Below are 43,539 nucleotides of genomic sequence, written 5' to 3' on the forward strand. Positions count from 1 at the left end.
CTGCGCAAAGGCGCCACGGTGACGCGGCTGCTCCAGAGCGGACGGCAGCGCAGCTGCGCAAAGGCGCCACGGTGACGCGGCTGCTCCAGAGCGTACGGCAGCGCAGCTGCGCAAAGGCGCCACGGTGACGCGGCTGCTCCAGAGCGGACGGCAGCGCAACTGCGCAAAGGCGCCACGCGGCACAGCCGCGATCTTTCCCGACGCGCGCCTCTCCCGCGCGGACAGCAGTGCTGCATAGCGGGGGGAGGCGCGATGCGGGCTGGCAGAGAGAAAACCTGCAAAAGTGCAGGTTTTCTCCGTACAATTGGTTCATTTTGGCGAAAAGCCTGCGAAAGTGCAGGAATTTTCGGTAAAAATGAACCTGGGCCCATGTGCATGGCAAAAAGCCTGCACAATTGCAGGAATTTATCCTTGGCCGGCGTGCCGACGAGCAAAAAGATGTATTATTGCAGGTTTTTTCGCGCAGCCAGCAGGCAGATAACGCGCAGAAAACCTGCAACAAGTTGAAAAAGTGACGGGGAGGGGGAATTGGAGGGAGCACAATTGCAGGTTTTTCGCGCGCTAGCCCCCATGCCGTGGCTTGGCGGCAAGTTTTTTGGGCAGCCGCCCGCCAGCCTGCCAATCTCCACACGTCGGAGTGCGCCGGGCTGATCACCTTTTTCGCCTAGGTCGGGTCAGATGAATTAACTTGCAGGCCAGCATTCCAATCGGCGGATCAACCTGCTGCTGAACCCGCCCCGGCCGGTCATTTGTGGAAAAGATTTATCTCACTACATTTAAAGGAGTTGTTAAATTACGTGAAAAGAGTGCTGCAGGCTTTGACCGGAATCATCCTTTCGTTTGTATTGCTGCTGTCGGGCGTAATGCCGCAAGGCAAGGTGGCGGTCGCCGCCGGTGCGCCGGATTCGCTGCTGAGCTCCGACTTCGAGGATGGAACGACGCAGGGCTGGACCCCTAGGGGAAGCATTTCCCTGACCCTGGATTCCGCCGAAAAACACGGAGGCGCTTCCAGCCTTCGAGTCGACAATCGCCAGGCGACATGGCACGGGGCGAGCCACGACCTGACGGGCAGCCTGGGCTCAGGCCAGAAGATGCACGTGTCTGCCTGGGTCATGTTTAATAGCGGGCCTGCGGAGCAGACGTTTTCGCTTTCTTTTGAAAGAGGCTTTACGTCAAGCTCCGGGAAAAACGCCCAATATGACAATGCGGCGCAGGCCAAAGCGTCCAAAGGGGTCTGGACGAAGCTGGAGGCCGATTACACCGTCCCGGTCGACACCGATATGAACCGGATTTCCGCGTACGTTGAAACGGCGTGGAAAACAGCGCCGACGGCGGACGATCTCATCGGCTTTTATCTCGATGATATTGCAATCGTGCCCGTGAGCGCGTCGGGAAGCGGAAGTGTCGTTTTTGCCGCAGATTTCGAGGATGGCACGAAGGGAACATGGAGCCCGCGGGCCGGCGAAGCGCTGACCGTTGTCAATAGCGAGAAGCACGGCGGCAGCTACAGCCTGTTGACATCGGGCAGAACCGCAACGTTTAACGGGCCGTCCGCCAGCTTGTTCAGCGCCGTAAAGCCGGGCAAAACGTATCATGTATCGATATGGGCGATGTATAAGGACGGGCCGGCTTCGCAGGGCATATCCGCATCGACCGAAAAAGAGTTCAATCATGATGCGGCCAGCCGCAAATACGAAACCTTTGCAACGGTTGTTTTGAACAAAGGGGAATGGAAGCGGATCGAGGGAGATATCACAATTCCCGCTGACCCGACGCTGACGGATATCAAGCTGTATGCGGAGACCCCCTGGAAGCCGGACGATCAAACGACGCCAAATGATCTGATTGCTTTTTACATCGACGATGTGACCGTAACCGAAGCTGCTTCCATCGATATCCAGCGGGATATCCCGGATCTGCATTCGGTGCTTGATCCGTATTTTCCGATCGGAACCGCCATCGATCCCGCCGATGTGTTGAACGCTTCGGACATTCATTCCGAACTGATCAAGAAACATTTCAAAAGCTTGACGGCGGGCAATTTTATGAAGCCGGACGCCATCCAGCCGGTCGAAGGGCAGTTCGTCTGGACGAACGCCGATAAGCTGGTGCAGTTTGCCCAAGCGAACGGCATGCTTGTGAGAGGACACACGCTTGTATGGCACAGCCAGATTCCCGCTTGGTTTTTCACGGACCCGGCCGATCCGAGCAAGCCGGCGACGAGAGCGCAGCTGCTTGCCAGACTGGAAACGCACATCAAGACGGTGGTAGGCCGTTATAAAGGAAAAATCCAGTACTGGGACGTAGCCAACGAAGTATTGTCCGAGGACGGAAGCCTGCGCGGGACGGATAACGGCTCCAAGTGGAAAAGCATTATCGGCGATGTGGACGGCGACGGTTACGACAGCGATTATATCGAGCTCGCTTTCAAATACGCGCATGAAGCCGATCCGGATGCCAAGCTTGTCATCAACGATTACAATCTGGAAAGCTCGAATGCCAAGCTGGACGGCATGGTTGCGCTAGTGAAGAGAATGCTTGCCAAAGGCATTCCGGTGCATGCGGTCGGATTCCAAATGCACATTTCGAACGCCGCCCCCAGCATCGAGCAGATGCGCAGCGCCATCGAGAAGATCGGGGCTCTCGGAGTGAAGGTTCAGTCGACCGAGCTCGACATGTCGATCTATGCGAATTCAACCGAGAGCGAGAAGCCGGTAACGGACGCCATTTTGCTGGAGCAGGCCCGGCGGTACCGCGAGCTGTTCGAGATGTACAAACAGGAAGCGCAAAAGGGATATCTGGATTCGGTCACGATCTGGGGAATGGCCGACGACGGAACGTGGCTGGATAATTTCCCGGTCAAAGGGCGCAAGGACGCTCCTCTGCTGTTTGACAGGCAGCTGCAGGCGAAGCCGGCATTTTGGGGAATTGTCGATCCTTCGAAGCTCCCGGTTTACCGGAACGTCATGCAGGCAGCCCAAGGAACGCCGGTAATCGGCGCCACCCCGGATAAAATGTGGAAAGCCCTGAAGCCTACGAAGGTCGAAACGCGGGTAAGCGGCCAGAACGGAGCGACGGCGGAAGCGAGAACGATGTGGGATGCCTCCCATTTGTACGTTTTGCTGGAAGTGAAGGACAGTACGCGCAGCGGCAATGACAGCGTAGAAATTTTTATCGATCCGAATTACGATAAATCGAGCTCGTATATGCCCGACGATCTGCACTATACGATCGGCTGCAACGGTTCCGGGTCGGCGGCGGGCATTCAGCGCATCGTTACGCAGACCGCTGACGGTTACGCCGTGCAAGCGGTGATCCCGCTCAGCCAAGCCGGTGCTGCGCTGGCTGCAGGCGGCAAGCTGGGCATCGATTTCCGCGTGAACGATGACCAGGGCGGGGGAACTGTCGTTTCCTCCGCGGTGTGGAACGATTTCACGAATCACCAGAACACCGATCCGTCCAAGTTCGGAGATGTAGTCCTGGGCAACCCCGCGAAAATGATGGATGCCATTTATGGCACGCCGGTGATCGACGGCACCGTTGACGAGCTTTGGAGCCGTGCGCAAGCCGCCGGCACGGATGTATGGGTGCAGGGCACCTCAGGCTCGACGGCTGTCTTTAAGACGGCTTGGGACGAAAACTACCTGTACGTACTCGCGGACGTTACCGACAGCCTGCTAAGCAAAAAGAGCAGCAACGCTTACGAGCAGGACTCGGTGGAGCTTTTTATCGATCAGAACAAGCATCAAAGCTCCTACTACGAAACGGACGATGCCCAGTACAGAGTGAATTTTGACAATGAGGCGTCGTTTTCGGAAAACGGAGACAAAGCGCGTTTCAAATCGGCGACGAAGCTGACCGACCACGGCTATATCGTGGAGGCGGCCATCCCGCTCTCGGCGGTCACACCTAAGATCGGGACGCTGCTTGGCTTCGACCTGCAGGTGAACAACGATCAAACCGGCAGCGGCAAACGGGACAGCGTCGCTATCTGGTCCGACCCTTCCGGCAACTCGTACCGCGATACCTCCGGCTTCGGCACCGTGCAGCTGATCGCGGAACCGGTAACGGTCGCTTACCTGCAAAAGCTTGTCAATCAATACGCAAAAGACGGTTCGATCAACAACCGCGGGACCGCGAACAGCCTGCTGAAAAAGCTGGAAAAAGGCAAAGTGGAGCCGTTTATCAACGAGGTGAAGGCGCAGAAAGGCAAACATATCAAAGCGGCGGCGGCAGACGAGCTTTTGCGGAATGCGAAGCTGCTGCTCCATAAGTAAGCAGGCTGCCCCCCGAGTCACCCTGACTTGGGGGTGCCGATTGAAGTAGTTGCTCCCAGAGACGTTGCGAGGGGGGGGATGGTACGATAAGTATTGCTGGATAGTGAGAAAAGTGAACCAAAAAGCTCCCGGAAGGTTCTGTGGGCTTTTTGGTTGTTTGGACATAAAGTGCAATGAGGGCATCGCGGTTCGCGCAAAGCGAAACAGGCAATGAACATGCCGGAAACAGGCGGATGAAACTGGGGAAGAGAAACTTTCCACGACTGCAAGCCGGACCGACAGCATAATCTGTCTCGCAGCGCGAAGAAAGCCTGCAAAAGTGCAGCTTTTGCTCGATGAATACGCTGCCCACGACAAATTCCTGCAAATGTGCAGGCTTTTCGCCGCAAACATGGGCCCTGGCTCATTTTGATCGCAAATTCCTGCACAATCGCAGGCTTTTCGCCAAAATGAGCCGATTTCATAGAAAAAACCTGCACTTTCGCAGGTTTTCCCCCTTCCAAGCCGCCTTGTCTCCCCATTTCATCGTAGCAACCCGTGTTGGGGAGGCTTGGCCCACAACCCTTACGGTTCCTTTACCCGGTCACTTTATCAACAGTCTGATTTTCGTAGTCTTTCTAAGCGTTCATAGAGATGCGTCTCACCCATGTAGGTTTCTCAACAACCTGACTTTTACGGTCTATGCAGGCTTTACGGTCTTTACAGGCTTGCGGCCGTCAACCGCTCATCGAACGGGCTGCACCGCCTTTGGCGGCAAAACGAAACATCTTTGCCTCGGCCCGCCCCTTTTGGTTAGCGCTTGCGCGCCAGTATGAGCTCATTCAAGTACCGTTTGCGGACTTGTCCGCCAAATTCGCCGTCGATTAAAAGGCGGATGCATTGAAACAGCTGCTCCCGGTCGTGTTCGGACATGGTCCGGTGATCCGAATAAGTGGACAGCAGCTGGATGTATGGCTCCCGGTTGTAAGTCTCCTCGGTAACGTAGCTGCGGATCACCGGCTTTTCGAACAATCCCGACGCTTCCAGGTCCGCCGTATCGGGCTGCCACTCCGCTATGTCGGGGAGACGGAATTTGTCCGTAGCCCGGGGCTTATAGCGCTCATAACAATCCTGCACCCGCTCGAAGAAATCCTGATCGCCCCCCGCGACGTGGTTATAACGGATAATAGCCAAATGCCCTCCGGGGCGCAGCAAGGAGTACGTTTTGTTAAAGCGGACGGCCGGATCGATCCAATGGAACGCCGTGGCCGCCAGAACCAGGTCGTACTGCGCCCCGGCCGGAGGCTCCCACTCTTCGAAAGCGGTTGTCTGAATATCGACCCTATCGAACGGGGCCAGCTTGTTGCGGGCTACCCGCGCCATATCGGCACCTAGCTCGATAGCCGTAATGCGGCAGCCGCGTTCGGCGAGCGGAAGCGTCGCAATGCCGGTTCCGGCCCCGATCTCCAGCACGTGGGATGCGAAGGAGCATCCGGTTAAACGAAACAGCTCGTCGAAAAGTTCCCCGGGATACCGGTTGCGCGCTTGATCATACAGCTCCGCCACTTCGTTAAAGGTCGCCTTCTTTTCCATTGTCATTCGACACCGTCCTTTTCATTCAATTTCTAGTTAGAATTAATCAGATTTACGATTTCGATTTGATTGGTTTCAATAGCTCTGTCCAAAGGGCTTCCATTATAAGACGATATTTTACCTTTAAATTTCACGTGTGTTTTAAAATCAACGCCCAGTTCTAATAATAGTTGGACTATCTCCTTATATCCTAAACCGCAAATCCAAAACAGCAGCTCTGATTTAGGGGTTGTCTCACTTCTATAATCCGCTCCGTTTGCTAATAGGTATTCAGCAATTTTGAGATTATTTCTCCAACAAGCCCACTTGAACGCTGCTGAAAAATACTTTTTATCTATTCCATTTTCCACCAGCGTTTTAGCTGCTTCTAAATTCCCTCCATCAAGATTCGTTGTGAAATCAAGCAGAGAGCTTTTTAGACCGTCTACCTGATTTATATCTGCACCCTTGGACAATAGTAATTCATTGATCTCCCTGCTTCCGTGAGCACATGCAAAATGAATCGGTTGAAGATTGTTAGGACCTTTAGAATGGACGTCTGCTCCAACTTCAATTAAATATTTGGTGATATGGTAGTGGTTGTTAGTAATAGCAATTGATAAAGGCGATTGTCTCCCAACATCTTTAATTTCCTTGTCTGCTCCTGCTTCAATTAAAAGTTTTACGATATCCAGATTTCCGTTTTTGCAGCAAATTTGTAACGGAGTCCCTTGGATTGGATTTGAATAGTCAGTTAGTTTTTTATTGAGTATAGTAGGCTTAACGTTAATCAAAAGTTTTTGAACCAATTCTTTATTTTGATTGTAACAAGCGGAATGTAAAGTTTCTTCAAATATTTTTGTCATTTTAATCATCCTTAGACACTTGATCTACTCTAATTTCTATGTGATGGTAATTTGTCCAGTTGCCGGCGCCTACTATGTTGATGAGATCAGGAGCACCTCCACCTTCCTTCCCTGCTTCAGCGGTTGAAAGCGGCCCTTTTAGCGTTTTATGCACGTGTGCCGTTCCAAGTACTTGATTAGCATCATTATAGAAGATCAACGTAAGTTTATAATCATTCGATCCGGGCACTTTTCCACTGATCCATGCTGTTGCAACCGTGTAGTTCTCTGTATTGCGTTGGCGTTGAATGCCTAGCTGGACCCTTTCTTTCGAATCAGTCAGGTTCAGTAGAGGAGGTGCTGGAAGACCAAAGTAAAACGGAAATGTTTCTTGTAGAGTTATGATCTGAGTTGAGGTTACATCATAATGAACAGGAATTAATAACGTTGATGTTACACCTTTTCCTGCTCCTGCTTCGTTAAATAGCGCATATGGGATTTTAGCGATTATATCGCCCGCTGCATTCCAAAAGCTGAGCTTCCCCCACACATACCGCTCAAGCGGTCCAGGATTAATTCGGCCTACATTCCAAGCTTCATCTTGCAAGGCAAAATGGCCTTGAACAAAGGTACGCTCCCCCAATTTAACAACGTGAATATCACTTATGGTCATTAACTCACCGTAATCCGGGCTTATAGCACTTGGGAAAAGGGACTTATCGATTTCACCGTTATTTATTTCAGGGTTAATCAACCACTGATCTCCTTTCCAAGCGGTTTCGATTTGAAGTGCGTAAAATCCTGACGGCGATAAAAACTCGGCTTTGGCATGTACGGTTTGTGGCGATAAAACAGCCCCATTTGCTGCATCGTGGTATGGCAGATCGTACAGGGGCGTATCTGCAGCCAAATGGATGTCGGCATTAAACGGCTTAATTACACCAAGTTTGTAGTTTTCGATTCTAATCCACATATCTCCAAGCCATGTAGTGTGAATCTGAATCCATGCATAACCATCTGGTTGTGTAAAGGTACTGTCTTCTTCAGATTGAGTCCGAACTACTTTTACATTCTGGGGGCTCAGAGAGGCCACGGGCTCTAATTTATCGTCCGGTTCGGAATACAACTTAGTTGTATCTAAAAGGCTTATAATCCTAGGCATACCATTGGATAAGGATTCATTAGACGTCGTTTGCGCCTGTACTTGAAAAGCATTTAAGAAATTTGAAAAGAATATAAGCACAATACACATAAATAAAGAAGATTTTCTCAACTTACCACCTCATTCTTCATTTTCTTGCAATTATCAAAAAACGTTTAGAATTGGTCATTAAGCCCTTTTCTGTTTGGTTTTGTTCAATAAATTTTTCTAATACAACAAAGTCATTTTCGAATTGTCCAAAGTTCGGAATTATTGGAGTGTGTTTCAACAAGAATATTAAATCTTCGTAAGATCGGTAATACTCCGTTGAGTCGTACTCAAATGTTTGAATATCCTTAAATCCTGCTTCGCTTAATTCTGTAATATATTTATTCTGTAACGTTCCATCCTGAATACCAAATGACTGCCCTCGGCCAAAAGCCTGTTTCATGTTAATTTTATCCTCTTCGCTAACTTGCTGCGTAAGGAATATGCCGTCATGTGCTAAGACTTTGGCTACTTCTTCCGCATAAAATGGTGCGTGACGAGAAGATACAACATTAAAAAAGCTCTCTGGGAAATTGATTTTCTCAGCATCCATTTGCAAAATACGCACATTTGATGTCCTTGCCCGCCGCCAGTACCTATATCCAACAATATGTCTGATTTCTTGCACCTTCGGGAAACTTCGTGAAAAAAATCCCATTTTGCGCCTTCAGATATGCTGCTAACTTTACTAAAGTCCCATCCGTTTAATTGTCCAACGCGGTCGTAAAAATTTTTATATTCCAGCTCGTTCATTAATTTTCAATCCTTCCAATGAGATAATAAAAGCCAGAGGATTTAGAATTGCTGAATAGGAGCCGATGGCAGTTCATCAGTCCTGTTATTCAGACAACTCTTGGTATCCCTTGGCTTTATCCAAGGATGACAGCCGACACCGTTCAAAGTTTAGTTTCACTGTAATCAAAAGGGCAGAGTCCCCCCCTTGATGGCTGGTACGCGTTTTTTTCCAGCCCGAAAACTAAATACCTCGAACGAAACGGATTGTCATCCAATTCACCTCATTTTGAAAGTTATTCCAATTATAGTTCTAATGTTAATGACAAGCAAGATTTTTGATCGCGGTGCAGTTCGTGTTTTTTTCTGATCGCAGGAATCGTTTTGGGTCATGCAAGTAAGAAGAAAAAGCTACTTTAGTTTATTGGAAAAATTAGGGAATTTAGGTAACCTTATGTGTGTTAAAAACACGATTCAAGGAGGCTTTACACATGCCATGGTACCGATCTATGTTTGTCACGACATTGCTTATTGTCTGTTTATTGGGAATGTTACCCGGTATAACAGCATCAGCAGTCGACCAGAAGCCCTTGAAAGTATTCGTCGATACGAAACAAATCTCGTTCCAAATTCAACCGCAGATCATAAACGGTACAACCCTTGTCCAGTTTCGGCCGCTTTTCGAAGCGATGGGTATGGAAGTGAAATGAGATGAAGCCAACAGGCTTGTGACCGGGTCGAAGTCAGGTCTAACACTCTCTCTTCACATTGGCGACCTGGAGGCGACTGTTAACGGCAAGAAGGTCGAGTTGAGCCAAAGCGCACAAATTATGAACGGCAGCACCATGGTGCCGCTGCGTTTTATCGGGGAGTCATCGGACGCTATTGTCCATTGGGATCCGGTAAACAGGGAAATTACGGTGATTACCAGTGACTTGCTGAAGAGTCTGGGCATTACAAAGGAAGAGGCGCAGCGGCGTTTAGATGATTATGCCGCCAAGCAGTCGAAACAGACAGAGCCCTCGACAGATGGGACAGTTGCTACTCCAACACCTCAAGAGCCGGGGCAGGCGGCACCGACCTCTCCCCCTAAATCAACAGCACAAGCCGGTGCGCCTGTGGACCTCTCTGCTTTACAAGGAATGTACTATGGATTTAGGGACGATTTCGGAGGCTATGAATGCGGTGGTGCCTGCTGGGACATCTATAGCTTCCTCCCTGACAACCGTATTCTGGTCGGCGCTCCACCGCATGGCGGACCGGAAACAATCGATTGTACCCGAGACAGCTGCAGCACCTATACTATTTCTGACGGAAAGCTCAAGCTAAGCAATGGAAAAAGTTTTGCGATCACCACTTCAGATAAAGGTGAACTAGTCATTAATGATGTGACCCTATCTCCTGTTTTCCCTGTAGCTGATGGCTTTAAGCTTCAAGGGACATACAAATACATTGGCTATAGCGGCTTAGTCGGCGTTAATGCAGCTTCCTCGTCCTGGACGGAATACCTATCCTTCGCCAAAGACGGCACGTTCAAAAGCACCGATCTGACTCTAAGCTCTCTGGACGTTATTTCATCGGCAACCAATTCGACCGGCTCGAAGAGCGACAAGGGAACGTACAGTATATCAGGCAACACTATCGTGCTTACCTATGGGGATGGAACCGTAGTGAGCAGGCTCTTTTTCAACCATGGCGACGCGGGTGTCGAGAACCCCAAGAAAATCCAGGTTGGGAGTGACCGCTTCTACATTCCAGACGAGAAATAAAAATAACCGCCGAGGTTTCTCGAAAGTCAGAAGGGGTACAAGCGTGCCCCTTTGACACAAAAGTACCCGCAATAATATTATTGTGGGTACTTTTGTTACTTTGCAGTAAATCCCAATAATGTGGAGGAATTGAACTATTCTAATAAAATTTTATTTTCTTCAACTGTGAGTGTCCTGGCTCTTGTGCCAATTAGTAAGTTCATAAGATCTCTTCTCGCTTTACTCAACTCATCGGAAGGTACTCCGTAATCATGTGGCTCCTTCTCATCACTGGATGCGAACAAACTGCTGAAAAATTCATCATTTTCCGGTATTGTTAATTCCACTGGAAATTTTATTGTCTGATCTTTCTTATATAATTCATAAACAGTATGTGCCTTATAAGACCCCTCTTCCCCTTTCTTTCCTTTTTGATAACTTATATTCATTTCGGCTATTCTGCATGTCGGATAAGGATCGTCAGATTGTAATGGCAGTATTTTGTCTTCATACATTTTTTTTATTTTTAGATAGTCCACATGCTTATCTATATTTTTCTGTAGGTTTTCTTTACTTTTATCCGTGGTATGCCATGTCATACGCGCGTAATATTCCCATAATGATTCCGCATCTTTTTGTTTAAAAAGCATCGGGTAATATTCGGTTATTATTTGTGTTACTGTTGACAAGGATACTATAGGCTCAGAAGGAACCATTTTCTTTGCTACTTCTAACTGATTCTTTGCGTTTTGTAATAGTTTTTCATAATTTTGGTCAGTGACAGACTTGCTTTCCACGGATACACTTCTTTGCTCACAACCAGCTAGTAATGTTAAACTTAATATCATTACAGGGATTGTTTTTCGTAAAACCTTCATAAACCCACACCTTTCGTTATAGACAGAGATGCACCAGAAAACGGAGATGTTTACTGGTGCTATTGATATTATTAGTATGGGAAACCCGCTAGCGTGCAAAGAGAAAATGTTCAAGCTACTTGCTGCGTGAAATTCCTGGAAGCTGTTCTCCAAAGCTTTCCTTAAAGTCATTGAAAAGCTTGAATAATTAACCTTTGATTTTCATTAGTATCCCCAACTAGGACGGGGACCATATCATAACGATTTATCATCTATAATGCTGTCAACAAATAAGTCTTTATGTTTGGTTACTAACAAACGGTGCGTAATCCTTTTGGTATGATAGTTTTGTCTCCTCGTAAGTTGGAACTTCCAGCAGTTCTACATTTGTAATCTCTATATGTAAAAATTCCTTCGCAAGTATCCTCACGCTATTCTTAATGTCATCTATACCCCAGGACTGTGACAATTTTGACCACATATCAATATAAATTGGTTTGTAACCTTTTTCATTCACTGGAGCAAAGTGATTCACTTGATATGAAACATCTTCTGAATTCCTCGGATATATGAAATTATAATGAATATCGTTTTGACTATTTAAGAACTCCTCAATTTCTTCGCAGTATTCTTTATCGTCTGTTTTATCAAGTTCCTTTTCTAACAGATTTTTTAGGCATTTCGCTGTTGTGAGCTCAAAATATCCTAAAAAGTTTTTTTGCTCTTCATCAGAATAAAGTGTAATTTCATCGTTGCAACTTTTATTACAGAATCCATATACCCCATACCAAAAAAGCCAGTGTCGAACTCGAACGTACACAGTCATTATAATAATTCCCAACCCTCGTTCGTTATAACAAAAGGACACCCGGCAAACGGGCATCCTTTCGTATACTAATTGCCGGTAAATAGCTTGACAAAGAAGACGAAAAATATAAATAATGAGACCCCAAGATTGAGGATGGCAATTATTTTGTTGCTTCGCTTGAATTCCGAGAGGCCTGAAAATAACAGCATGAGTCCCAAAAATAATTGCATAAATTGCGTGTAGCGATAATCTGCTATATTCGTAAAAGAGTAAGATGCGACGGCGATAACGGCGACAGCAAAAAATAGACTGATGATGGAAAAAATATTCATTTTTCTGAGCATAAAACCTCTCCTTCCGATGAATTCATTATACGGTAAAACAACAATTATTCAAAATTTTGTAAGGCGAAGAGAGGACCGGATGAACCAAATCGGCATAAAAAAACCTCCCTCAAAAAATGAGGGAGGTTCTGATACGAGACAATTAAAATTTCGGATTTGCACCGTATTGGTTGTCTTCTTTGCTGTCTTGGCAAAAGAATACAAGCAAAATGATGGCGCCGACCAAAGGAATAAGGCCCAGCAAGAGCAACCATCCGCTTCTTCCGGTATCGTGCAGCCTCCGAGCTCCAACTGCTAAACTCGGAACCAGAACAGCTAAAGAATAAAGTCCGGATAACACGTTGCTGGTGCCGATGAACGAGTCTATAAGGGAAAGCACGACGGAAAAAATAGCGTTGAAAAGGAAAAACATCCAGTACTCTTGACGTCTAGCCCTCCCTTGAAACCCAGCATAATTTTTGATTACCTTCAAATACCACTCCACTTACATTTCCTCCTTGATGGGTAAAATTGTCTGATTTACGGTATCCGTAAATTCTGTCCCTATTACTTGTTCGATGTATAATACAAAATTCCTTTTTTCGACACAAAATTCCTTTAAAATTTATTTTTTGACACGGGTTCGCCATTTGAACAAAAAAATACGCAAGCGCCGGAAGATGCCGGACACTTGCGCAAGAACTTGCTTGACCGCATGTTGATTTTTAACTCTTATTCGGACTCCGATACAAGGGTGAAACGGGAATTGATATGTTTCGGATTTTCGATTTCATCCACGATCGCTATGGCGAAGTCGGCGTAGCTTACGTGACTTTCTCCTTTGGAATTGACAATCAGGTTATCTTTGCCCGTTGTATAGGAACCTGTGCGTTTGCCCTCCGGGTTGAAGAAAGCCGCTGGACTTACGAATGTCCACTTAATGCCGGAGGCATTTTTCAGATCCTCAAGGTTTTGGGCTTGGTTGGATGCAGTTGGTTTATAGATTTCCGGGAATTCCGGCGTATCGACCAAGCGAACGGTCTTAGCCTCGTCGACGAACAAGCTTCCCGCGCCGCCCACTACGATGATGCGGGTCTCGGGAGCTCCCTGAAGCGCGGCGATAAGCGATCTTCCGGCTTCGACGTGCAGGTGCTCTTGACCCGGTGCCGCGCCAAACGCGTTCACGATGACATCGAAAGCTCCGGCATCTTGCGCGGTGATATCAAAAACGCTTTTTTCAACAACGGATACGTTCGGCTCGTTTATTTTCGCCGCATCGCGGACAAATGCCGTTACCTCATGGCCTCGGCTCACTGCTTCTTTAAGTATTTGGGATCCGGCTTTGCCGCTTGCTCCGATAATTCCGATTTTCATAATGAACAACCTCCATTTGGTTTATGAGCGAAAGGAATGATGTAATCTCTTTAGTTACAACATGGTGAAAAAAAATAGGCTTTACACGCTTTTGACAGAACACACCCATGATCTTCAAAAATCATCGCTTCAAAAGCATGGTTCACGCAACGACCTCTCGCTGTAATCATTATAGTTACAGAGAAAGATCGTGTCAAGCTAAAAAGTGCCGCTCCCCATACGCGGTCATCCCGCCTAAAATTTATTGCCAAAAATGAAAAGCCAAGTTATGATTTTATCTGACGAACGTTCGTCAGGTTTAAGCTGGAGGATAATTCAATGACTCTGCAACATCTGCATGAAATCGCCTTGAAGCAGTTTGCTTTGCGCGGCTACGAAGGAGCGACGCTGGAAACGATCGCCCGGGAAGTCGGCATTAAGAAGCAATCCGTGTACGGCTACTGCAAAAGCAAAGAACAATTGTTTGTGCAAGTTTTTAAAAGCTCGGTGGACAAAGAAATCGAATTTTTGGATCAGTTGTTTCGGAGCTATGCCGAGTCCGGGCCGGAGCCCGTGCTGCTTGAGCTCATTAAGCAATACAAGAAGCGCTATGACGAAAGTTATACATTAAGGCTTATCATGTATGCCGGGTTTATTTTTCCCGCGAATTTGAAAGAGACTATCGGCAGCATGATCAGTGAGTATGTGGAGAAAAAAAGGCGGTATGTCTACGAGGTGTTCAACCGTTCCGCAGAAGCGGGGCTCCGGGTAGACGCCCGACAAGCTACGGAGGCTTTCATGAATTTGGTGGAAGGCATGCTGGTAGAATTGATCTATGAGGGGGCGCGGTTTGAAGAGCGGCTGCAAGCTTCCTGGGACATTTTTTGGAATGGCGTGAGGGGACCTGGCATATGAGCGTAAAGGAAAAATTATGGACAAAAGATTTTATTTTATTGGGGCTTTCGTGTTTGTTTCTGTTTCTGTCGTTTGAAATGCTTATGCCTGCGCTGCCCGTTTATTTGGCGGGTATTGGCGGGAATACGACGGAAATCGGCACGGTCATGGGATGCTTTACGATCAGCGCGATTTTGATCCGCCCTTTTTCGGGTCATGCCATAGGCAAAGTGGGGAAAAAGATACTGCTTATTATCGGCGGCGCGCTGTGCTTGGCGGCGACCGGATTTTATTATTTTGCCGCGACCGTACTGTGGGTTCTCGTCATTCGTCTGCTGCACGGATTCGGGTTTGGAATCGCCACAACGTTGTACGGCACCGTTGCTTCCGATATGGTTCCGCCTTCGCGGATGGGGGAGGGAATGGGCTACTTCGGCCTGGCCAACACCGTAGCGATTTCGATCGGGCCGTTTCTCGGCGTTGTCCTCATGGAACAGATGGGCTTTCAAAAGCTCATTCTAGTGTCCACCGTCATATTGGCGCTTGCGTGCCTGTGCAACTTGATCGTCAAAATTTCCCGTAAACCGGTTCATGCCCCGGAGCATTCGGACGCCGAGCAGGAGAAAGTCAGCTTCGCTTCGCAGCTGGTGGAAAAGAAGGCGCTGTTCCCCTCGCTGCTTGCGATGATGGTGGGCCTCGGTTTTGGAGGGATTTTGAGCTTCATTACCCTTTATGGAAAGCAAGTGGGGATCGGGAATATCGGTTACTTTTTTCTGGTTATGTCGATATTCGAGGTTTTGGTTCGTTTTGTATCAGGAAGAGTATTTGACACAAAAGGGCCTGCCTGGGTTATCATTCCGAGCGTCTTCTTGACGTTCGTAGCTACGCTGATTTTGTCTTATGCATCTTCCACAGTCACGATGCTGACTGCCGCTGTTTTTTATGGCTTGGGCTTCGGGGCGCTGTTCCCGGCGCTGCAAGCATGGGTCATAAACCGGGTAGACCCTCAAAGCCGCGGCTCGGCCACGGCAACCTTTTTTAACTTGTTCGACATCGGCATTGCCGGCGGCGCCGCGCTGCTGGGGTTCATCGCCGGCTTAACGGGCTATGCGGTTATGTATCGCATATCCAGTGTGTTTTATGCGATTCTTATCGTCGTTTACTTCGTCTACGAAGCAAGGGCCCGCCGGCGCAATCAGCCCGCTCTGCAGCCCGGAGTAAGCGACTCCGTTACCGATTGACAGTCTTTTTGCATCGCAGGAAACCCGGGCTTTTCAAAGCGCTTGGGTTTCTTTTTCATTGTACCGATTTTTAGTTTTACACGGTATATAACACGTGTTATATTAAAAGCAGAGGTGGAAGCAGTTGGGTAATAAAAGAGTAACCAGCCACGATGTCGCCCGTCTGGCCGGCGTATCCCGCAGCGTCGTATCCGCGGTGCTGAACGGGACGCAGGGCATCGGCGTCAGCCAGGAAACGCGGGAAACGGTGCTGGCCGCCATCCGCGAGCTGAACTATCATGTGGATGCCCAGGCGCGGGGCATGAAGACGGGAAAAAGCGGCAGTATTGCGGCTTTCGGCGATATTAGCCATCCTTTGTTCCTGCAGGTGCTGGAAGGGATGCAGAAGGCTTGCGGAGAATCCGGCTACCATCTGCTGATCAGCGGTCAGGGGACGCAGGAAGAGGGGCGCTTCAAGCTGATCGATTTATTTTTGCAGCGCCGTATCGACGGAATCGTATCGCTGGACCCGGTCAGCTACGCCGACGAGCGATGGGTGGAAGAGCTGAAGCAATCCCGTGTCCCTTACGTATCGGTGGAAGGCTATGCGGAATCGAATGCGGTCGTGTCCGTTTTGACGGACTACAGGCAGAGCGTCATGGATGCGCTCGATCATATGTACGCCAGCGCCGGACAAAAGCAATACCCGGCTTACATGCAGATGGACCAAAGCGGCAGCGAGCATAATTGGGTGGAACGGAGCCGGAGGCAGGCGTACATCGATTGGTGCGGTCAGCGGCAAGCGGAGCCGGTGATTTACGAGCTTAAGCGGGACGACGAACCCGGCGTGCAACAGATTTTGGAGCGGATGAAGGCCGGAGCTTCGGACATAGCTCCCCTGCTGTGCAACTGGTCTTTCGGCGCGGTTGCGGTGTACAGGGCGGCCCGCCGCCTGGGGCTTGAGGTCGGGGCGGACATTCAGGTCATGGCGGCGGATAACACCTTGCGGCTGAACCGTTACCTTGTGCCGTCCTTGAGCGCGATGGACATTCCTTACGTGCGGATGGGCGAAGCGGCTGTCCGCGTTTTGCTGGAGCTGATGGCAAGCAAGAAGGGTCCGGCAGCATCCGCCAAGCATTGGCTGAAAGCCGACTTGCTCATAGGCGAGAGCACCAAATCGGAAGGCCGGATAGACCGCCGGGAAGACCGGGATTAAAAGGCACAACGCAGGTGCCGGCACAGCTGGAAATGAACTGCTCTTTAATGAGAGAGCGGTTTCATTATAAAAATAACACGTGTTATATAATGGAGGAGTGCACGCATGTTTTGGACTGTGGAGAAGTTGACGCAGCGGTTGAAAGAGCTAAGCGCCTACCGGTATCGCGATGCCATCGATTTGAATGAATGGGCTTTCATGGTCGATGGGGAGAAAAAGAACGGCGTGCGGCCCCCTGACGCAGGGGAATGGACAACGATCACCAAAGGTGACCGTTGGAAAGGCCGCGATCTGTACGTATGGCTGCGCAAACAAGTGGACGTTCCGGCTGCATGGAAAGACCGCACGGTCGTCGGCGTATTTGACTTCGGCAAAACGGGAGACTGCAACAACTCCGGGTTTGAATCGCTTTTGTATCTCAATGGCAGTCCTTATCAGGGCGTGGATTCGAACCATCTTGAAGTGTTTTTGCCGCGGGAAGCTGCCGGGGCTTCAGCAGACTTGTGCTTCCGCCTGTGGTCCGGCTTGGAAGGCGGGGGACCGCCTGTCGAGCAGGAGCATCAATTTTACCGTGCAGAGCTGGCCTGGCTGGATGAGGCGGCCGACGATCTGTACTACACCGGCCGCGCCGTGCTGGAAACGTCCAAGACGCTCGGCGAGAACGATCCGCAGCGCCAGGAGCTGCTGCAAACGGCGGACCGCGCCTTTTTGCGGCTCGATTGGTCGAAGCCGGGGTCGGACGCTTTTTACGCAAGCATAAAAGAGGCAAGGGACGTACTGCGCGAAGCGGTGTCCAAATGGGAGAAGCGGCATGCGGTCACGGTGCACTGCATCGGGCATACGCACATCGACGTGGCGTGGTTGTGGCGGCTGACGCATACGCGGGAGAAAGCGGCGCGCTCTTTTTCCACGGTACTCCGCTTGATGGAGAAATTTCCGGAATATGTGTTTCTGCAGACGCAGCCCCAGCTTTATGCCTACATCAAAAACGACTACCCGGAGCTTTATGCGCAGATTAAAGAGCGGGTCAAAGAGGGCCGCTGGGAAGCCGGCGGGGCGATGTGGCTGGAGGCGGACTGCAACCTGACCAGCGGCGAATCGCTCGTTAGGCAGATTTTGTACGGCACGCGTTTTCTTCGCGAGGAATTCGGGGCGGAATGCACGTATTTGTGGCTGCCGGACGTGTTCGGCTACAGCTGGGCTTTGCCGCAAATATTGAAGAAATCGGGCATCGATACGTTTATGACGACGAAAATCGGCTGGAACCAGTACAACCGGCTGCCGCACGATACGTTCCAATGGCGCGGTATCGACGGCTCCGAGGTGCTGACATATGTTATCACGACGCCTCCTTCTGCGACGCACAAGGGTTGGTCGCACACGTATAACGGCTTGATCGAGCCTTTTTCCGTGCAGGGCATTTGGAATAGGTACCAGGACAAAGAGATCAACCGGGATTTGCTGCTCGCTTACGGCTATGGCGATGGGGGCGGCGGCGTGAACCGCGAGATGCTGGAGATGCGCCGCAGGCTGGAAGTGATGCCGGGTCTTCCTAACGTCGTACCGAGCCGGGCGGATGCGTTTTTCGAGAAGCTGCAGGAGACGGTTCAGGCGACGGACCGGTATGTGCATACTTGGGATGGCGAACTGTACCTGGAGTACCATCGCGGGACGTATACCAGCCAGGCTTACAATAAACGGATGAACCGCAAGCTGGAGCTGCTGTACCGCGAAAGCGAGTGGATACAGGCGCTGAACTGCGTCGCGGGGCAATCCTGGGCCGCTTATCCGCAGGAAAAGCTGTATCAAGGCTGGGAGATTCTGCTGCGCAACCAGTTCCACGACATTATTCCCGGCTCCTCGATCACGGAAGTGTACGAGGATTCCCGCGTGGAATACGCGGAAGCGGAACGCCTGGGCCGCGAGGTATGGCAGGCCGCCGCAGGGCATCTGGCCGGCGCGGGGCAACTGACTGCCACGGGGCAATTGGCGGCCGCGGATCGCGCAGAGCAAGCCGGCGGGCCGGGGGCGATGGGCTGGACCGTGTTCAACAGCGCCTCTTATGCGCGGTCGGAGCTTGTGAGCATTCCCGCCCTGGACGGCTGCGAAACGGGAAGCTGGAGAGGAGCGGACGGCCGCCCGCTGAAGGCGGAACGCGTCGGAAGCTTTTGGCAAGTGGCGGTGGAAGAGGTTCCGGCTCTTGGCTGCACGACGATAAGTTGGACTGCGGAAAAGGGAGCGGAGCAAGCGGGGGCGGCCCTGTTTAACTATGACGGGCGCTCCTTGACGACGCCGTACTACGTGCTGGAATGGAACGAGGCCGGGCAGTTGACGCGGATTTTTGACCGTGAGGCACGGAGGGAAGTTTTGGCTGCCGGGCAGCTCGGCAATGTGCTGCAAGTTTTTGAAGACAAGCCGATTAATTACGAGGCGTGGGATATCGACATTTTTTATCAGGAAAAACAAAACCTGTTTCAAAATCTGCAATCTCTGGAATTGATCGAATGCGGGATGTACAGAGCGGTTCTGCAATTCAAGTGGGCGTATATGGATTCCACTGTGAGCCAAAAGTTGATCGTATATTCCGACAGCAGGCGGATCGATTTTGCGACGGAAGCGGATTGGCATGAGAAGCAGCAGCTGTTGAAAGTGGCGTTCCCGGTTTCCATCCGCTCGACGGAAGCGACGTTCGACATCCAGTTCGGCAATGTAAAACGCCCTACGCACTGGAACACGGGCTGGGATCATGCCCGATTCGAAACGGTCGGCCATCAATGGGCCGATTTGTCCGAGCGTGGCTATGGGGTCAGCTTGCTGAACGATTGCAAATACGGCTACGATGTGAAGGACAACGTTCTGCGCCTGACGCTGATCAAATCGGCGACGCATCCCGATCCTCATGCGGATCAGGGCAGCCACGAGTTCACGTACTCGCTGCTGCCGCACGAGGGAGACTGGGTCGACGGCCAAACGGCGCAAGAGGCGTGGGCGTTGAACAATCCGCTGACCTATATCCAGGGCAGCTCGGCTCTTTCCGGCAGAAGCCTGCTGAAGCCGGACGCTTCCTTTGTCACCGTTGACGCGGTGAAAAAGGCCGAAGACAGCGACCGCATCATCGTGCGGCTGCATGAATTCACCGGCACCCGCGGAACGGTGCGGTTGACCAGCGATTTCCGCCTGGCGTCCTGGCAGGAAACGGATTTGATGGAGCGCCCGATCGGCGAACTCCGGGAGCAGCCCGTTATCGAATTCGACATTCAGCCGTATGAGATCAAAACGTTCCTGCTCGATCTGAAATAAGCGTGATAAGCCGGCCGATTGGCCGGCTTTTTGCGTTGCACGCTCTGCTTCGCCGGACAACGAGCCGGCAACACAACGCGCGCCCAGCGAGCCGGGCCGCGGGGGGAAGGCGCCATGCGCCGGCAACACAACGCGCGCCCAGCAAGCCGGGCCGCGGGGGGAAGGGGCGCCATGCGCCAGCATCGCAACGCGCGCCTAGCGAGCCGGGCTGCGGGGGGAAGGAGCGCCATGCGCCAGCATCGCAACGCGCGCCTAGCGAGCCGGGCTGCTCAAAAGGCGCAGCCGATTGTGAAGCGGCTCGGCTAGCCGAAAAACCTGCGAAAGTGCAGGCTTTTTCGGCAAAAGCGGCCCGTTTTTGGGAAAAGCCTGCAAATGTGCAGGAATTTTCGGCTCAAACGGGCCTGGGCTCATCTGGACACCGAAAAGCCTGCAAATGTGCAGGAATTTTACTTTGCAAGCGCTTTACAGAGCAAAAAGATGTATTTTTGCAGGTTTTTTCCGTGCGATCAAGTGGCTGTGATGCTTCTATCGTGTGGGTTTCTTCGTACTGCCAAGTAGCCATATTTCTCTAACGTGTGGGTTTCTCCGCAGCCAAGTAGCCGTGTGCTTCTAACGTATGAGTTTCTCCGCTGCTAAGTAGACATGTTTCTCTAACGTGTGGGTTTCTCTGCACTGCCAAGTAGCCGTGATGCCTCTAACAATATTTTTGAAAATAACGGTGTGTTCAGTTTTTGTTTATTCGCATAATTTACAATATCGGGAAAACGCATATGAGGCAGGAGGAAGTTATGAGCACATCTTTTAAAAAGTATGCCGCCGAATTCATCGGGACGTTCGTTCTCGTTCTGTTCGGCTGCGGCAGTGCCGCGACGGCGGGGGGACAGCTCGGGTATTTGGGCATCGCTTTTGCATTCGGTTTATCCATTGTTGCGATGGCCTACGCCATCGGCCCGGTTTCAGGCTGCCACATCAACCCGGCGGTTTCCCTGGCTATGCTGATCTGCCGCAAATTGTCCGGGAAGGATTTCGTAGGGTACGTCATCTCGCAAGCGGCGGGCGCTATCGCCGGTGCAGGTCTTCTCTACGCAATTATTGCTTCCACGGGCAAAAATGTGACGGGACTTGGTCAGAACGGTTTCGGTTCGGGTTATGGGATCGGCATTTCGGTCGGAATGGCGATCATCGTCGAGATTGTGCTGACGTTCGTGTTTATCTACACGATTCTGGGCGTCACATCGGCGGATATTCATGCCAGCGTGGCGGGTTTGGTCATCGGTCTGACCCTTGCTTTTGTGCATATTTTGGGCATAGGCTTAACGGGAACGTCGGTCAATCCGGCAAGAAGTTTGGGGCCAGCGCTGCTGCTTGGCGGGCAACCGTTGTCGCAGGTATGGGTGTTTCTCACGGCTCCGTTTGTCGGAGCGGTCCTGGCCGCCATTGTGTATCGCGCGCTGAACGTTAGTAAAGCGAAACACTAATTCGATTTGCGGAAAATAGTAAAACGGCTCTGTCTGCATGGCGCAAACAGGGCCGTTTTAACGTTGTTCTGCGATTTTAAAATACTTTCGTCGTCCAGGACTCGCAGTTCCATGTATCCGTAACGACATCCCGATAAAATTCCGGTTCGTGGGAAATGAGCAGGATGCTGCCTTTGTACGCCTTGAGGGCGCGTTTCAGCTCATCCTTGGCATCGACGTCCAAATGGTTGGTCGGCTCGTCGAGCACGAGCAGGTTCGTGTCGCGGTTGATCAGCTTGCAGAGGCGCACCTTCGCCTTTTCGCCGCCGCTAAGCACGGTAATTTTGCTTTCGATATGCTTGGTCGTGAGTCCGCATTTGGCCAGCGCTGCGCGCACTTCGAACTGCGTAAAGGATGAGAATTCGTTCCATATTTCCTCGATGCACGTATTGTTGTTGGCTTCCTTGGACTCCTGCTCGAAGTAGCCGATATGCAAGTTGTCTCCAAGCTGAACGGAGCCGGACAAAGCCTTGATCTCGCCCAAAATGCTGCGCATCAGCGTCGTTTTCCCGATGCCGTTCGCCCCGACCAGGGCGATCTTCTGGCCGCGCTCCATGCGGAGATCGAGCGGTCTGGATAACGGTTCCTCGTAACCGATGACGAGCTCCTTGGCTTCGAAAATCAGCTTGCCGGACGTTCTCGCCTCTTTGAAATTGAACTGCGGCTTCGGTTTTTCCTTCGCCATCTCGATAACTTCCATTTTGTCCAGCTTCTTTTGTCTGGACATCGCCATGTTCCGCGTCGCGACACTCGCTTTGTTGCGGGCTACGAAATCTTTTAAATCGGCGATTTCCTGCTGTTGGCGTTTATAGGCCGATTCCAGCTGCTGCTTTTTCATTTCGTACACTTGCTGGAAATGTTCGTAATCGCCGACGTAGCGGTTCAGCTCCTGATTTTCCATATGATAAATCAGATTGATGACGCTGTTCAGGAACGGAATGTCATGGGAGATCAGAATGAATGCATTCTCGTATTCCTGCAGGTAGCGTTTCAACCATTCGATATGCTGCTCGTCGAGATAGTTCGTCGGCTCGTCGAGGAGGAGAATATCCGGCTTTTCGAGCAGCAGCTTTGCCAGCAATACTTTCGTCCGCTGTCCGCCGCTCAAGTCGTGGACGTCCTTATCAAGCCCGATATCGGTAAGCCCCAGTCCGCGGGCGGTTTCCTCGATCTTGGCATCGATCATGTAAAAATCCTGATTGGTAAGCGTATCCTGAATCGTTCCGACATCTTCGAGCAATTGCTCCAGTTCTTCCGGCGAGACGTCGCCCATCTTCGCGTACATGTCGTTCATCTCTTGCTCCATATCGAACAAGTACTGGAAAGCTCCCTTCAAGACATCGCGGATCGTCATGCCCCGGCTGAGCACCGCGTGCTGATCCAGATAGCCGACGCGCATGCGCTTGGACCATTCGATTTTGCCGTCATCGGGCTGAAGCTTGCCCGTAATGATGTTCATGAAGGTCGATTTGCCTTCGCCGTTAGCGCCGATGAGTCCGATGTGCTCGCCCTTGAGCAGGCGAAACGATACATCGTTGAAGATAGCGCGGTCTCCAAAGCCGTGGCTTAGTCGTTCTACGTTAAGTATGCTCATGAATGACACCTTTTCTTTTAAACTATATTCTTGCTTTATTATATACGCTATGCCGCGGACAACTCAATGCGGTAACCTTCAGATAGGCAATTTAAAAAGAAAATGTGATACATTTATAAGGAAAGATCAATAAGAAAAGGATGTGAAGCCGATGAAGCTTAATCACCTGAATCTTACGGTCACTGACGTTGCGGCGGCTCGGGCGTTTTTGGAGAAATATTTCGGTTTAAAAGGTATGGACACCGGCGGGGACGCGCGCGGCAGCGCGTTTGCCGTGCTGTTTGATGACAACGGGATGGTGCTTACCTTGATGAAAGGCGCTCAAGTCAGCTATCCCAAAACGTTTCATATCGGTTTCGGGCAGGAGAATGAAGAGAAGGTGAACGAGATTAACCGGCGACTAACGGCCGATGGATTCGATGTCGCACCGCCGCAAAGGTCGCATGCATGGACATTCTACGTGTTGGCGCCGGGAGGTTTTACCGTCGAGGTTTTTGCTTGATCGGGGTTTCAGGGAGAAGCGGACGATGTCGTCAAGCAAGCGATAGGCTCAACGGAAGGATTTACGATTGTTCTCTGCGGGCTAAAAGCGTTTCTTGAGCACGGCATCGTCTTGAATCTCGTATCGGGCAAGGCTCCTTACGCTCACGTTAAATGACCAAAATGGCAGCTGAACCTCCGGGTTCGGTCTGCCGTTTTTTGCTTGCCGTTTTAGAAAAATAAAGTTGTAGAGTGGTACTGACACCTGTTCGCGGCAATCTACAAGTTGTTGCTATCACGACTAATAAACCGCAGACTTTGTAGCGTTTTAATGGAAATCCATCCTTAATTTGAGAGATGCTGTTGGAGAAAAGGTATCCTATATAGCAGTTGTCCGTTTTTCCAAAAGTCAAGGGGGCTACGCAATCTTTGCGTAATTTTTCATCAAATAAATGATTTTCAAATAGCAACTGCCAAACATTGGCGTAAACTGTATAACTTATGAATACTTGAATTCATACTGATAGATTACAATATATAGGTAATTATATTCATTTACTTAATATGGTAAATTATTATATAATTTAACATGGATATAAAAATATTATATTCCAATAAATATGAGAAAAGGTGAATTTATGAAAAAAATGATCCTGAGTTTGACAATGGCTCTTGCAATTCTTCCAGCCACAGCTTTTGCAAGCAATGTCGAGGTTAGCAAAGAAGGTTCTACAGGAAACTCGCCTAAAAAAGTTATTGAGGCATACCTAACTGCTATTAAAACAAAAGATGTACAAAAAATTTCCGAAATTGTAAAAGACAATAGATACTCGTCTGAGGCGGAAGAAATAGAGAACTATACGCGTATGCTCGAATATAAGAGGAACCAAATTAATCAATATGTTATCCAGAAAGAAAATAAAATTTCAAACGATGAAGTTCAGTATGTAGTTATCCTTTCTGCAAATGACGGTAGTAAAGAAGAGACTCCATTTACTGTAAGAAAAAATGAGGGTAAATGGCAAGTTGTTGTGGAAAATGATGATTTGGGAAAAAATCCCTCTTTTAAAGTGATCAAAGAGCCGACAGAGGAAGAGACAGTTAAAGCCGATATTCAACTTTCAAATAATATAGTAACAGAGAAGATGTTGGTTGAGAAAAAGGTTAATAGTGCTGATTCCCTAAAAGCAGCGGGAAGTGCTTTGCTTACTTATAATTGGTGGAATAGAATAGAGAATACTACATTTTACTCGTCCAGTACTTTTGATTTTTCTAAAAGTCAACTACTATTAAACTTTAGACAATGGTGTGATTCCAATCTAGGAAGAGATATTACCACAAATGTAACCTATGCTGTTGTTATCGAAAGTTGGTCAGGGGATACGGTCTGGGGAGAAGTACAAGCAATTCAAGATAATCAAAATAGTTCTGATTCAAAAATTATTTCAGGTAAAGCAGCTGGTCTTAAAGGAGCTAAATTAAGATTTAAAATTCCAAAATATACCCAACAGTCAGGAGATGGAAAAGTATCATTTGCTGGTTTTGGTGAAGTGTACTAAAATGGATAAAAAACGGGGTGTGTCCAAATGGGCAAACCCCTGTGTGTTTTTTAACAAGGAGAATTGATACAAATGGTAAGAAAATTTTTTTATAGCAAAAAGATATTGTTGCCTGTGCTTGTTATTTATTTAATTGTTATGTATAGACTTTTATTTATAAGGGCGAGTACATGGAATGATTATGAGTATAGCCTCATACCATTTATATCTTTTTTTTACAAAGTTAATTTAAGTAGTATAAGGTTTTGGTTAACAAATCTAGGTAATTTGTGCATGTTTGTACCTTTTGGACTCTTAATTCCATCTATTTTCTATTCATTTAGAAAAAAAGCTAGGTATGTGAAACTTTTAATATCAGTGATACTTTGTATTGAACTTATTCAATTGGTGACTAGAGTAGGAATATTTGATGTAGATGATATTATCTTTAATTCTCTTAGTGGAATTTTTGGTTTTTCTATTTTTAAAATGTTAGATAGTCTATTATCAGAAAAGAGAACAATAGTGAAACTGTCAAAAGAAAATAAAGTTGTAGACTAGTACGTGGCGGCGACAACGGGACCTTAATCGAGCAGACTAAGCCTTTTTTCTGCTGATAGCGGGGACACACTTGAGAATTCGTTCGATGTACTGTTTGATGATGAGGGGATGGTGTTCACATTAGGCGTTTAAGTCAGCTATCCTCAAGACTTTTCATATTGGATTTGGGCAGGAGAGCGAAGAGAAATGAGATTAATCAAAGATTGAAAGACGATGGATTTGAGGTTGCGCTACCAAAAAGATCGCATGCATGGAAGTTCTATGTGAAGGATTTTTGATGTTTTATCGTTGAAGTTCTTGCTTACGGACAATGGGACGATGTAAAAACAAGTAAAAAAGGCCGCGGATTCGCGGTCTTTTTTACTTGTTTTGGGGAAGTGAAGGTTTCCCCTTTATTTCGGTTGCGGAAACCAGAATGTGGATCACCTTTTACAGCGATCGCGTGATAACGACGACGGCGGAGCGGGCTTCTTTTTGTCCCGGGCGGCGCTGCCATCCGCTGGTCGGCTTGTCTGTTCCGGCGCCTGCGGCTCCGGGATGGTTAACGGCTACAAACGTAGCCGATTGATTGCCGGCAAAGGAAAGCCCGCTTAAAGCCGCTTCCGTTGGCGCGGATGCGTACTGCTTTGTTTTTTGGGCGGCGCCGGTTGGATGCAGGAGGTAGAGCCCGTTGTTTTTGAATTCCGCCCACGCTCCGGTATTCAGCCGCTCAGGGGCAATATCCGAAGCGACCCAGAGATTGCCGCTGCCGTCGAAAGCCAGGCTGCCGGGAGAGCTAAAGCCGCTCTGGCGCCCGCCGGTGATAAAAGTCTCGGAGGCGAACGCTTCTCCGAAGCCTTCCTTCAAGCGGATGATTTGGCCGTGCAGGTTGCCCCGGATCTCGTTGTGCGTACAGGCGATGAACACGTTGTTATTCGCCGGATGAACGGTTAGAGCGGCCGGCCGGTCGCAGGTAGTGGCTCCTACGATCAGCGCGGCTTCGCTGGCGGATGCCAGGACGTCGCTCTGGGATTGAAACTGCTCAAGCAGCGTTTCCCTGGATTTAAACATGCTTTCGGGAACCTGATAGGCCAGGCGGTTCAACTGCTTCCGAACGTTATCGATGGACAGCTCAATCCAGCGGCCTTGAACAAAATCGGCGGCATAGAGCGTACCGTCGCCGAGCAGCCTGGCGTTCGACTTGCCGTCCGCCTCCGACCACTTGCCCGAGCTTACGAACTTGTAGACGAAGCCGTCCGCCGAATCTTCGCCCATGTACACGACAACCCGGTTGTCGGCGCTTAACGTCATAGCTGCGCTGCCATGATGGAACCGGCCCAGCGCCGTATGCTTGACGGCTTTGCTCTGCTCATCGAACGGGTCGATTTCGACGACCCATCCGTAATGGACGGGCGCCAGTCCGGCGTCGCGGCTGGTCGCTTCGAATCGATTTTCACACGTAAGCTGGGTGTTCCATAAAGTTTGCCCGCCCCCGCGATTGGCGAACGTGCCCTGAACGAGCGTCGCACCGCCGACGGCTTTGGAACCGCGGGCGGGACCGGACAGTTCGACAGGCGTTAACCCGGTAATGCGGTGGGCTATGGTAGAGTCGGAGACGAGCTTCCAATGGCCGAAGGCATCTTTTTTAATATGCAGCACGGCACCGCCTTGATCGTAAAGCAGCTGTTTCTGCTGCTCCCACGTCACAGCTTTTGCACGGTCCAACATCCATGGATACCGGGCCGATTCGTGATTGACCCATAACAGCGCTTCGGAACTGGAGCCGGGAATCGGAAAAAAAGATGTGCAGCTGCTGTTAAAACCTAGCGTATCGCCCGATTTATTGATCGTATCGCCGTATGCGGCCAGCACGTCATAAGCATATCCGCCGGCCAAAAGCAATTGATCCGCATCGGCTGCGGTATGTAAGGTAGGATTAAACGTCTCAGGCAGCTGCTCATAATCGTTGACGCCGGAATTTGCACTGGCTTTTGTACTTAGGATGCTTAGTCCGGAAAATGCAGCCGCCATCGAAGCGGTTCCTGCTCCTAAATATTTCAAAAAATGTCGGCGAGATAGCGTTTTTTTCGATTCCATTCTACAGTTCCTCCGAACATGGGGTGTTTTTAATATAAAGATAGCACAAAATCTACGAAAATGAATGATTTATCCTAATATATTTGCTAGAATTATATTCATCATATTGCTGCCATAATCGACTAGCTGCGAGATAGAGCCGGGGGATGGACTGATATTCAGGATCATCCTCTATTGGTTTGCTCTGAAGCGGAGATTGATTGCAGTGGCAAGTATGGAAAATGAGCGGCTTTTAGGAGGGGACACGATGGGACAGCCTTTTGTAGGGGAGATTCGCATCTTTGCGGGCAATTTTGAGCCTGCCGGTTGGGCGTTTTGCAACGGGCAAGTGCTGGCGATTAGCGAAAACGAAACATTGTTCAATTTGATAGGTACAACTTTCGGCGGGGATGGCCAGAGCACTTTTGCTTTGCCGGATTTGCAAAGCCGCGTCCCGATTCATCAGGGAAACGGGTTTGTACATGCAGAAACGGGCGGAACGGAAAGCGTTACGTTAACCGTCAGTCAAATTCCCGCCCATACTCACACCTCCGGCGTATCGTCCAAATACGGCAGTACGAACAGTCCCGAAAATACGGTGGTTGCGAGGTCGACTTTAAACCAGTTCACTGATGGGACAGGGACGAAAGCGACCATGATGGGGAATGCTTCCACCGTCGGGCCTTCCGGCGGGAGCCAGCCGCACGCCAATGTGCAGCCTTATCTGGCGGTCAATTATATCATCAGCTTATTCGGCATTTTTCCCACCCCGGACGGCGGAAGCGGAACCGAGCCTTTCTTGAGCGAAGTTCGTTGGGTCGCATTTAACTTCGCTCCCGGCGGATACACTCTTTGCAACGGACAACTGATGGCGATCAATCAAAATCAAGCGTTGTTTTCTTTGCTCGGCACAACGTACGGCGGCGACGGCCGGGTAAATTTCGGTCTTCCGAATTTGCAGAGCAGAGTGCCCATCCATCAAGGGAACGGGCACACTTTGGGGGAGAGGGGCGGAGAGCAGGGTCATACGTTAACCATTAACGAATTGCCGGCGCATACGCATGCAATCACGGCCAGCGGCAGCCCGGCCTCGACCAAGACTGCGCAAAACAATATTTTCGCCGTGACCTCTACGAGCTCGTACGCATTGGTGGCGGATAGCGCGTCGGATACCGCGGCTGCTCCCGCCGGCGGGAGTCAGGCGCATTTGAACATGCAGCCTTATTTGGTTTTGAACGCTATTATTGCTACAACCGGCGTATTTCCAAGTCAAAATTAAGGAGAGACACTATGACTGCTACACCGTTTGTTGGAGAGATTTGCATTTTCCCATTCAATTTTGCGCCTAAAGGCTGGGCATTGTGCGATGGGCAGATTATGCCGATTTCGCAAAATGTGGCGTTGTTCTCCTTGCTGGGGACTACTTATGGCGGAGACGGCAGAACTACGTTTGCCCTTCCGAATTTGCAGGGAATGGCAGCTTTGCATGCCGGACAAGGTCCCGGTCTGAGCCTGTATTCGCTCGGTCAAACAGGCGGAACGGAGTATGTCACGCTGATACCGTCCGAGATGCCGGCGCATTCCCATATGCTGCAATATGGAACCGGCGGAGGTACACAAGAGTCGCCGGCCGGCCAAATCTGGAGGGATACGCCCGGGAGGCGCGCAGGACTTGCGTATACAAGCCCGGGGGCGCCGGTGACCATGGGGGAGGCGGCCATTTTGCCGGCGGGCGGCGGGCAGACGCATAACAATATGCAGCCGTATTTGACGCTCAATTTTTGCATTGCTTTGCAGGGCACATTCCCGCCGCGCACATAGTAATGTCAGGTTATTCGACGATGGGGCTGAGAGGAGCATGGGGAAGTGATCTATGAAGAGGAAGGATACGGGCGTTCTTTTTTAAGGCATACATATGTCAAAGTCGCCTTGTTCGGGATTTTGCTTGCGGCAGGCGCGCTGCTGGGGTTTAGCGGTTCGGCGCATGCGGCGGCATTTACGGTAACGACAACAGCGGATACTGTGGACGCCAGTCCCGGGGATAATGCGTGCGTGGACTACGGCGGAAAGTGTTCTCTAAGGGCGGCGATCATGGAAGCGAATGCTCTTGGCGGCGCAAATCAAATTCAAATTCCGCCAGGTGTATATACGCTGACATTGGGCCAACTGCAAATTACGAGCGATATTACGCTTACCGGCACTTCCAATAATCCATCGGATACGATTATTCAGGCAAGCACAAGCAGCGCTTCGACGGCGTCGAACCGGGTGCTCGAATTTAATCCGACTCTTGACTCGATAGGGTATAACGTGACTATACAAGGCTTGACCATTCGTTACGGCAAAGCTCCCGATGTTGACGGGTACGGAGGCGGCGGAATCGCCGGGGACGTCGGGACCAAGACGCTGACCATCAGTAATTCCGTTATCCAGGACAATATCGCTTCGGCCGGAGGGCACGGTGGCGGTCTGTTTGTTTCGGGCTTGCCGGCGGGCAAGGTGCAGTTGACGGACGTTGTGTTTACAGGCAACACGGCGGGTGAAGTGAGCTCGCCCAGCTATAGTTCCCAGGGCGGCGGCATTTATCTGGAAGGCGACATGAGCGTGAACCTGACCAACGTTACGGTGCAAAATAACGTTGCGTACGGCTCCGGCGGAGGGATTTCGTTCGTATCGGCCACGTCGTCTTTGCGGAACGTCACGATAAGTTCCAGCACGATAACGGGTAACAAAGCGATAAGTTCCGGCGGCTTCGGCGGCCGGGCCGGAGGGCTGTTTTTGGGAACTCCGGCCGTCATTACGAACACGACATTGTCGGGCAATACTGCAGGCGGGGACGGTGGCGGGCTGGTACTCGACTTTTATGCAGGTTCCGTATCGCTGACGGATTTGACGGTAACCGGCAACACCGCGACGCGTGGAGGCGGCATATTTGTCAATGCGAGCCAGGCCCCGGTTGTGACCAATACAACCATTAGCGGAAATATGCCTGGGGACGTCGCTGCCAATCCGGATGGAACGGATCTGCAGATTGCGATCGCTCCGAACGGAGTATTTTCTCAAGGCAAGACCGGGGCCCATTATTCGGTTACCGTATCCAATACGGGAAAAGCCAAAACGAACGGCACGGTTACGGCGACGGTTACGCTGCCGACGGGTCTGACGGCTGCAAGCATTGCCGGAACCGGCTGGACTTGCCAGGTCGGAACGTTGACATGTACCCGTTCGGATGCGCTGAACAGCGGGGCAAGCTATCCTGTCATCGATGTGACTGTCAATGTCGCGGCAAATGCGCCGCGTACGGTGACAAGCACTGTGCAAGTATCCGGAGGCGGCAATCTCGACTTCAGCAACGACACGGGCACCCACAATACGACGGTGCAGAGCAGCGATGCAAGCCTGAGCGGACTGGCTTTATCGAATGCGTCGTTAAAGGAACCTTTTGCTTCCGGGACGCTTGCCTATACGGCAGATGTTCCTTATGCGGTCGGTTCGGTAAAGGTAACTCCAACTGTGAACGAATCTCATGCGACCGTTAAAGTAAACAATGTTGCGGTAAGCAGCGGTCAAGCCAGTGGAGCCGTGACGCTAAATGTAGGAAGCAACGTCATTACGGTCAACGCAACCGCGGAAGACGGCTCCACGCAAAAGGCGTACACGATAACCGTAACCCGTGCGGCTCAGTCCACTAACGCGAACCTGAACGCGTTGGCAATAAGTGCTGGCACGTTGACGCCGGGCTTTGGCTCGGGGACGCTCGCGTATACGGCGACCGTGGGAAGCGGCGTAACGAGCGTAGACGTGACTCCGACGGTAGCGGATAATACGGCAACGGTTAAGGTGAACGGATCTACGGCAACGTCGGGCAGTGCCTTCAACGTGCCGCTGAACATAGGAAGCAATACGATCGATGTTGAGGTCACGGCAGAGGACGGCACGACGAAAAAGACATACACGCTGACGGTGACCAGAATATCGAACAACGCGAATTTGAGCGGGCTGAGCGTAAGTTCGGGCGCGTTGACGCCGGTTTTTGCATCGGGTACGTTTGCCTATACGGCGGTCGTGAGCAACGGCACTGCAAGTATCAATGTGACGCCTCAGGCGGCGGACAGCAAAGCGACGCTTACGGTGAATGGAAGCGCCGCATTGTCGGGCGATGCAGTGACAGTGCCGCTGAATGTGGGAATCAATACGATCACGGTTGAGGTTACGGCCGAGGACGGCACGACGAAGCAGACATACACGCTGACGGTGAAGCGCGTGTCGAACAATGCGAACCTGAACGTGTTGTCGATAAGCGCCGGCACGTTGACGCCGATTTTTGCATCGGGGACGTTTGCGTACACGGCAACTGTTAACAACGATGTGACCGGTATAGACGTGACCTCGACGGTTGCACATAGTGCTGCGACATTAACTGTGAATGGAACGACAGCAGGGTCGGGCAGTGCCGTCAATGTACCGCTGAACGTAGGAATCAATACGATCACAGTGGTTGTCACCGCCGAGGATGGTGTGACGCAACAGACGTACACGCTGACCGTGACGCGAAATAAGTCCAGCAACGCGAAATTAAGCGGTTTGACGCTCAGTGCCGGAACGCTGACGCCGGTTTTTGCATCGGGCACGACAGTTTACACGGCAACCGTCGGCAACGGAACAGCGAGCGTGGATGTGACTGCAACGGTAGCAGACAGTAAAGCGACGGTTACGGTGAACGGAAACGTACCGCAGAGCGGAGTCGTTAATGTGCCGCTGAACGTAGGCGTCAATACGATCACGGTCGTTGTCACGGCCGAGGATGCCACGACGCAGCAGTACGAAGTGAGCGTGACGCGAGTATCGAACAACGCTGATTTGAGCTTGTTGACGTTAAGCGCCGGAACACTATCGCCGGCTTTTGACCCGAGTGTGATAGCGTACACGGCGACTGTGGGAAGCGGCGTAACGAGCATTGAAGTGACACCAACAACTGCGCACAATGAAGCAATGCTAACCGTAAACGGAACGAGAGCAACGTCGGGCAGCGCCCTTAACGTGCCGCTGAACGTGGGAATCAACACGATCAAGTTGGAGGTCACGGCGCAGGACGGAGCGACGAAAAAAACATATACGTTGATGGTGACAAGATTGTCCAATGACGCGAGTTTGAGCGGGTTGACGCTAAGTACGGGCACGCTTGATCCGGTTTTTACATCGGCCACGACGGCGTACACGGCAACAGTTGGCAACAGCGCGGCGAGCGTGGATGTGACCGCGACGGTGGCGGACAACAAGGCGTCGTTCACGGTGAACGGAAACGCACCGGTGACAGGCAATACCGCGACAGTGCCGTTGAACGTAGGAATCAACACGATTAAGGTTGAGGTTACGGCCGAGGACGGAACGAAGCAGACGTATACGTTAAATGTAACGCGCGTATCGAATAACGCGAGCTTGAGATTGCTGACGCTCAGCGCCGGAAAGCTAGCGCCGGATTTTGACCCGGGCGCGATAGCGTACACGGCAACCGTCGGCAACGGCACAACGACTGTGGATGTGACCCCAACGGCAGCGGACAGCACAGCTGTGATAACGGTCAATGGAACAACACCGGTGCCAGGCAGCGCCGTCAATGTACCGTTGAACGTGGGAATCAACACGATCACGGTTGAGGTCACGGCACAGGACGGAACGACGAAAAAGTCGTACACGTTGACGGTGACAAGATTGTCCAGCAACGCGAAATTGAGCGATTTGACGCTCAGCGCCGGAAAGCTGTCGCCGGATTTTGAGTCGGACACGACAGCGTACACGGCGACTGTGGGAAGCGGCGTAACGAGTATAGAGGTGAAACCAACAACTGCGCACAATGCAGCAACGCTAACCGTAAACGGAACGACAGCATCGTCGGGCAGCGCCGTCAGTGTTCCGTTGAACGTAGGCAGCAACACGATCAAGGTGCTCGTCACGGCCGAGGACGGAACGCAGCAGACGTACTCGCTGAAAGTGACGCGCGTATCGAACAACGCGAGCTTGGGTGCGCTGACGCTCAGCGCCGGAACGCTTGCTCCCGTCTTTGCACCGGGCACGCTGACATATACGGCGGCCGTCGACAACAGCGCAGCGAGCGTGAATGTGACGGCAGCGGCGGCTGACAGCACAGCTACGCTAACCGTCAACGGAACGCCTGCATCGTCAGGCAGCGCCGTTAACGTGCCGCTGAACGTAGGAGGCAGCAACGCGATTACGGTAGTCGTCACGGCCCAGGACGGCACGACGAATACGTACTCGATCGCTGTAACGCGCAGCCCTTCCTCGAATAAGAGCGTGAAGCTGCAAATTGCTTTAGGCGGGCATATCGAGGAGATTCAGCCGAGTGGTACCGCCACCGACGTGTATACGGCAAGCGTAACGAATGCGGTGTACACGGCCACAGTTACAGGCGTTGTATATGATCCGACAACGCATTTGGCAATCAACGGTCAACCGTCGAACGGACAGCCTGTTACAATCGCTCTGAATGAAGGGCCAAATTCGATATTTGTTAAAGTAACGTCCCAGGATTTGACGGTACAAGATTATATTTTGAAAATTACGCGCTTCGGCAGTGCGGAGCTTACCGGATTGAGCCTGAGCGGAGTGAATTTAACGCCGCCATTCAATTTGGAAACTTTGACTTATTCGGGAACCGTTCCTTACGAAGTCAATTCTACAACGGTGACTGCCTCTGTGTATGATCCAAGAGCGACCGTCACCATTAACGGAGCGCCGGCACTTGCAGGCGTTGCCAGCCAGCCGATCAATTTGGCTGTGGGCAGCAACAGCATTCAGATTGTTGTGACTCCGAATTATGGCGGACAGCCGCAGACTTATACCGTGAACGTAACCAGACAGCAGCAGCCGGCCAGTTCCGGATCAGGCTCCGGATCGGGTTCGATTCCTGCCGAAGCTCCTGTGAAAGTCAGCTTGTCTTTTGGGGAAAATGGAGCGACCTTGCAGGTCGAGGTGCAGCGGGAACGTACACCGGATGGCAGGATTATCGACAAGATTGTATTAGCGCCTGATATTGTCAAACAGGCAGTCGAAGATGCCGCGACAAGCAAGCAGAAGAAGTTCAAACTCATTATCTCGCAAATTCCTGACGGGCACGACGAGTTTAACGTCAATATTTCCGGGGACACGTTGAAAGCTTTGGACGGAAACGGTTTGTCGCTCAGCATCGAGACGGATGAAGTGCAAATTGCGCTTCCCCAAAATGCGGTTGCAAAGGCGCTGCAATCAAATGAAGATTTAAATGTCCGTTTTGTTCCGATTCGTACGGAAGCCGCTAAGAAGGAAGCCAAGAATCGGGTGCTGACTGCGCAGCTCGTAACGAAAGCGGCGGGAAGCGGGAAAGTCGTTCTTCATGGAACGCCGATGACCGTCGAAGCGAACCTGACCAACCAGGAGGCGAAATTGACCTTCTCGTTACAAGGAATTGAAATCCCGTCGGATCCGAAGAAAAGAAACGAATTGTTATCTTCTCTTGGCGTGTATATTGAGCACAGCGACGGACAGAAGGAACTGCAGCGTGGCGCTATTCAATACGACGCACAAAGGAATCCGGTCGGTATTGAAATTGTCATCACCAAATTCAGCACGTTCAGCATCGTCGAGATTCAGAAAAAAGCCGTCGATACCGTTTCCTATACGAGATGGATTGACGGATATCCGGATGGAACTTTTAAACCGAATCAGTCGATCACCCGCGCGGAAGCGGCTAGCATTCTCGTAAAAGCCGTAACCCTGCCGAAGCAGCCAACCGGCGTGCAGCAATTCCGCGATGTGCCGGACACGCACTGGGCGGCAAAAGCCATCAGCCAGGCGCAAGGCGCAGGCTTGCTGGGCGGCTACCCGGACGGATCGTTCAAGCCCGACGCGCCGATAACGAGAGCGGAGCTCGCCGTGATTATCACGAGGCTGAACAAGCTTGAGGCGGCTGGCGGCGCGCTGTCATTCACGGACACGCAAGGCCACTGGGCCGCCGGCTACATCCAAGCGGCGAAAGCTGCCGGATTGGTCGCCGGTTATGAAGACGGCTCGTTCCGGCCGGATCGGCCATTGACGCGGGCGGAAGCGGTAAAAGCGATAAATACGCTGCTGAAACGCCCGACGCCTGAGCTCGGCACAGCAAACTGGAAGGATGTTGTGAAAAAAGATTGGTTCTGGCTGGACGTAGAATCCGCCTCCGCATCTTTCAGCAATACGCGATACGAAGATGGCAGCAGCAATGCGATTGTCATTCCGGAATAGAGCGGGAGTATGAAGCTCAAGAGGTTGTCCTTTAGGTCTACAAAGGCCTGGAGGACAACCTCTTATTTTTTGCGCGGCTTAACTTTAACTATAACCAAACTCTCCATTCCTGCCCGCGAAACAAGTGTGGTAAGGTTAAGGGGCTAGCATATTTTTCCAAAAACCAGGAGGCTGTCAATTGAGTATAAAGCTGCAGGAATGGATCATAGAAGCAGATATTGCGAGTATGCAGGCGGCGATGGAAGCGGGTTCCGTGACATCGGAAGAGCTCGTACAAGTGTATTTGGAGCGGATTAACCGGTATGATTTGGCGATTAATTCCATTTTGGAAATCAATCCGGATGCTTTGCAAACAGCACGGGCTTTGGACCGGGAACGCAAAGAACAAGGAAGCCGGGGGATGCTGCACGGGATTCCCATTTTATTAAAGGATAATATAGACACGCACGATAATATGCATACGAGCGCCGGCTCGATAGCGCTAGCCGAATCCTTCGCTGCGGCGGATTCGTTCGTCGCCTCAAAGCTCCGCGCGGCAGGCGCCGTTTTTCTCGGGAAAACGAATATGACGGAATGGTCCAATTTCATGTCAAGCGCGATGCCGGCGGGGTACAGCTCGCGGGGCGGGTTTGTGCTGAATCCATATGGCCTGGGGAAATTTTCGTCAGCGGGTCCAGTTCGGGATCTGCCGCCGCAGTAGCCGCCAATTTGGGAGCAGCAGCGATCGGAACGGAAACGGCGGGGTCCATCGTCGGCCCTGCGAGCCAACATTTTGTCGTAGGAATCAAGCCTACCGTCGGATTAGTGAGCCGAACCGGCATTATCCCTATTTCCGGCAGCCAGGATACTCCGGGGCCGATTGCGAGGACGGTTTCGGATGCGGTTGTGATTTTGGGTACGTTGACTGGAGCCGACGGCAAAGATCACGCAACCTTGGCGGGCGAGAAGGGTTCCTTTTCCGATTATACGCCGTTTTTGGATGCGCACTTTTTGCGCCATGCGAGAATCGGCATTCCGAGGCATTATTATGAGCATTTGGACGAGGAAAGGCTTGCGATTATGGAAGCCGCCATTGCCGTTTTGAAACAAGAAGGCGCTGCGATTGTCGACCCGGTCGTGCTTCACGTCGAACAGCAAAGCTGGAACAACGAAGTCATCATGTACGAATTCAAGAAGGGGCTGAACGAGTACTTATCGCAATTGGCTGATTCCGTGCCGGTTCACTCTTTGAAAGAATTGATTGCATTCAATGAAAAAAACGCGGAGACAGCTCTCCGATACGGGCAAGACACGCTGACCGCAGCGGAAGCGACGGCATTGACGGAGCAAACCTATTTGCAAAAGAAACAAGCGTACATGGAACTGCCTTTGAAACAAGGAATTGATTATGCCATAGATGCATACGGTTTGGACGCTTTGATGCTGCCTGGGGATGTCGACGGTATGTATATCGCTGCACGGTTGGGGTATCCTTTGATCACCGTTCCGGCAGGCTATTCGGCGAATGGAGTTATTGACCCGGACGGCGATTCCACGAAAGGCCCTTTTGGCGTAGTCTTCTCGGGAAAAGCATTCAGTGAGCCTGTGCTGATCAAAATTGCATACGGGTTCGAACAAGCCACGCGCCACCGGTATCCGCCCCGTCTGGGTTAGGCCGTTATCCGGCCAGCGTCCGGTCGGCTTGCTTGGAGCCGATTGCTTTAAGGGTCCAGGCGGCTCCGAGAAGCGACAGGCCTGTGAGCAGGAAGACGAATTGAATGCCGATCCATCCGCCGAGAAAGCCGCCGAGCAGCGGGCCGACCACGATGCCGAACTGGTTCGCCGATTGGCTCAAGCTGACGGCCCTGCCGCGGAAATCGGGGCCCGAATATTTTACGATCAGCGCATTCATGGACGGATAAACGGCTGCGAACAGCAATCCGTAGCAGAAGCGAAGGATGCCGAAGCCGACAAGCTGATGAACGAAGAGCTGCAGCAGATTGCCGATGCCGCCGCCTATCAGCCCGATGAAGAGCGTCTTGGCGTAGCCGATTTTTTCGCCGATTCTCCCCCAGCGGGGGCCCATAATGACCGTAGCGATGCCGACCGCCGAGAAAACGATGCCCGAGCTGAGCGAAGCGCTGCTGATGCTGCCGCCGATTTGCACCACGTAGATCGTGAGCAGCGGCTCCAAAATCAAAACCGAAGTCGAGACGAGCAAAATAAGCCCATATATCCGCATCAATCTCGCGTTGCCGGCGGCTTGTCTAAGATCGTCGAGCACGCTCGGACGGGCCCCGCTTTGCTTCTCGTGCACCTCTTTTACGCCTGCCAGAACGATGAGCGCGGATACTAGCGTAATAAGCCCGGAAGCGATGAAGCATTCCCGCAGCCCCATCCAATGGCTCAGCACCCCTCCCGCAAGCGGACCGATAATGCCTCCCGCAGCCGTCGACGTCGAGATGACGCCCAGCGCGTAGCCGACATGCTTTTCCGGTGTATTCGTACCGACCAAAGCGACGGAAGCGGGGCTAAAGCCCGCCATAAACCCTTGAAAAATGCGTACAAAAATAAACGTGTAAGGATCGTACACGAAAAAATTGGCAAGATGCGCCAGGCCCAAGCCTATCCCCGAGCGGATAAGCATAGGCTTACTGCCGTATTTATCGGCGAGCGATCCCCAAAAAGGCGCGCACAATCCGCTGACCAAAAAGCTGATCGAAATGGAAACGCCGGACCAAGCTGCCAAGCCGCTCTGAATCCCCAAATCGTTTTGCAAAAAAATAGGGAAAAAGGGCACCGACAATGTATACGCCATGTGGTTGAAAAACATGCCCAGCCATAGCATATAAAGATTGCGTTTCCAGTAAAGCTCCATGCTGCCGCCGCCTTTCGTTTGTTAGCCGCACTGTGCACCCGGTTTATTAGTAATTCATATAAATCACATCAATTAAGTGTGATATAGTCCTAAATTTACCATCCGTCTCTTCGAATTGTCTAATAGATTTTTTCTATGCTTTGGGCGAAGCCCGTTCTCCATGTCGGATAAAGCGGCTTCCAGCCGTAAATGCTGCGGGCTTTGGCATTCGATGCGCCGCGTTCCCATCCGCTGCCGCTCGGCTCGACAGGGGGACGGGGCGCTCCCAAAGCGTCGGCGTAGACGGGCAGCCAATCCGCTCCTTTGGCAGGCTCATCGTCGACGATATTGACCGCGCCTGACGGCCAATCCAAAGCGAGCAGGGCAGCGGCCGCCGCGTCCTCCACATGGATGAAGGAAGTGATTCCGCCGGTCGCCGGCACTTCCTTGAGCCGTATTTTTTCCGCCATGAATCCGTGGCGGTCATACCACGTGCCTTTGCCGTAAAACGACCCGTACCGCAAAATCACGTGGTCCGGCATTTCGGCAACGGCGCGTTCCAGTGCGGCGACGCCGTCAATCGTTCTTTTCCGCGGCGGCGGCGCTGTAATGTCCAAAGAAATATCTTCCGACGCGGGTGCATCGCCCGGCTCATACGCCCATGCGATGCTTTGCGCGATCATTCGCTTGACGCCTGCCGAAAGGGCCGCATCCACCAGATTCCGCGTGCCTTCCACTCTGATTCTGGAGTTCGCCTCGAAGCTGCCGCCGCTCAAAGATGTGAGCTGATGGATGATGACATCCGGCTGCGCTTCATGTACGGCCGACATCATGCTTTCCCGGTCAAAAGCATCGGCAATGACGGCGCGCGCGCACAACTCTTCAATGATGCTTTTGTTCCGCTCGTTATGCGTCATGCCGATAACCTCATGGCCCGCATGCACCAATTTGGGGAGCAGCAAGCGGCCGATCACACCCGTCGATCCTGCTACGAATATTTTCATGTGACATCTCCTCGTTTCCATTCGTTGTCGTTTAGTTGTCCTTCCATGATAGTAGACTGATTAGCCAAGTTTTTTGTGACAAATGCAGAAATGGATTTGAACTGTACGGAAAAATTAAGTACAATGAGCAAAATGATAACTATTCTCATTTATATATTGGGGAAAGAAGGTAGTTTTTTTGGCTGCGGATCTCCTGATTGCCGATATTCACGATTATTTTGACCGGTTTACGGAGCACGTAAACGGAGATGTTCATAGCAGGGGCTGGGAACAGCAGCTTTCGCTGCCGGATCGTCTCGGCAAAGGGACCGTCACCCGGATGCGGATCCGCTCCGGTATGGAAATCGTCGTTTCCGACCTCACCTTTGAGCAGGATTTGAAGCTGCGCGTTCAGGAAGGCTGCCGGATATTCGAGTTGAACTATTGTTTGAGCGGCGAAATTTACTGCGAATGGAACGGCCGTACAAGGCATATCGGTCAACGGACGGGCAACGTATGTTGTTTGGAAGATGTCGGAATTTATATGGAAAAGAAAGCGGGAATCCGCAACCGGACGCTGGAAGTGCGCCTGCGCCCCGACGAGCTGTTCCGCTATGCCGGCGATGCGGCGGATACGTCCCGCATAGGAACGCTGCTGCAGCGTCATCAAGGGAGCATCGACCGCTATCCGAACTCCCCGGCCATTCAAAGATGCGTCATTGACATCATGCAATGCGCCTATCAGGGGCCGATGAAGCGGCTGTATATGGAAAGCAAGGCGATGGAGCTTATCGCGCTATTTTTCCAGCAAGAGGAACAAGCTTCGGCAAGCCGGAATTTCGTATTGCGGCCCGACGATATCGACAAGCTGAATGCGGCCAGGGAATGCGTTTTAAACAATCTGGAAACGCCGTTATCGATCAAGGAACTGGCTAACCGGGCGGGGATCAACGAATTCAAGCTAAAAAAAGGTTTCCGCACATTGTTCGGTATGACGGTTTTCGAGCTTGTCCGCCGGGAGCGGATGCAAAAGGCGCTTTGGCTGATGGAGACGGAGCGGATGAATGTCGGGGAAACTGCGGTTTCTCTTGGGTACAGCAATATCAGCAATTTTACAACCGCTTTTCGCAAGCAGTATGGCTGCAATCCCGGCGAATATTTGAAAACGATTAACCAACCCCTTTCAACCTATGTTTGAAGGGGGTTTTTCATGGCTCCTTTTGCAGGGAAAAAAACTTCCTCCACAGGTAGCGAAAAAACTGCCGACGAGTGATAATCATTATCAAATAAAAAGCTGTTGACCTGCAGGTTAGACCGAAAAGGAGAATAAGCATGAAAAATCATTTTATCGTCATTTTTGTTACAGTTCTTGCCGCCATGATTTCCATCGCGACCTTTAACCCGATTCTCGGGCCGCTTGCGAGGAGCCTCGGATTGACGGAAATCCAGTCCGGCAGTTTGGTTACGATCACCGGGATCTGCTGGATTGTCGGCAGCTTTGTATGGGCCAGATGGGCGCGGGCCGGCAGAAAACGGATCATGATCTCGGCGTTGGCCGGTTACGCGGTTACGCTTGTCGCGTTTGCCTATATCGCCGATACGGCTTCCGCAAGTGCGGGGCACCTTTACTGGATTTTTTTGGCGCTGCGTGCGGTCGCCGGATTTTTCTTCGGGGCGATTCCGGCTATGGCGCAAGGTTATTTGATGGACTGGACGTCCGCGGAAAACCGGGCGAACGGGATGGCTCTGTTCGGAGCGGCCAACGGGCTCGGATTTGTGCTCGGGCCGGCGATGGGAGCCGCTTTGGTATCCGTTGGCCTCACCGCTCCCATGTACGTCTCGGGCGTGTTATTGGCGGCAGTCATCCTTTTGTTCGGGATTCGGATTCCGGGCCGGCAAACCGTCTCCGTACAGGAGAAAGCGGCCAAGCTGTCCCCATGGGATTACCGCATCCGTTTGTATATCGGCATCGGATTGACTTTGTCCGTCGTGATGGTCATTTTGCAGGTGACGGCAGGCTTTTACATGCAGGACCGGCTTGCCGCTTCCGCCCAAGGGGCGGCCAGAATGATCGGCCTCGCCTTGACGATCGCCGGAGTAATTGTCGTCGCTGTGCAAGTGCTGAACACCCGTTTCCTGAAATGGAAGCCCGGCACGATGTTGAAAATCGGACTGTGCGCCCTGGCGCTTGGCTTCTTTTGGTTTATGGCTGCGCCTTCGTATTATGCGGCTGCTTTTGCGGTTTTCGGCATCGGCATCGGATTCACCTTGCCCGGCTATACTGCCGCGGCATCGCTAGCCGTAAGCGAAAACGAGCAGTCCGGCGTTGCGTCTTTTGCGGCCGCTGTGCAAGGAGTCGGCTCATTCGTCGGCCCTATTGCAGGAACCGTCCTCTATTCATTCCAAACGTATCTTCCGTATGTTTTGTGTATTTGTCTGGTTGCATTGTTTATTCCTTTCGTCGCGGCAAAAACGAAGCGGGCGCATGCAGCAGTTTAATCCGCCCCGAGCAAGCGCCTGAACGGCTCGCTGACGATGAGCGTGCCGTTAGCCGGCCGGACAGGTCCGAAGGCCGGAATCAGCTCCTGAGCCGTTACGGGCTCAGGCCGGTCTAGCCACCCGGCGAGATGGGCCAGCGCGCCCAACAGCCGTCCGGGCGCTGTCCCCGCCTCGCGCAGCGCCGCAAGCGTAAGCGCGCCGTCGCGCTTGGCCAGCCGCCGGCCGCTTGCATCGACCAGCAGCGGAACGTGGGCGAAGTCCGGCGCCTTGAGCCCGAGCGCCTCGTAGAGCGCCAGCTGCCTTGGCGTCGAGTCCAGCAGGTCGGCTCCGCGCAGCACGTCGGTGATGCCCATGGCGGCATCGTCGACCGTGACGGCGAGCTGGTAGCTGAACATGCCGTCGGCGCGCTTGACGACGAAGTCGCCCGACGCTTCGCCCGGGCAGGCTTGCGGGCCGGCCAGCGCGTCATGGAACGGCAGCGCATGCGACGGCATGATGAAGCGGAGGGCCGGCGTTTTTTTCGCTGCCCGGGCCTGCCGCTCCTCGGCCGAGAGCGTGCGGCACGTGCCGGGGTAGCCGGCGCCTTCGGACGCAAGCCCATGGGGCGCGCTGCCGATTTGCGCCAGCTCGCTCCGGCTGCAAAAGCACGGGTACAGCCGCCCGGCCTGCTGCAGCCGGTCCAGCGCCTCTTCGTAAAGCCGCTCGCGGCGGCTTTGCTCGTACGGCGCGCAGGGGCCGCCGACGAGCGGGCCTTCGTCCCAATCGATGCCAAGCCACATCAGATCCAGCTGCAGCTGCTCGGCGTAGGCGCGGCGCGAACGGGCTTTGTCGATGTCTTCGATTCGCAGCACGAACTCGCCGCCGGCCTGGCGTATTTGCAGCCAGG

Annotated in this window: 28 protein-coding genes and 4 pseudogenes; 17 read left to right on the plus strand and 15 right to left on the minus strand. The window is 51.7% G+C overall.

All coding sequences use genetic code 11. From position 1 onward, the window contains the following. Nucleotides 1–797: 797 nt before the first annotated feature. Nucleotides 798–4,277 carry an endo-1,4-beta-xylanase gene (locus AC0LWT_RS19290; RefSeq protein WP_474682888.1) on the plus strand — a complete coding sequence of 1,160 codons (3,480 nt, stop codon included), beginning with the start codon at nt 798–800 and terminating at the stop codon, nt 4,275–4,277. A gap of 17 nt (nt 4,278–4,294) precedes the next feature. Here AC0LWT_RS19290 and AC0LWT_RS19295 read toward each other — a convergent pair whose 3' ends face one another. The 5 genes and pseudogenes from AC0LWT_RS19295 to AC0LWT_RS19315 all read right to left on the minus strand — a co-directional run bounded on the left by AC0LWT_RS19295 (nt 4,295) and on the right by AC0LWT_RS19315 (nt 8,615). Beyond that, nucleotides 4,295–4,780, minus strand: coding sequence for a hypothetical protein (locus AC0LWT_RS19295; protein ID WP_474682889.1), 486 nt, complete (start codon nt 4,778–4,780; stop codon nt 4,295–4,297). 289 nt (nt 4,781–5,069) lie between these two features. Beyond that, nucleotides 5,070–5,855: a class I SAM-dependent methyltransferase gene (locus AC0LWT_RS19300; protein ID WP_474682890.1), complete on the minus strand. Its 786-nt coding sequence runs from the start codon at nt 5,853–5,855 to the stop codon at nt 5,070–5,072. Between the two features lie 26 nt (nt 5,856–5,881). Beyond that, nucleotides 5,882–6,694, minus strand: a complete 813-nt coding sequence (locus tag AC0LWT_RS19305) for an ankyrin repeat domain-containing protein (RefSeq protein WP_474682891.1) — start codon at nt 6,692–6,694, stop codon at nt 5,882–5,884. 1 nt (nt 6,695) lies between these two features. Further along, nucleotides 6,696–7,946: a hypothetical protein gene (locus tag AC0LWT_RS19310; RefSeq protein WP_474682892.1), complete on the minus strand. Its 1,251-nt coding sequence runs from the start codon at nt 7,944–7,946 to the stop codon at nt 6,696–6,698. A gap of 16 nt (nt 7,947–7,962) precedes the next feature. Then, a pseudogene (locus AC0LWT_RS19315) lies at nt 7,963–8,615 on the minus strand (class I SAM-dependent methyltransferase). A 527-nt stretch (nt 8,616–9,142) separates the two neighbouring features. Between AC0LWT_RS19315 and AC0LWT_RS19320 the strand changes: the two are divergent. Beyond that, nucleotides 9,143–10,363 (plus strand): annotated as a pseudogene (locus AC0LWT_RS19320) (stalk domain-containing protein). A gap of 134 nt (nt 10,364–10,497) precedes the next feature. Here AC0LWT_RS19320 and AC0LWT_RS19325 read toward each other — a convergent pair. From AC0LWT_RS19325 to AC0LWT_RS19345, 5 genes are all read right to left on the minus strand, one after another. Beyond that, on the minus strand, nt 10,498–11,220 hold the full coding sequence (locus AC0LWT_RS19325) for a hypothetical protein (protein WP_474682893.1): 723 nt from the start codon (nt 11,218–11,220) through the stop codon (nt 10,498–10,500). A gap of 277 nt (nt 11,221–11,497) precedes the next feature. After that, nucleotides 11,498–12,025 carry a hypothetical protein gene (locus tag AC0LWT_RS19330; RefSeq protein ID WP_474682894.1) on the minus strand — a complete coding sequence of 176 codons (528 nt, stop codon included), beginning with the start codon at nt 12,023–12,025 and terminating at the stop codon, nt 11,498–11,500. 68 nt (nt 12,026–12,093) lie between these two features. Continuing rightward, a complete protein-coding gene (locus AC0LWT_RS19335; protein WP_474682895.1) occupies nt 12,094–12,351 on the minus strand; it encodes a DUF3953 domain-containing protein in 258 nt (85 codons plus the stop codon). A 142-nt stretch (nt 12,352–12,493) separates the two neighbouring features. Continuing rightward, entirely contained in the window at nt 12,494–12,835 is a 342-nt protein-coding gene (locus tag AC0LWT_RS19340; RefSeq protein WP_474682896.1) for a DUF805 domain-containing protein, read from the minus strand. 227 nt (nt 12,836–13,062) lie between these two features. Next, nucleotides 13,063–13,704: an NAD(P)-dependent oxidoreductase gene (locus AC0LWT_RS19345; RefSeq protein ID WP_474682897.1), complete on the minus strand. Its 642-nt coding sequence runs from the start codon at nt 13,702–13,704 to the stop codon at nt 13,063–13,065. A gap of 318 nt (nt 13,705–14,022) precedes the next feature. On the opposite strand from AC0LWT_RS19345, the gene AC0LWT_RS19350 reads away from it, so the two are divergent. The 5 genes from AC0LWT_RS19350 (at nt 14,023) to AC0LWT_RS19370 (ending at nt 21,791) form a co-directional block, all read left to right on the plus strand. Further along, nucleotides 14,023–14,598 carry a TetR/AcrR family transcriptional regulator gene (locus AC0LWT_RS19350; RefSeq protein WP_474682898.1) on the plus strand — a complete coding sequence of 192 codons (576 nt, stop codon included), beginning with the start codon at nt 14,023–14,025 and terminating at the stop codon, nt 14,596–14,598. Beyond that, complete coding sequence (locus tag AC0LWT_RS19355; protein WP_474682899.1) at nt 14,595–15,818, plus strand: MFS transporter; 1,224 nt, start codon at nt 14,595–14,597, stop codon at nt 15,816–15,818. The genes AC0LWT_RS19350 and AC0LWT_RS19355 overlap by 4 nt, the downstream gene beginning before the upstream one ends. Before the next feature lie 124 nt (nt 15,819–15,942). Beyond that, nucleotides 15,943–17,013 carry a LacI family DNA-binding transcriptional regulator gene (locus AC0LWT_RS19360; RefSeq protein ID WP_474682900.1) on the plus strand — a complete coding sequence of 357 codons (1,071 nt, stop codon included), beginning with the start codon at nt 15,943–15,945 and terminating at the stop codon, nt 17,011–17,013. Between the two features lie 105 nt (nt 17,014–17,118). Continuing rightward, nucleotides 17,119–20,313 (plus strand): alpha-mannosidase, encoded by a 3,195-nt coding sequence (locus tag AC0LWT_RS19365; protein ID WP_474682901.1) that lies wholly within the window; start codon nt 17,119–17,121, stop codon nt 20,311–20,313. Between the two features lie 788 nt (nt 20,314–21,101). Further along, a complete protein-coding gene (locus AC0LWT_RS19370; RefSeq protein WP_474682902.1) occupies nt 21,102–21,791 on the plus strand; it encodes an MIP/aquaporin family protein in 690 nt (229 codons plus the stop codon). Nucleotides 21,792–21,867: 76 nt separating this feature from the next. Here the strand turns inward: AC0LWT_RS19370 and AC0LWT_RS19375 are convergent, their stop codons facing one another. Then, complete coding sequence (locus AC0LWT_RS19375; RefSeq protein ID WP_474682903.1) at nt 21,868–23,424, minus strand: ABC-F family ATP-binding cassette domain-containing protein; 1,557 nt, start codon at nt 23,422–23,424, stop codon at nt 21,868–21,870. 151 nt (nt 23,425–23,575) lie between these two features. Here AC0LWT_RS19375 and AC0LWT_RS19380 point away from each other — a divergent pair, with 151 nt between their 5' ends. The 4 genes and pseudogenes from AC0LWT_RS19380 to AC0LWT_RS19395 all read left to right on the plus strand — a co-directional run. Continuing rightward, on the plus strand, nt 23,576–23,926 hold the full coding sequence (locus tag AC0LWT_RS19380) for a VOC family protein (RefSeq protein ID WP_474682904.1): 351 nt from the start codon (nt 23,576–23,578) through the stop codon (nt 23,924–23,926). A gap of 616 nt (nt 23,927–24,542) precedes the next feature. After that, a complete protein-coding gene (locus AC0LWT_RS19385) occupies nt 24,543–25,463 on the plus strand; it encodes a hypothetical protein (protein ID WP_474682905.1) in 921 nt (306 codons plus the stop codon). A gap of 72 nt (nt 25,464–25,535) precedes the next feature. After that, nucleotides 25,536–26,003 (plus strand): VanZ family protein, encoded by a 468-nt coding sequence (locus AC0LWT_RS19390; protein ID WP_474682906.1) that lies wholly within the window; start codon nt 25,536–25,538, stop codon nt 26,001–26,003. Between the two features lie 81 nt (nt 26,004–26,084). Further along, nucleotides 26,085–26,281 (plus strand): annotated as a pseudogene (locus tag AC0LWT_RS19395) (VOC family protein); the annotation flags it as partial. A 151-nt stretch (nt 26,282–26,432) separates the two neighbouring features. Here the strand turns inward: AC0LWT_RS19395 and AC0LWT_RS19400 are convergent. Further along, nucleotides 26,433–28,079, minus strand: coding sequence for a PhoX family protein (locus AC0LWT_RS19400; protein WP_474682907.1), 1,647 nt, complete (start codon nt 28,077–28,079; stop codon nt 26,433–26,435). 247 nt (nt 28,080–28,326) lie between these two features. On the opposite strand from AC0LWT_RS19400, the gene AC0LWT_RS19405 reads away from it, so the two are divergent. The 4 genes and pseudogenes from AC0LWT_RS19405 to AC0LWT_RS19420 all read left to right on the plus strand — a co-directional run bounded on the left by AC0LWT_RS19405 (nt 28,327) and on the right by AC0LWT_RS19420 (nt 37,988). Beyond that, entirely contained in the window at nt 28,327–29,337 is a 1,011-nt protein-coding gene (locus AC0LWT_RS19405) for a phage tail protein (protein ID WP_474682908.1), read from the plus strand. An 11-nt stretch (nt 29,338–29,348) separates the two neighbouring features. Continuing rightward, nucleotides 29,349–29,879, plus strand: coding sequence for a phage tail protein (locus AC0LWT_RS19410; RefSeq protein WP_474682909.1), 531 nt, complete (start codon nt 29,349–29,351; stop codon nt 29,877–29,879). 45 nt (nt 29,880–29,924) lie between these two features. Then, nucleotides 29,925–36,335, plus strand: coding sequence for a cadherin-like beta sandwich domain-containing protein (locus AC0LWT_RS19415; protein WP_474682910.1), 6,411 nt, complete (start codon nt 29,925–29,927; stop codon nt 36,333–36,335). Nucleotides 36,336–36,513: 178 nt separating this feature from the next. After that, nucleotides 36,514–37,988, plus strand: a pseudogene (locus AC0LWT_RS19420) (amidase family protein). 4 nt (nt 37,989–37,992) lie between these two features. Here the strand turns inward: AC0LWT_RS19420 and AC0LWT_RS19425 are convergent. Together AC0LWT_RS19425 and AC0LWT_RS19430 are read right to left on the minus strand one after the other, a co-directional pair. After that, nucleotides 37,993–39,192, minus strand: a complete 1,200-nt coding sequence (locus AC0LWT_RS19425) for an MFS transporter (protein ID WP_474682911.1) — start codon at nt 39,190–39,192, stop codon at nt 37,993–37,995. A 119-nt stretch (nt 39,193–39,311) separates the two neighbouring features. Then, nucleotides 39,312–40,175 (minus strand): NAD-dependent epimerase/dehydratase family protein, encoded by an 864-nt coding sequence (locus AC0LWT_RS19430; RefSeq protein ID WP_474682912.1) that lies wholly within the window; start codon nt 40,173–40,175, stop codon nt 39,312–39,314. Between the two features lie 178 nt (nt 40,176–40,353). Here AC0LWT_RS19430 and AC0LWT_RS19435 point away from each other — a divergent pair, with 178 nt between their 5' ends. Continuing rightward, entirely contained in the window at nt 40,354–41,352 is a 999-nt protein-coding gene (locus AC0LWT_RS19435) for a helix-turn-helix transcriptional regulator (RefSeq protein WP_474682913.1), read from the plus strand. A 134-nt stretch (nt 41,353–41,486) separates the two neighbouring features. Further along, entirely contained in the window at nt 41,487–42,653 is a 1,167-nt protein-coding gene (locus tag AC0LWT_RS19440; protein WP_474682914.1) for an MFS transporter, read from the plus strand. On the opposite strand, the gene gluQRS is transcribed toward AC0LWT_RS19440, so the two are convergent. Further along, nucleotides 42,650–43,539: tRNA glutamyl-Q(34) synthetase GluQRS (gene gluQRS, locus AC0LWT_RS19445; protein WP_474682915.1), on the minus strand; the 890-nt coding region annotated here is incomplete at its 5' end. The genes AC0LWT_RS19440 and gluQRS overlap by 4 nt on opposite strands.

It is taken from the genome of Paenibacillus sp. sgz302164 (genome assembly GCF_056120505.1).

Excerpts from the sequence above, each read along its gene's own strand:
- AC0LWT_RS19350 (WP_474682898.1), top strand. The coding sequence starts at position 14,023 with ATGACTCTGCAACATCTGCATGAAATCGCCTTGAAGCAGTTTGCTTTG.
- AC0LWT_RS19410 (WP_474682909.1), top strand. The coding sequence starts at position 29,349 with ATGACTGCTACACCGTTTGTTGGAGAGATTTGCATTTTCCCATTCAAT.
- AC0LWT_RS19375 (WP_474682903.1), bottom strand. The coding sequence starts at position 23,424 with ATGAGCATACTTAACGTAGAACGACTAAGCCACGGCTTTGGAGACCGC.
- AC0LWT_RS19390 (WP_474682906.1), top strand. The coding sequence starts at position 25,536 with ATGGTAAGAAAATTTTTTTATAGCAAAAAGATATTGTTGCCTGTGCTT.
- AC0LWT_RS19300 (WP_474682890.1), bottom strand. The coding sequence starts at position 5,855 with ATGACAATGGAAAAGAAGGCGACCTTTAACGAAGTGGCGGAGCTGTAT.
- AC0LWT_RS19430 (WP_474682912.1), bottom strand. The coding sequence starts at position 40,175 with ATGAAAATATTCGTAGCAGGATCGACGGGTGTGATCGGCCGCTTGCTG.
- AC0LWT_RS19370 (WP_474682902.1), top strand. The coding sequence starts at position 21,102 with ATGAGCACATCTTTTAAAAAGTATGCCGCCGAATTCATCGGGACGTTC.
- AC0LWT_RS19355 (WP_474682899.1), top strand. The coding sequence starts at position 14,595 with ATGAGCGTAAAGGAAAAATTATGGACAAAAGATTTTATTTTATTGGGG.
- AC0LWT_RS19325 (WP_474682893.1), bottom strand. The coding sequence starts at position 11,220 with ATGAAGGTTTTACGAAAAACAATCCCTGTAATGATATTAAGTTTAACA.
- AC0LWT_RS19405 (WP_474682908.1), top strand. The coding sequence starts at position 28,327 with ATGGGACAGCCTTTTGTAGGGGAGATTCGCATCTTTGCGGGCAATTTT.
- AC0LWT_RS19335 (WP_474682895.1), bottom strand. The coding sequence starts at position 12,351 with ATGCTCAGAAAAATGAATATTTTTTCCATCATCAGTCTATTTTTTGCT.
- AC0LWT_RS19345 (WP_474682897.1), bottom strand. The coding sequence starts at position 13,704 with ATGAAAATCGGAATTATCGGAGCAAGCGGCAAAGCCGGATCCCAAATA.
- AC0LWT_RS19330 (WP_474682894.1), bottom strand. The coding sequence starts at position 12,025 with ATGACTGTGTACGTTCGAGTTCGACACTGGCTTTTTTGGTATGGGGTA.
- AC0LWT_RS19380 (WP_474682904.1), top strand. The coding sequence starts at position 23,576 with ATGAAGCTTAATCACCTGAATCTTACGGTCACTGACGTTGCGGCGGCT.
- AC0LWT_RS19440 (WP_474682914.1), top strand. The coding sequence starts at position 41,487 with ATGAAAAATCATTTTATCGTCATTTTTGTTACAGTTCTTGCCGCCATG.
- AC0LWT_RS19365 (WP_474682901.1), top strand. The coding sequence starts at position 17,119 with ATGTTTTGGACTGTGGAGAAGTTGACGCAGCGGTTGAAAGAGCTAAGC.
- AC0LWT_RS19305 (WP_474682891.1), bottom strand. The coding sequence starts at position 6,694 with ATGACAAAAATATTTGAAGAAACTTTACATTCCGCTTGTTACAATCAA.
- AC0LWT_RS19425 (WP_474682911.1), bottom strand. The coding sequence starts at position 39,192 with ATGGAGCTTTACTGGAAACGCAATCTTTATATGCTATGGCTGGGCATG.
- AC0LWT_RS19400 (WP_474682907.1), bottom strand. The coding sequence starts at position 28,079 with ATGGAATCGAAAAAAACGCTATCTCGCCGACATTTTTTGAAATATTTA.
- AC0LWT_RS19385 (WP_474682905.1), top strand. The coding sequence starts at position 24,543 with ATGAAAAAAATGATCCTGAGTTTGACAATGGCTCTTGCAATTCTTCCA.